Below are 55,439 nucleotides of genomic sequence, written 5' to 3'. Positions count from 1 at the left end.
CGCCGGAGGACCTGGAACTCGTCCGTGGTGACCCGGCCGAACGCCGCCGCTACCTGGACGACCTGCTGGTCACCCGCCAGCCGCGCTACGCCGGTGTCCGCGCCGACTACGAGCGGGTGGTCAAGCAACGCAACGCGCTGCTGCGCTCCGCGTACCTGGCCCGCAAGACCGGCGGCTCGCGCGGCGGCGACCTGTCCACGCTCACCGTCTGGGACACCCACCTCGCGCAGCACGGTGCCGACCTGCTCGCCGCCCGGCTGGAGCTGGTCGCCGCGCTCACCCCGCACGTGTCGAAGGCGTACGACGCGGTGGCGGCCGGCCGGGGCGCGGCCGGCATCACCTACCGGCCGTCGATCGAGCTGCCCGAGCCGGCCGCCGACCGGCCGGCGCTGGCCGAGGCGCTGACCGCCGCGCTCGCCGCGAGCCGCACCGCCGAGATCGAACGCGGCACCACGCTGGTCGGCCCGCACCGGGACGACCTGGCCCTCACCCTCGGTCCGCTGCCCGTCAAGGGGTACGCCAGCCACGGCGAGTCCTGGTCCTACGCGCTGGCGCTGCGGCTGGCCGGGTACGACCTGCTCCGCGCCGACGGGATCGAGCCGGTGCTGGTGCTGGACGACGTCTTCGCCGAGCTGGACACCGGCCGGCGGGAACGGCTGGCCGAACTGGTCGGCGGCGCCAGCCAGCTCCTGGTCACCTGCGCGGTGGACGACGACGTGCCGGTGACGCTGCGCGGGGCCCGTTACACGGTCGACGAGGGGACGGTGCGACGTGCCGGATGACGACGAGGTGCGGCTGCCGCCCGCGCGGCTCGGGCCCGGACGCGACGGTGGGACGGCCGCACGGGCCGGCGCGGACAGGGCCGCCGCGCGTACCCCGGGAAAGCCGGCGGACGGCGAGTCGGCCGCGGGCCGGGCGGACGGCGCGGCCGGGCCGGAGCTGGCCCGGGCGGTGCTGGACGCGGCGAAGGCCCGGCGCCAGGCCGCGGCCGGTCCCCGGCGACGCAGCGCGGTCCGCGGCGACGGCGAGAAGCGGCTGCGCGGCTACTCCGGGCCGGGCCCGGACCCGCGCGACCCGCAGCCGCTCGGCGCGGTGCTCGACAAGCTGGTCAAGGCGCGGGGCTGGCAGCAGCCGGCGGCCGAGGCGACCGTCTTCGGCGCGTGGGAGAAGGTGGTCGGCGCGGAGGTCGCCCAGCACAGCCGCCCGGTGAAGCTGGAGGACGGCGAGCTGACCGTGGAGGCCCGCTCGACGGCCTGGGCCACCCAGTTGCGGCTGCTGGCCGGCTCGCTGCTCAAGCAGATCGCCAGCGAGGTCGGCCACAACGTGGTGCGCAAGCTGCACATCCACGGCCCGGCCGCGCCGTCCTGGTCGCGCGGCCCCCGGCGGGTGCGCGGGCGTGGCCCCCGGGACACCTACGGCTGACCGGAGCGGCTGCTACACGTCCGCGTAGACCGCGAAGCCCCGCTCCGCGCAGCGCCGGTAGAACGCGGCCAGCACGCTCAGCTCGGCGCAGGTGAAGTTCCACTGCGGCGGATCGCCGCTGTCGTCGCGCAGCTTGTCGAGCCGGCTCTCCAGCCAGCGGAGCTGCTGCTCGGCCAGCCGCCCGTCGCCGAGCAGCGCGCGCAGCACCTCGCTGACCGACTCGAACGTGACCGCCTCGCCGTAGGGCCGGTGTCGGGCGACGAACTTCTCCACGCCCTCGGCGATCCAGGCGCAGCCGTCCGGGTCGATCACCGGATCTTCGTCCTCGGCCGCGTTCTCCGTGGCGTAGAGCACATTTTCCAGCCCGAGGATCAGGTCGACCAGCTCGGTGTACGCGGTCGCCCGCACCGTGCCGGTCTTGGCGATCAGCTCGGCGAGCGCGGCGGTCGGGGCGGAGATGCGTGGCATGTCCACGATTTCGCCGAAGTCCACGAACTCAGCCGGCGCGACCGGGTCGTAGAAGCGGCCGGTACGCGGCCAGTGCACCGCGACGTTGTCCAGCCCCATCTGGCGTCACCTCTCACCAAGCGTCTGTCGGACCATCCCAGCCGATGGTCCCCGGTCCGGGCGCAAAAGATCAAGACCGCAACGGCGGCGCCGCAAAAGGTACGGCACGTCGCGTTCCACCGCGACCCCCGGCCCGCGAACCGCCGGTCACCGGCCCGGCGGCCCCGACCGGGCGCGGTGGCCGATGGCACGGCGCGGCGTCGTGGCGTGTAGGGGGAGTCGCGGGCAGCGAGGTTCGTCCGGCTACGGCATTCTCAGCCGCCTCTCCAGGGGTGCCGAGTGGCGGTTTGGTCGGCTGCGCACAGTAAGATTGGAGGCGAGACGAAAGACCCGACACGGAGCGACCGACATGGGCCCCCGGGGCCCTTGATCATTGTGCCGCATCGGGTCCGAGCCGATCGCGATCCGCGGGCAATCGCGGCGCCCGGCGTACACGATCCGTGACCTGGTGATCCCGGGGGCGGCCCGGGCACGCCGACGTCGTGTCCTGTCCGCCGAACCCGCGCCCCGCGCCCGTGCGCGGCCGGTGCGAGAAAGTGGCCGAGCGTGGCAGCGGAGGACAACAAGAAGTACGGCGCCGAGTCCATCACCGTGCTGGAGGGCCTGGAAGCGGTCCGGAAGCGGCCCGGTATGTACATCGGGTCCACCGGCGAGCGCGGTCTGCACCACCTGGTGTGGGAGGTCGTCGACAACGCGGTGGACGAGGCCATGGCCGGCTACTGCGACACCATCGACGTGGTGCTGCTGGCCGACGGTGGCGTCCGGGTCACCGACAACGGCCGGGGCTTCCCGGTCGACCTGCACCCCAAGCTGAAGAAGCCCGGCGTCGAGGTGGCGCTGACCGTGTTGCACGCGGGCGGCAAGTTCGACGGCAAGGCGTACGCCGTCTCCGGCGGCCTGCACGGCGTCGGCGTCTCGGTGGTCAACGCGCTCTCCACCCGGATGGCCGTGGAGATCCACAAGGACGGTTTCGTCTGGCGGCAGCGCTACAACCAGTCGAAGCCGACGCCCCTGGAGAAGGGCGAGCCGACCGACCGGACCGGCTCCGCGGTCTCCTTCTGGCCCGACCCGGACGTCTTCGAGACCGTCGACTTCGACTTCCACACCATCTACCGGCGCCTCCAGGAGATGGCCTTCCTCACCCGCGGCCTCACCATCCACCTGCTCGACGAGCGGGTGCCGGAGGACGAGGACGGCAAGCTCCGCGAGGTCACCTTCCACTACGACGGCGGCATCGCCGACTTCGTCCGGCACCTCAACGCCTCGAAGAGCCCGATCCACAAGACGGTGGTCGAGTTCGGGGCCGAGGAGACCGGCATGTCGGCCGAGATCGCCATGCAGTGGAACGAGTCGTACGGCGAGTCGGTCTACACCTTCGCCAACAACATCAACACCCACGAGGGCGGCACCCACGAGGAGGGCTTCCGGGCCGCGTTGACCAGCGTGGTCAACCGCTACGGCGCGGAGAAGAAGCTGCTCAAGGGCGACGAGCGACTCTCCGGGGAGGACATCCGCGAGGGTCTGGCCGCGATCATCTCGGTCAAGCTGACCGACCCGCAGTTCGAGGGGCAGACGAAGACCAAGCTGGGCAACACCCCGGTGAAGGGCTTCGTCCAGCGGGTCTGCAACGAGTCGCTGGTCGACTGGTTCGACCGCAACCCCGCCGAGGCGAAGATCATCATCACCAAGGCGTCCCAGGCCGCCCGCGCCCGCATCGCCGCCCAGCAGGCGCGCAAGCTGGCCCGGCGCAAGTCGCTGCTGGAGTCCGGCTCGATGCCGGGCAAGCTGGCCGACTGCCAGTCCACCGACCCGCGCGAGTCCGAGGTCTTCATCGTCGAGGGCGACTCGGCCGGCGGTTCGGCGAAGCAGGGCCGCGACCCGCGTACCCAGGCGATCCTGCCGATCCGCGGCAAGATCCTGAACGTGGAGAAGGCCCGGATCGACCGGGTGCTGAAGAACAACGAGGTGCAGGCGCTGATCACGGCGCTCGGCACCGGCATCCACGACGACTTCGACATCGAGAAGCTGCGGTACCACAAGATCGTGCTGATGGCCGACGCGGACGTGGACGGCCAGCACATCCAGACGCTGCTGCTGACCCTGCTGTTCCGCTTCATGCGACCGCTCGTCGAGCTGGGCCACGTCTACCTGGCCGCCCCGCCGCTTTACAAGATCAAGTGGAACAAGAAGGGCGACGACGCCCAGTACGCGTACTCCGACCGGGAACGTGACGGGCTGATCGCGCTGCGTCAGCAGAAGAAGGCCAACGCCAAGCCGGACGACATCCAGCGGTTCAAGGGCCTCGGCGAGATGAACTACCCGGAGCTGTGGGAGACCACGATGAACCCGGCCACCCGCACCCTGCGCCAGGTCACGCTCGACGACGCCGCCACCGCGGACGAGTTGTTCAGCGTCCTGATGGGTGAGGACGTCGAGGCGCGCCGGTCGTTCATCCAGCGCAACGCCAAGGACGTGCGGTTCCTGGACATCTGACGGACGCGGCCGGGCCGGCCGGAGATCCACCGGTCGGCCCGGCAGTCCACAGACTTATCCACAGTCCGGCCGCTTTCCACAGCCGTTATCCACAGCTAGATCACGACTCTAAGTCTGATAAGGGTTAACAGTGACCGATCTTCCCGAGTCCACCCCGAACGAGCCGGAGACCCCGGAGACACTGGCCGCGGTCGTCCAGCACGACCGCATCGAGCCGGTCGGCCTCGAGGTCGAGATGCAGCGCTCGTACCTCGACTACGCGATGAGCGTCATCGTCGGGCGCGCCCTGCCGGACGTGCGGGACGGGCTCAAGCCGGTCCACCGCAAGATCCTCTACGCCATGTTCGACTCCGGCTACCGGCCGGACCGCGGCTACGTGAAGTGCTCCCGCGTCGTCGGCGACGTGATGGGCCAGTTCCACCCGCACGGCGACTCGGCCATCTACGACGCGCTGGTCCGGATGGCGCAGCCGTGGTCGCTGCGCTACCCGCTGGTCGACGGCAACGGCAACTTCGGCTCGCCCGGTAACGACCCGGCCGCCGCCATGCGCTACACCGAATGCAAGCTCGACCCGCTGGCGATGGAGATGCTGCGGGACATCGACGAGGACACCGTCGACCTCCAGGACAACTACGACGGCCGGGCCAAGGAGCCCACCATTCTGCCGTCGCGGATCCCGAACCTGCTGATCAACGGCTCCGAGGGCATCGCGGTCGGCATGGCCACCAAGATCCCGCCGCACAACCTGCGGGAGATCGGCGCGGCGGTGCAGTGGTGCCTGGAGAACCCGGAGGTCGACGAGGCGACCACGCTGGAAGCGCTGCTGGAGATCGTCAAGGGTCCGGACTTCCCGACCTACGGCCTGATCGTCGGGCAGCAGGCCATCCAGGACGCGTACCGGACCGGGCGTGGCTCGATCCGGATGCGCGCGGTGGTCGAGGTGGAGGAGGACAAGCGGGGTCGGCCGGCGCTCGTGGTCAGCGAGTTGCCCTACCAGGTCAACCCGGACAACCTCGCCGAGCGGATCGCCGAGCTGATCAAGGAGGGCAAGCTCGCCGGCATCGCCGACATCCGGGACGAGTCCTCCGGGCGTACCGGCATGCGGATCGTGCTGGTGCTCAAGCGCGACGCGGTCGCCAAGGTGGTGCTGAACAACCTCTACAAGCACACCCAGCTCCAGGAGACGTTCGGCGCCAACATGCTGGCGCTTGTCGACGGGGTGCCGCGCACGCTCAACCTGGCGCAGTTCCTCCGCTACTACGTCGAGCACCAGATCGAGGTGATCCGCCGGCGGACCGCGTTCCGGCTGCGCAAGGCGGAGGAGCGGGCGCACATCCTGCGCGGCCTGAGCAAGGCGCTGGACGCGCTGGACGAGGTGATCGCCCTGATCCGGCGTTCGCCGACGGTGGAGGACGCCCGGCAGGGCCTGATCCGGCTGCTGGAGATCGACGAGGTCCAGGCGACCGCGATCCTGGACATGCAGCTGCGCCGGCTGGCCGCGCTGGAGCGGCAGCGCATCCTGGACGACCTGGCCAAGCTCGAGGTGGAGATCGCCGACCTGAAGGACATCCTGGCGAAGCCGGAGCGGCAGCGGAAGATCGTCTCCGACGAGCTGGGCGAGATCGTCGCGAAGTGGGGCGACGACCGGCGTACCAAGATCGTGCCGTTCGACGGCGAGGTCTCGATGGAGGACCTCATCGCCCGCGAGGACGTGGTCGTGACGATCACCCGCACCGGGTACGCGAAGCGGACCAAGGTCGACCTGTACCGGTCGCAGCGGCGTGGCGGCAAGGGCGTGAGCGGGGCGACGCTCCGGCAGGACGACATCGTGAGCCACTTCTTCGTATGCTCTACCCACGACTGGATCCTGTTCTTCACGAACAAGGGTCGGGTCTACCGGGCGAAGGCGTACGAGCTTCCCGAGGCCAGTAGGGTGGCCAAGGGCCAGCACGTGGCCAACCTGCTCGCGTTCCAACCGGACGAGCAGATCGCGCAGATCATCGAAATCCCGAACTACCAGGTGGCGCCCTACCTGGTACTGGCCACGAAGAACGGCCTGGTGAAGAAGACGCGGCTCGAGGAGTTCGACTCCAACCGTTCCGGCGGCATCATCGCGGTCAACCTGCGCGATGAGGACGAGCTGGTCGGTGCGGTGCTGGTGGCGCCGGAGGACGACCTGTTGCTGGTTTCCAAGAACGCGCAGGCGATCCGCTTCAACGCCACCGACGAGGCGCTGCGTCCGATGGGCCGGGCCACCTCGGGGGTGATCGGCATGCGCTTCAGCGGTGAGGACGAGCTGCTCGCCGTCGAGGTCGTCCGGGAGGGTCTGGACGTGCTGGTCGCGACGAACGGGGGGTTCGCGAAACGTACCCCGATCGAGGAATACCCGGTCCAGGGCCGGGGAGGTAAGGGCGTGCTGACTGCGAAGATCACCGAGCGACGCGGTGGTCTGGTCGGCGCGGTCGTGATCGATCCGGAGGACGAGCTGTTCGCCATCACGAGCAACGGCGGCGTCATCCGGACTCCGGTGAAGCCTGTACGCCGTACGCGTGACCGGAACACAATGGGGGTCAAGCTGATGGACCTCCCGGACGGCGTGACTATCGTGGCGATTGCTCGCAATGCCGACGAGCCTGACGAACAGGACTAGTTGATGACGGAGACACAGGCGAAGTCGGGGAACAAGGGGACCTCGGCCACCCCGGTCGACGAGGAGGCCGCGCAGGGCGGTACACCAGCGACCGGCCGCGCGGCCGTGGGTCGGGCCACGGTCCCCGCCGACGCGCCTGCCCCGAAGTTCACCCGGGCCCCCGGCATGGCCCCGCCTCCCGAGAAGCCGGCCGAGGGTTCGGAGTCCCGCGACTCGACCGAGACGAAGGTCGACGCGCCGACGTCGGCCGACGGCTTCGCGGCTCCGGCCGCGGCGAAGCCCGCCACGAGCACACCGCCGAGCAGGCCGACAGCGACCGCCCGGGCCTCCACCGGCACGACCGGCACGCAGCCCCGCATCGGCGCCGGCCTCGGCACCGCCCCGAAGGGGGCACCCGAGGCCACCGGTCCGGCCGGCGGTCCCCCCGGGCGTCCCGCCAACGGGGGCGGCCTGCCGCCGGGCATCAGCGGTGCGGCGGCGGTCGGTGCCGCGCGCGTGGGTGAGGCGGTACGCGCCGCGCGTACCTCGGTCAGTTCGGCCGCGTCGCGCGGGCCCCGCCGGGCGCGGTTGAACCTGAAGCGGATCGACCCGTGGTCGGTGATGAAGTTCGCCTTCGCGGTCTCGGTGGTGCTCTTCATCGTGGTGGTCGTGGCCACGTCGGTGCTCTACCTCGCGCTCGACGCGATGGGTGTGTTCAAGAGCGTCAACGACAGCCTGACCGATCTGGTGAACGCCGGCGGCGGTTCGGGCGGCGGCGGGTTCCGCATCACCGCGAAGGGCGTGATCCTCACGTCCGCACTGATCGGCCTCGTCAACGTGGTGCTGTTCACCGCGCTGGCCACGCTCAGCGCGTTCGTCTACAACGTCTGCGCCGACCTGGTCGGCGGGATCGAGCTGACGCTCGCCGAGCGGGACTGACATGACGACGCCGGGGCGCCGCGTAAAGCGGTCGCCCCGGCGTCGTGCGTCCGGGTAGGTTCGTGATGGCGCGGGTGCTTCCGCCACGGGCCCCCCGATTTGGGCGCGCTGGCGGCGATGGGTTAACCTTGCTCGTCGCCACGCGGGGCTATAGCTCAGTCGGTTAGAGCGCAGAGCTGATAACTCTGAGGTCGCTGGTTCGATTCCAGCTAGCCCCACCGCACATCGTCCGACGGTAGTCGAGCACGAGGGGTCAATCCCATGTTCAAGAAGCTCCTGATCCTGGCCGGCATCGTCGGGGTGGCCGCTGTGGTGGCCAAGAAGGTCAAGGCCTCGAACGACGAGCGCGCCCTGTGGCACGAGGCGACCACCGCTCCCGACCTGCGCTGAGCGCCGTCTCGGGGCCCTAGCTCAACTGGCAGAGCACTGCCTTTGCAAGGCAGGGGTTAGGGGTTCGAGTCCCCTGGGCTCCACCAGCACTTTCACCGTTCGATCTCGCTCCCGCGCGCATGGCCGCTGTCGGCCGTCGAGCCACGATGGAGCCTCATCTCTCAAGGCAACGCGCCCGGCCCGACGAAGCGTCGAGCCGGGCGCATCGGCGTGAGCTACGCCCCGAAGCAGGCCGTGTTCGGGTGATGCCGGTGGTGGATTCGTTCCGGGTGCCCGAGGCCGGGCGGGGAGCGGTCGCTTCCGGTGCTTGATAGGCAAGTCACCGCTTGCCTATCATGGTGGGGTGGGCGATCTGTACCAGGCGCTGGCCGATCCCACCCGCCGCCTGATTCTCGACGAGCTGACCGAGCGCGACGGTCAGACGCTGTTCGAGATCTGCGGCCGGTTGGCCACCCGGCACCAGGTCGGCTCGTCCCGGCAGGCGATCTCCCAGCATCTCGACGTCCTGGAGGCCGCCGGCCTGATCGTCACGCGCCGGCAGGGCCGGTACAAGTTCCACCACCTCGACACCCGGCCGCTGCGGTCCATCACCGAGCGGTGGCTCAGGCCCGAACCCATCCAGGAGACTCCATGAAAATCAACCTGACCAGCGTGTACGTCGACGACCAGGAGAAGGCGCTGCGCTTCTACACCGAGGTGCTGGGCTTCGTGAAGAAGACGGACGTGCCGACCGGCGAGCACCGCTGGCTGACCGTCGTCTCACCGGACGCTCCCGAGGGGGTCGAGCTGCTGCTGGAACCGGAGGCCCACCCGGCCGCCAAGGCGTTCAAGGAGGCGCTGGCGGCCGACGGCATCCCGTTCACCCAGTTCGCGGTGGACGACGCCGTCGCCGAACACGAGCGGCTGCGGCAGCTCGGTGTGCTGTTCACGCAGGAGCCGGTGGACATGGGCCCGGTGGTGACCGCCGTCTTCGACGACACGTGCGGCAACCTGATCCAGATCGCCGAGCACCGGTAGCGGGCGACCGGTCAGCCAAGCCGGTCGAGGAGGTCGCGGCTGCGGGTCACGACCAGCGCGGTCGCCTCGGCGTCGTACGACGGGAGCGAGCTGTCGGTGAACAGGTGCCGGTCACCGGGGTAGACGAACAGCTCTCCCCGGTCCGGGCCGACGATCGAGACCAGTTCGCGGGCGGCGTCGACGTCACCCTCCAGCCCGAAGAACGGGTCCCGCTCCATGCCGTGCACCTGCACCGCCACGTCGTCGGGCCAGGGGCCGAGCGCCCATTCGCCGGTGACCGGCAGGCAGGCTTCATAGAGCAGGGCGGCCCGCGCGCCGGGCCGGGTCTGGGCGAGTCGTTGGGCGATGGCGGCGCCCCAGGAGACCCCGGCGTGGACCAGGTCGGGGGGCAGGTCAGCGGCGATCCGGTCGGCACGCCGGTCGAGGACGTCCGCGCCGATCCGCTTGACCAGCGCCGAGCCCTCCTCGACGCTGGCCGGACGCTCGCCGTCGAAGAGATCGGGGACGTGCACGGTGTGCCCGCCGGCACCGAGGGCGTCGGCGAGGGCACGTACGCCGTCGGTGAGCCCTTGCAAATGGTGGAAGAGGAGGACCTGGGCCATCTCTAGACTCCCTGATTGTCGGACCGGAATCATCGAACGAACCAGAATATTAGAACGGTCGAGAAATGTCGGTCAATAAGCGGGTCCCGGACTACGACCTCGACGACCTGCTCGTGGTCACCGCGCCCGAGCAGTTGCGTGCGCTCGCCGACCCCCTGCGCGGCACCCTGCTGGAGCTGCTGCTGGAGCGCGCGGCCACGGTCAACGAGCTGGCCCGCGCCGTGGACCGGCCGAAGAGCAGCGTGGCTTACCACGTGAACCAGCTCGTCGACGCCGGGCTGCTGCGGGTGGTGCGTACCCGTCGGGTCCGGGCCATCGAGGAACGCTTCTACGGGCGGGTCGCGCGCACGTTCTACGTCGGCGCGCTCCACCGACCCGAGGACAGGCAGGTCGTCGCCCGGATGAACGGTCTGGCCGAGGCCGCGGCGGAGGCCGCCGCCGCGCACGCCGCCGACGAGCTGCGGTGCACGCTGGTGCACGCGCGCATCCCGATCGAGGACGTGCGGGAGTTCTGGACCGAGGTGCAGGCGCTGGCCCGGCGGTTCGCCCAGATTCCGCGCGCCGGTGACCAGGTCTACGGCTTCGCCGCCGGCCTCTACCCGACCGACGCGCCCACCCTGCCCGACGCGGACCACCCCGCCGACTGACCCGCGCTCCCCACCCGCGCCTGCGCCCGCGCCCGCGTCGGACCGCGCGGTGATCATGAGGTTGGCGGGAGTGAAACGGACAAGAAGCGCGGTCCACTTCATGATCACCGAGGCGAGGGCGGGGAGGGGCGCGGCGGGGCGGCGTGCGGTCGGGTCCGTGCCGGGGTGGTGAGCGGCGCAGGCTAGCGTCGCAGCGTGAGCAACGGATCCCCGCGCGTCCTGCCGGCCGGCAGTGGCATCGACGAGGCCGCCGCCGTCCTGCGCGCCGGCGGGCTGGTCGCTTTTCCCACCGAGACGGTCTACGGGCTGGGCGCGAACGCCCTCGACGCCCGGGCCGCGGCGCGGATCTTCGAGGCGAAGGCACGGCCCAGCTTCGACCCCCTGATCAGCCACCTGGCCGACGCCGCCGACCTGCCCGCGCTGGTCGGCGCCGTGCCGCCGGCCGTGGCCGCGCTGGTGGCGCGGTTCTGGCCCGGCCCGCTCACGCTGATCGTGGACCGGCCGGCGGCTATTCCGCCGATCGTCACCTCCGGCCTGGACACCATGGCCGTCCGGGTGCCCGACGAGCCGGCCGCCCGGGCGCTGATCGCCGCCGCCGGCGTGCCGGTGGCCGCGCCGAGCGCCAACCGGTTCGGCCAGCTCAGCCCGACCCGGGCCGAGCACGTGGTGAACGGCCTGGGCGACGCGGTGGACGTGGTGCTCGACGGTGGACCCACCCGCTGCGGCATCGAGTCGACAATCGTGGACGCCCGGGGTGAACGGCCGGTGGTGCTGCGGCTGGGCGCGTTGCCGGTCGAGGCGCTGATCGAGGCCGTCGGGCCGGTCGAGGTGCGTCAGGGCAGCTCCGGCCAGCCGGTCGCGCCCGGGACGCTGGCCGCGCACTACGCCCCGCGTACCCCGTTGCGGTTGGGCGCGGCGGCCGGGCACGACGGGGGCCGGCGAGGGTTCCTGGCCTTCCGGGACGCACCGGCGGACGGCGACTGGGCGGCGGTGGAGGTGCTGTCGCCGGACGGCGACCTCACCGTGGCGGCGGCGCGCCTCTTCGACGCGCTGCACCGGCTCGACGCGGCCGGGGTGACCGAGATCGTCGCCGAGCCGGTGCCCGACGAAGGCGTCGGGCGGGCGATCAACGACCGGCTGCGCCGGGCCGCTGCCACCTGGCGGTAGGGCCCGTCAGGACGAGCCGGGCTGCGGCAGGCGGTCCACCAGCCGGGTCAGCGCGCCGTTGGCGAGCGTCGCGCCGAGCGCCGAACCGGTGGCGATCGTCCAGCCCACCGGGCCGAGCGGGGTGCAGCCGAAGAACTGGCTGACCCCGGGCGTCTGCACCACCACGACCAGCACACCGACGGACGCGGCGGTGGCGGCCAGCACGGTGGGGCTGGTGCCGCCGGCCAGCACGGTCTGGCCGAGCTGGGTGCCGATCAGCGAGGCGAGCGCGACGGTACCGGCCCGGCGGCGGGTGCCGGTCCACCGGGCCAGCGTCCAGCCGGCGGTCGCGCCCAGCGTGGTCGCCGCCGCGCGTAGCCCGATCTCCCGGGTCATGGTGGCGCCCAGCGACGAGTCGGGGCCCTCGCGCAGCAGGTGGTCGGCGCGGTCGTCAGCCGGCGGCCGGACCGCGATGGCGAGCGCCGGCGCGAGGTCGGTGAGCAGGTTGACCAGCAGCAGTTGCCGCCCGGTCAGCGCGGACCGGCCGGTCGAGGCGGCGGTCAGCACGCTGAACGCGATCTCGCCGAGGTTGCCGCCGACCAGGATGCTCAGCGCGTGCCGCACCGACGACCACATGGCCCGTCCCTCGACCAGCGTGGCGATGATCGTCTCCAGCCGGTCGTCGGTGACCACCAGGTCGGCGGCGGCGCGGGCGGCCGGGGTGCCCCGCTGGCCGAGCGCGATGCCGACGTCGGCCAGCCGGATCGCCGGAGCGTCGTTGGCGCCGTCGCCGGTCATCGCCACGGTCCGGCCCCGGCGCTGCAACGCCTGGATGATCCGTACCTTGTGGGCGGGCGTGCAGCGGGCCACCACATCGGTGGCCATCAGCCGTTCGGCGAGCGCGGTGTCGTCGAGCCGGTCCAGGTCGGTCGCGGTCACCACGCGCTGCTGGCCGTGGTCGGGGCTGATGGTGGCGGCGATCGCCTCGGCGGTGGCCGGATGGTCGCCGGTGATCATGACGGTGTGCACGCCGGCCGCCCGGATCCGCTCCACCGCCGGCCGGGCGCTCTCCCGCACCCCGTCGGCGAGCGTCAGGAAACCCACGAAGACCAGCCCGTCGACCTGCTCGTCGGTGACCCCGTCGGTGGACACCGGGCACTCGGCCACGGCGAGGACGCGGTGCCCGGCGCCGGCCCGGCCGGCCAGCATGGCCTGCACCTCGTCCCGGCCGGCCGCGTCCAACGGCCGGTCACCCGCGGCGGTCCGCCGGGACGCGCAACGCGGCAGCACCGACTCGGGCGCGCCCTTCACGCTGAGCAGCGACCCGTCGGCGGTGCGCCCGACCGTGGCGCTGTAGCCCCGGGACGGCTCGAACGGCAGCCCCCCGGTCGCGGTCCACTCCGCCGCGCCGGTGCGCTCGGTCACCCCGGCCGCGGTCGCGCCCCGGCGTACCGCGCGGTCGGTCTGCTGCGGCAACTCGTCCGGGTCGGCCGCGGCCGGAGTGGCCCGCAGCGCCGCGGCCAGCGTCGACCGGAGCGGGTCGTCGAGGCGGTCCGCCGGGGCGTACCGGTCGTCGCCGGTGCCCACGCCGGCCAGCAGCAGCTTGCCCTCGGTCAGCGTGCCGGTCTTGTCGAAGCAGAGCACGTCGACCCGGCCCAGCGCCTCGATGGTGCGGGGATTGCGGACCAGCGCGCCGTGCTCGGCCAGCCGCCGCGCCGCCGCGAGCTGCGCGGCGCTGACCAGGAACGGCAGCCCCTCCGGCACCGACGCCACGGCCAGGTTCGCGGCGGTCGCCGCCGTCTCGGCCAGGGGTACGCCCCGCAGCAGCCCCGCCCCGGCCACCGCGATCGCCGAGGCGGCAGCCAGCGGTACGGCGCTGCTCGTCAGCTTCCCCAGCCGCGCCTCCACGCCGCTGACCGGCGGGGCCTGGCGGGCCAGCGCCAGGCTCCGCCCCGACTCGGTTTCCGCGCCGGTGGCCACCACCACGGCGGTGCCGTGCCCGGCGGCCACCGTGGTGCCCTCGAACAGCATCGAGTGCCGCTCGGCGATCGCCGCCGCGACCACCGGGTCGGGGCTCTTCGCCACCGGCAGCGACTCGCCGGTCAGGGACGACTCGTCGGCCTCCAGGCCGTCACTCGTCAGCACCCGGCAGTCGGCCGGTACGGCGTCACCGGAGGAGATGCTGATGACGTCGCCCGGCACCAGGTCCTCGGCGGGCACCACCCGTTCCGCGCCGTCGCGCCGTACGCGCGCGGTGGCTGCCGAACGGGACAGCAGTTCGGCCAGCGAACGTTCGGTGTTGCGTTGGTGCACGGCGCCGACCAGCGCGGAACCGCCGACCAGTCCGCCGACCAGCGCCGCGTCGACGAGGGAGCCGAACGCGGCGGAGAGCACCGCGCCGGCGGCCAGCACCGGGGTGAGCGGGTTGGACAGCTCGTCGACGAACGCGCGGAGCAGCCCGGCCGGCCCGTGCCCGTCGCCGGCCCCGGCACCCCGGCGACGGTCCGCCTCCTCGTCGGTCAGCCCGTCGGGGTGGGCGTCGAGCTGGTCGAGGACGGTCTCCACCGGCATGAGGTGCCAGGCGGTGAGCGCGGGCACCGGGGTGCCGGCGCGGTCCGGCAGGCGGTGCGCCCGGAAGACGCCGTGCGCGAACGCGACCGCGGCGGCGCCGTTCACCGCTGCCAGGGTCGGGCGGGGCAGTTGCCGCCGGTCGGCGGTGAACGCGCCGAGCGCGCCGAGCCCGCTGCCGGCCATGGCGATCCGGATGTTCTGCCGGGTCATCCGGCGGGCCACCCCCGCGGCGTCGATGAGCAGCGCCGGGACGCGCAGGTCGTCGCCGACCAGCAGGTGCGCGCCCCACGGGGGCAGGTCGTCGGGCGCGGACACGCCGAGACCGCAGTCGGCAGCCGCGAGCGCCGACCGGTCGCCGGAGACCACCAGCACCACCGCGCCCTCGCGTTGCAGGTCGCGTACCGCGTCGGCGAGTCGGGTCCCACCCGGTACGTGACGGTCCGCGTCGTCGTGGCCGCCGTCCTCGGCGCCGCCGATCACGAGCCGGAATCCGGCCTGGCGGGTGGCGGACACCAGCGCGTCCATCCCAGGGGCGGGTTCCGGCTCGACCCGCAGCACGGCGGCGAGCCGGTCCCCCCGGGCCAGGCCGAGCAGCCGTCCGCCGCCGGCGCGCAGCCGTTCGCTCTCCGGGGTGTCCCCCGGGTCCTCGACGTCCAGGCGGTCCAGCGGCCCGATCCGCCAGCCGCCGTCGGCGCGCACCGCGTCCGGGTCGGCCGGGTCGAACAGGGCGAACGCCCGGGCGGCCACCTGTCCGGTGTCGGCGCCGGGCAGCGGCGCCAGGTCGGCCAGCACGCCCCGGTCCGAGCCGAGCACCGCCGCGTCCAGCAGCACCGTGTCGATCCGGTCCAACTCGCGCAGCACGCTGCGGTCCATCGCGATCACGCCGCGCCGGGCCAGCATCCGGCCGAGCTGCGCCGCGTACCCCTCGCGACCGCTGCCGGGCGCCTTGGACAGCGCGGAGAGCGCCAGCGCGGCGGCCCGCTTGCCGCCGGCCACCGGGAGCGCCGCCGCGCCGGCTGCCGCGCCGGCGGCGAGCATCCGCTGGACGTAGCGTTCGACCTGACCGTCCGGGACCGGGCAGGGGCGCTCGCCGTCCGGCACCCGGGCGACCGCCCGGTCCGGGTCACCGGTCAGCCCCGGTTCGGCGCGGCTCCAGGCGGCGAGCTGGGCGCGCGCCTCACCCCACTGCACCACCCGCTGCGCGCCGTCGAGCACGATGCCGGTCCAGCCTCCGGTGAGGCCCTGCACCACCGCCTCGGCCAGCGGGAAGATCACCTCGGCGCGGGGGTCGGCGCGCAGGCCCCGGTCGGCCAGCGCGTGCAGCTTCGGGTGCAGGTCGACTGCGGCGAGCAGGCCCGCGACCTCACCGGGGACCGGGGTGAACGGCAGGATCCGGGTGGCCGCGGAGATGGTCAGACCGAGCGCGTCGGAGGCCAGCGCGCCGAGCGTACGAGGGGTGCGCGGCCCCTCCTCTGGCGGATGCGGCGGCGGGATCTCCGGGTCCGGCTCGTACGGGCAGGCACGCTCGGCGCGCGCCACGGTGTCGATCAGGTCCCGCAGCTTCGGCGCCGGCTCCCGGGTCGCCACCACCACCCGGCCGGACGGCGCGTTCACCCGGGCCCAGGTCACGCCCGGCACCGCCTCCAGCGCCGTCTCGACCTGCCGGGCCAGCCGGTCCCCGCCGTCCTGACAGACACCGTGCACCTCGATGTGGTGCCGGCCGTCGCGTGACCACACCCGTCGGCGGGTCAGGCCGGCCACCCGGGCCAGCCGGGTGGCGGCCGTGCCGACCGCGCCCGCCGCCTCGGTCACCCCGGTCGGCACGGCGGCGCCGGGCAGGACCGAACCGACGGTACGGGCGACCCGCGCGACCGCGTCCGGTACGGCGGCCGGCGACAGCAGGAGACCGGCGAAGCCGTACGCCATCTCGCCTCCCGGACTCGTCCCGGCGGCCCGACTTCCCGGCGGCGCGTCCGTTATGCCCTTTGGGAGGGGGAAGTTTCCCGACTGCCGGGGCATGGATGCCCGGGGCGGTGGAATGCCGGTCGGGTCGATGCCGTCGTCGCAACCGGGGAGGCTGGGATGAGCACGCTGACACGACATCTGAGCGGATCGCGGGAGATGGTTCGGGCGTACAGCCGTCGGGTGGACGTTCCGTTCCTGGGTGAGGTGGCGGTGCCCCCGCCGGACAAGCTGGCCTACTACGCCGGCATCGGGGTGCTCACCGCGTTGCAGGTCATCGAGTGGCCGTTGGCCCTGGTGATCACCGCCGGGCACGTCCTGGCCGACCAGCATTTCTCGGGACTGGTGAAGGGCGTGGGTGAGGCGCTGGAGACCGCCTGACGAGACGGGGCCCACAGTTGACCTCAACCGCGGTTGAGGTCACAGGCTGGGTGCATGACGATCGCCGCCACCACCGCCGCAGCGGAGGACCGGGACCTCTGGTCGCCACGCCTGCGGGCGATGACTGTGGGCAGCGTCGCCCTGGTGTCGCTGCTGGCGTTCGAGGCGCTCGCGGTCGGCACCGCCATGCCCACGGTGGCGCGTCACCTGCACGGGCTCGGCCTGTACGCGTTGGCCTTCGGCGGCCCGTTCGCCTCCGGCGTGGTGGCGATGGTGGTCTCCGGCATCTGGTGCGACGCGCGTGGGCCCCGGCCGGCGATGTGGCACGGGGTCGCCTGGTTCGTCACCGGGCTGGCGGTGGCGGGCGCGGCCACCAGCATGGGCACGCTGGTCGTCGGGCGGGTGGTGCAGGGTTTCGGCTCCGGCCTGCTCTCCGTGGCGCTCTACGTGATCGTCGGGCATGCGTACCCGGAACGGCTGCGGCGGCGGATGTTCGCCGCCTTCGCGGCGGCCTGGGTGGTGCCCTCGCTCGTCGGTCCGGCGTTGGCCGGCCTGATCGTGGAGCACCTGGGCTGGCGCTGGGTGTTCCTCGCGGTGCCGGCGGTCGCGGTGCCGGCGGTGCTGCTGATCCAGCCGGGCCTGCGCACGCTCGCCGGCACCGTGCCGACCGGGCCGCCGGCCGGCGCGTTGGCCCGGGTGGGCTGGGCCTGCGGCGCCGGGGCGAGCGCCGCGCTGCTGCACTACGGGGGGCAGCAGCGCGGCGCGTACGCCGTCGCCCTGATCGGCGTGGCGCTGGCCGGGTTGCTCACCTGCGTACCCCGGTTGCTGCCGCCCGGGTTCCTGCGGGCGGCGCGCGGGCTGCCGACGGTGATCGGCCTGCGCGGGCTGGCGTCGGCGGCGTTCGTCGGCGCGGAGGTGGTGATCCCGCTGATGCTCTCCCGGGAACGCGGGTTCACGCCCACGGGTGCCGGGTTGGTGCTCACCGTCGGGGCGCTCTCCTGGTCGGTGGGCTCGTGGGTCCAGGGCCGCATCACCGCGCCCCGATCCGCCGCCAGCCTGCCCCGGGCCGGGCTGGCCTGCATCGCGGTCGGTACGGCGGGTGTCGCGTCGGCGCTGCTGCCGGGACTTCCGGTGTCGCTCGCGGTGGCCGCCTGGGCGGTCGCCGGCCTCGGCATGGGACTGCTCTATCCCTCGCTGTCGGTGCTCACGCTGGAGCTGTCCGCCCCGGCCGAACAGGGCCGGAACTCCTCGGCGCTGCAACTGGGCGACTCGCTGGCGGCGGCCACCGTGCTGGCGCTGACCGGGGCGGTGCTGGCCACCGGCTCGTCACCCGGCCCGGCCAGCTACGCGGTTACGCTCGCCGTCGCCGCCGGCTGTGGCCTGCTCGGCCTGCTGCTCGCCGGCCGGGTGACGGCGCGCTGACCGGGTTCGCGGCCGGCGTGTGCACGCTGCGTGATGTTCGCGCCGGAAGGTGTCGCTCGGCAGCGATATACCTCTCCGGCATAATTATGCCTCCTTGGTATATCGCTCGGAGCGGTCGTCTCCCGCGCGGGCGACACGCCCGGGTGGGTGGGCCGTCGGTCGGGGGCATCGGGCCGCGCGACACGTTCGGGGGAACCGGGCGAAGACGAGAAGGGATCGCGTCCGCCGTCGACCTACCGTGATGCCATGCTGGTCTTCGTCGCCACCGTGGTGCTCTACGTCTTCGGCTTCGTCTTCCTCTACGGCGTGATCCGGGTCGGTGTCCGGCACGGCATCCAGGACGCCGAGGCGAACCGCCCCGAACCGCTGCAACGCCGCCAGCTCACCGAGGTGTGAGGCCGGGGCCGCCCCGCCCTGTCGAGCGGATCCCGGTCGCAGGTGCGAGGATCGCACCCGTGATGGGGACGCTGAAGACCGAGCCGGCCCGGCTCCGGCTGGACCTGCTGGCTCCGCCGGTCGCCGCGGCGGTGGAGCAGTGGCCGGACGAGGCGCCGGTGAGCGTGGACGAGGTGCTGGTCGCCCCGATCGACGCCGAGCTGGCCGACACCGCGGCCTTCTGCGCGGCGTACGAGGTGGAGTTGACGGAGTCGGCCAACTGTGTGGTGGTCGCCGGCAAGCGTGGCGGCGAGACCCGGTACGCGGCCTGCGTCGTGCTCGCCACCACCCGGGCCGACGTGAACGGCGTGGTCCGTAAGCTGCTCGACGTGCGCAAGGCGAGCTTCGCGCCGATGGCCGAGGCGGTGGAGCTGACCGGGATGAAGTACGGCGGGATCACGCCGATCGGGCTGCCCGAGGAGTGGCCGATCCTGGTCGACGCACGGGTGATCGCCGCGCCGCACGTGATCATCGGCTCGGGCGTACGGCACAGCAAGATCGCCCTGCCCGGGCCGGCGCTCGGCGCGCTGCCCGGGGCGCAGGTGGTGGACGGACTGGCCCGACCGGCCTAGCCGCTCACTCGCATCGATCTTGTTCCACGTGAAACATCACCCGGCCGCCTCGCGCTGCTCGACCTCACGCAGCGCGGCGAGCAGTGTCTCCGGCTCCTGGGCGCCGGTGACCGCGTACTTCCCGGCCAGCACGAACGTCGGCACGCTGGAGACGCCGAGCTGGTGCGCGGCGCTCAGGTCGGCGGCCACCTCGCGGCGACCGAGGTTCGACGTCAGGTAGCGGCGTGCCTCGTTCTCGTCCAGCCCGGCCTCACCGGCGAGCGTGACCAGCACGTCGATCGAGCCGACGTCGAGGCCGTCGAAGAAGTGCGCCCGGTAGAGCCGCTCGACCGTCTCGGCGGCCCGGCCGTGCTCGGTGGCGAACCGCACCAGCCGGTGCGCGTCGAACGTGTTCGCCGCCACCGCGCGGTCGAACCGCAGGTCGAGCCCCGCGCCCGCGGCGACACCGGAGACGTGGGCGGCCATGCCCTCGGCCTTGTCCCGCCCACCGAACTTGCCGCCCAGCGCGTCCAACAGCGGCTTCGGCTCGGTCACCGGCGTCGGGTCGAGCTGGAACGGTCGGTACCGGACGGTCACCTCGCCGTCGTACGAGTCGAGGGCCTGTTCGAGCCGGCGCTTGCCGATCCAGCACCAGGGGCAGACGACGTCGGCGTAGATCTCGATCTCCATGACCAGCGACAACCCGCCGGTCAGGCGATCTGTTCCCGGACCTGCCGCTTCAGCCGGGCCAGGATGGCCGTGCCGCCGCGCACCCGGAGCGGGCTGATCGCCTGGGCCAGGCCCATCCGTTGGTAGAGGTCGTCCGGCACGGCCAGCACCTGCTCGGCGCTCGCCCCGGCCAGCCCTTCGGCGAGGATGCCGGCGAACGCCCGGGTGGTCGGCGCCTCCGGCGGACAGTCGAAGACCGTGGTCACCGTCCGGTCCGGGTTCACCTCGGCGCGCAGGAAGAACGCGGTCTGACACTCGGGGACCTGCTCCAGTTCCTCCCGGTCGACTCCCTCCGGCAGGGGCGGGATCACGTCGGCGAACTCCAGCATCATCTCCAGCACGACGTCGCGCGGGGCGGCGGCGAACTCGTCGACGATCTCGGCCAGCTTGGTCGGCATCTCGGGCATGGGTCGAGGCTATCCGCCGCCGCCTCTCACGCGTTCGGGGCGGCCTCGCTGATGTCGCCGAGCGCCGACTGGGGGTCGAGCTGCATGGCCAGGTCGCCGAGGGAGACGATGCCGACCAGCTTCCGGTCGCTGTCGCAGACCAGCACCCGCCGGATGTTGCGCTCGCGCATCAGCGAGGCCGCCTCGTTCGCCGTGCAGTGCTGCTCGATCATGACGACCTCGCGCGTGATGATCGACCCGATCGTGGTGGTGCCCGGGTCGGCGCGCTCGGCCACGGCCCGCACCACGATGTCGCGGTCGGTCAACATGCCGGCGAGCGTGGCGCCGTCGGTCACCACCACGTCGCCGATGTCCGACTCCTTCATCACCCGGGCCGCCTCGTCGAGCGGGGTCTCTGCGGGAAGATAGACAACCTGCTTGGTCATCACGTCACTGACGCGGTACATGAGAGCCTCCGAAACGCCTCGGTCGATCCGATTGCGGTACCCGGTGGCACGATCGCTACACCCGGTCGCGGCGCGTCGTGCCCAGTTCGTCGCGCAGGCGCTCGACGACCGCCTCGACCACGGCCGGGCGATCCGTTTCCGGGTCGACGGGGTAGGAGAGTCGGTATGAGTGAGCGACCCCGTTTCTCGTTGACGTCCACCGTGCTCGACGCGCCGTCCGCACAGGAACTCGCCGGCTTCTACGAGCGGCTGCTCGGCTGGCCACGACGCGAGGACGAGCCGGAGTGGGTCGTGCTGGCCCCACCGGACGGCGGCGCCACGCTGGCGTTCCAGGACGAGCCGGCGTACGTGCGTCCGGTGTGGCCGGCCGGCCCGGGCGACCCGCCGATGATGCTCCACCTCGACATCAAGGTCGACGACCTCGACACGGCCTCGGCGTACGCGGTGTCGCTCGGGGCCACGGTGGCCGACCACCAGCCCCAGGACGACGTGCGGGTGCACCTCGACCCGGCCGGTCACCCGTTCTGCCTCTACCTCTGAGGCACGCCTTCCGGGTACGCGAGCACGCGGTGCTGATCGGCCTCGACACCCCGGCCACGTCGTCGCTGCTTCCGCCGGCGACGGTGGCCGAGTGGGCCTACGAACTTGATGGCGTGAACGGGTCGCGGCCGGCACCATCCCGGACGAAGGCACGCCACGCGTCGGCGGTGAAGGTGAGCACGGGACCGGTCGGGTCCTTGCTGTCCCGCACCCCGACCACCCCGACCAGGTCGCCCGCCACCTACGATCCACCGACGTGACCGCCCGCAGGAATGTCGTGTCCGGAGACTTCGACCTGACCATGGACGAGCTGCGTGTCGTGGCGCACTACGTGGTCCGGCACGCCGAGGACGTCCTGCCGGTCTTCGAGCAGGCCGTACCCGACGATCCGCGTCCCCGGGCGGCGATCGACGCGGCCCGCGCGTTCGTCGACGGCGCCGACCGGACGCGACGGCAACGCGTGACGTCCATGGACGCCCACCGGGCCGCCCGGTCCGCGCCCACCGAGGCCGCGCGACTGGCCGCGCGGTCCGCCGGTGATGCCGCCGCCGCGGCGTATCTGCATCCGCTCGCGCAGGCCAGCCAGGTCGGCCACATCCTGCGGGCCGCGGCGAGCGCGGCGCGGGTCGGGGAGTTGGCGGCCGGCGGTGACCCGACGGTCGGCGACGCGCTGCTGGACCGCTCACGGCGGTGGGCCACGCCGGTGCTCGTCGACGTGCTCCGCCGATACCCGCCGGCGACCGGCGGCAGCAGCCGCGTCGCCCGGCTGATGAGCACGCTGGACGACGCCCTGCGCGCGACCGGAGCGGAGCACACGCCGTGATCCTGCCGACGGTCCGGGACCCCCGCTTCGTGACGATCCGCCGGGGCGGCACGCTCACCGACGACGACCACCGGCTGCTCGCGCTCTGGGCCGCCGACTGCGCGGAACACGTCCTCGGTCTGTTCGAGTCGGTCCGACCCGACGATCCGCGACCTCGCCAGGCGATCGAACACATCCGGGCCTGGGTGCGCGGCGAGGTCACCATGATGGTGTCCCGCGCGGCCGGCGGCCACGCCATGGGGGCGGCCCGGGACCTGCGGGGAGCCGCCCGGCACGCCGCGTACGCGGCCGGCCAGGCCGGAGCCGTCGCCCACGTCGCCGCGCACGAACTCGGCGCCGCCGCGTACGCCATCAAGGCGGTGCGCGCCGCCGCGCCGCAGGGGGAGGCCGACGCGGCGGGCCGGCGCGAGTGCCGGTGGCAGCGCGACCAGCTCCCGGCGGCGATCCGTGAGCTGGTCCTCGACGACCAGCGGCTGCGCAACGACATCTGCTGGTCGGTGTTCGCGGACTGAATTGCCGGGACCGACCAGCCGGCGGCGGCAACCATCGAGCGGCGAGGCGACGTCTGGGAAGGCATCAGACCGACGCACCACTGACCCGAAGGATCGGCTCGTGTGGACCCTCTCCTGAGTGAGTTCGACTCGTTCGTGCGCACCCGCACACCGGCGCTCCTGCGCTCGGCCTACCTGCTCACCGGTGACCAGCACCTGGCCGAGGATCTCGTCCAGTCCGCCCTCGCCCGTACCCACCGCTCCTGGAGCCGGCTGCACGACAGCGGCAACGCGGAGGCGTACACCCGAAAGATCATGTACCACCTCCAGGTCTCCTGGTGGCGACGTCGCCGGGTGGCCGAGTCGATGTCGGGCGACCTGCCCGAGCCACGCGGAGGCGACTCGGCCCCCGACCACGCCCAGCAGACCACGCTGCGGCTCACGCTCCGGGCTGCGCTGGCCCGGCTGTCCACGAAACAGCGGGCCGTGCTGGTGCTGCGGTTCTTCGAGGACCGCACCGAGACGGAGGCCGCAGACCTGCTCGGCGTCACCGTCGGCACGGTCAAGAGTCAGACCTCGAAGGCGCTCGCCAAGCTGCGCACCGTCGCCCCGGAACTCGCCGACCTGTACGCCACGGAAGGAACCGTCCGATGAACCAGGATCGCCTGCGCTTCGACCTGGCCGACCTGGCCGACGAGGTCACCCCGGTCGACCTGCGGGACCGGGCCCTGCGTACCTCCCGCCGGCTCGGCATCCGGCGGGCCGTCGCCACCTCCGCCGCCGCGCTGCTGGTGCTGGCCGCCGCGACCGGAACCGCGCTCGCGATCCGGCCGGACGGTTCGGCGCCCGCGCCGGCCGTCCCGTCGGTGACCAGCACCCCGCCGCCGGTCGAGCCCACCCCGACGCCGCCGGTCGAGCCGACCCGCGCGCCGTCGAAGGACCCGAGCCCGAGCGCCGGCCAGCCCCGGTCGGCGTTGACCGGCACCCGTTACTACCTGGAGCAGACGCCCACCCGGTCCCGGATCCACGCGGTCCGAGGCACGCAGGACCAGGTGGTCCACGAGGTCGTCCACTCCGGCAGCGGCTGCGAGGCCAACACCCTCAGCGTCTCGCCGGACGGCAGGCAGGCGGTATGGGTGCAGGACAGCACCGACAACAACATGAGTGGTGTCCTGCTGATCGCCACCGTCGAAAAGCAGGGGGTGAGGACGCTGGCCGAGGGAATCAGCTGCCTCGGCAGCCGGCCGCTGCGCTGGCAGGGCAGCTACCTGCTGATGGCACAGAAGAAGAACGGCCAGTCCGTGCTGCTGGACGTGCCGGCTCGCCAGCCGGTGCCCGGCGATCCTGGCCAGGAGACGGATCGCTGCTGGTCCGCCGACGGCACCTGGCTGGCCGCGGTGGCGGACGGCAAGCCGTACGTCACGGACGGCACCCGGACGCGGCAGTACACCTACACGCCGCCGAAGCAGGAGGCCGACAAGTGGGGCGGCTGGGAGGCGCGCAGCGTCTCCATGGACGGCCGGTACGTGGCGGTGGGCTGGATCGGCACCGATCCGTCCCGCCGGGACGGCAGCTTCGCGGTGGTCGACACCATCACCGGCAAGGTCGTCGACCTGCCCGGCACGGGCGAGGTGCGCAGCGTCCTGTTCAGCGCCGACGGCACCGTGCTGCTGCGGCGGGGAACCGGCATCACGGTCCTCGACAGCACGTTCGCGCCGCTTGGCGTGGTGACCGAGCCGGCACCGACCCGCAACCGGGCGCTGCTGGCGTACCTGCCGGTGAGTTGATCACGACGCCGGGCGGTCCACCCGGTGGACCGCCCGGCGTCGAGACGTCCACCACGTCCGACCCCGGGGGGCGAGCGGGAGCGCACCGGGCGGTGACAGACTGGACGACGCTTCTGCGGGGGACGTCGGAGGGAGGCGCCGTGCGCTGGCGCAGCTTCGTGGCGGTGGGCGACAGCTTCACCGAGGGCATGGACGACGCGTATCCGGACGGCAGCTACCGGGGCTGGGCCGATCTGGTCGCCACCCGGCTCGCCGCCGAGGCCGGCCCCGACTTCCGCTACGCCAACCTGGCCATCCGGGGGCGGCTGTTCCCGAACGTCGTGGCCGAGCAGGTGCCGGCCGCGCTGGCCATGAAGCCCGACCTGATCAGCTTCGCGGCCGGCGGCAACGACGTGCTGCGCCGCAGCTTCGACCCGGACGTCTTCGTCCCGCGCTTCGACGCGGTGATCGGGCGACTGCGGGCCGGCGGCAGCGACGTGGTGCTGTTCCGGTTCGCCGACGTGATGGCCCGGCTGCCCGGCCAGCGGCTGGTGGCGCCTCGGGTGACGCTGCTCAACCGGGCCGTCGGTGAGGTCGCCGAGCGACACGGCGCGATCCTGGTCGACCTCTACGCCGACGAGGCGTACCTCAACCCGATGCTCTGGAGCACCGACCGGCTGCACCTGTCGGCGACCGGGCACCGGCGGGTCGCCGCGCAGGTGCTCACCGCGCTCGGGGTGGGCTGCGAGGAGGAGTGGCTGATGGTGCCGCCGCATCCGGCGCCCACCCCGTGGCTCGCCGCCCGCGGCGCCGACCTGCGCTGGGCCGGCCGGCACCTGGCGCCGTGGATCAAACGTCGGCTGACCGGCCGCTCCTCCGGGGACTTCGTCACCGCCAAGCGGCCCGTGCTCGGCCCGGTCGACGCCGGCTGAGCGGTGCGCACCGTCCACGCCGCGGACCTGCTGCGGCTCACCGTCGACGACGAGCCCCGCGCCGGGCTGGCGGTCCTGGTGGGCGGCGACCGGGTCGAGGCGGTCGCGCCGCTGGGTGAGCTGACCGCCGCGTACCCCGAGGTGCGGGTGCGGCGGTGGGCCGGCATGCTCGGGCCGGCGCGGGTGCACGACGGCCCGCTGCCGCCCGCGCCCACGCCGCGTGAGCGGGTGTACGCGCTGTTCCGGCTCGGTGTCGCCGCGGTGCTCGACGCCCACGTCACCGATCCGGCGCTGCGCGCCGCCGCAGCCCGTAACGGGGTGGCGGTGCTGCCCGCCGCCCGGCCCCCGACGCTGGTGGTCGGTGACCGGGCCGACCTCGCCGTGTTCGACGCGGACGGCTCCTGCCGGGCCACCGTGGTCGCCGGGCGGCTGGTGCACCGCCGCGCCTGACGATTCGTCGGCCACCCGGCCCGGTCTGTTGCCGTGGGTCATCGCGGTCCTCTGCGGTCGGGGCGTTCGCAACTGCCGAATACGACCCGCCGGATCCGCTGCGGTGGGGCCGGTGTCACATCCGGCGCGTCCGATCCGGCGTACCTTGGGGCTCATGCCTGTGCCGAGTGATCCGCATCCCCGCCTCCAGTCGTACGCCGACCCGCAGCGCCTGGTCACCACGGAGTGGTTGGCCGAGCACCTGGGCGACGAGGGCCTCGTGGTGGTCGAGTCGGACGAGGACGTGCTCCTCTACGACACCGGTCACCTTCCCGGCGCCGTCAAGGTCGACTGGCACACCGAACTGAACGACCAGGTCACCCGCGACTACCTGGACGCCGCCAGCTTCGCCGAGCTGTGCGCGGCCAAGGGCATCGGCCGCGACGACACGGTCGTCTTCTACGGCGACAACTTCAACTGGTGGGCCGCGTACGCCCTCTGGGTCTTCTCCCTGTTCGGCCACGCCGACGTGCGGCTGCTCGACGGCGGCCGGCAGAAGTGGATCGCCGAGGGGCGGGAGCTGACCCGGGACAAGGTCAGCCGGCCCCGCGCCTCCTACCCGGTGCCGGAGCGCAACGACGCGCCGATCCGGGCGTACCGGGAGCAGGTCATGGCGCACGTGGCGGCCGGCCGGCCGCTCGTCGACGTGCGGTCGCCGGGTGAGTACACCGGCGAGATGCTGCACATGCCGGACTACCCGCAGGAGGGCGCGCTGCGCGGCGGGCACATCCCGGGCGCGGTGAGCAAGCCGTGGAAGTCCGCCGCGAACGACGACGGCACCTTCAAGTCGGCCGACGAGCTGCGCGCCATCTACGCCGACCAGCTCGGGCTGAGCCCGGCCGACGACGTGGTGGCGTACTGCCGGATCGGCGAGCGGTCCAGCCACACCTGGTTCGTGTTGCACCACCTGCTCGGGTTCCCGCAGGTGCGCAACTACGACGGCTCGTGGACCGAGTGGGGCAACCTGGTCCGGGCGCCCGTCGTCAAGGGCGACCAGCCCGGCGGCCTGACTCGCTGAGGGTTCCCGGCCGGCTCCGGTCGGGGCCGGCCGGTCACCCCTCGATCGCCTCGGGGAACGGCTGGGTCAGGTAGCGCTGGATCGTCGGGCCGACCCACCCGGCCAGCTCGTCCGCGTCGAGGTCGACCACCGGGGGCAGCCGGATCACGTACCGGGTCAGGGCGGGGCCGAGGATCTGGCTGGCCACCAGCCGACCCCGGCGAGTCGTTCCTGCTCGCCGACGTGCGGGTGGACAGCGGGCGCACCATTTTCAGGCACTGCTCGACGAGCGCGGCCCGGCCCGGCGGCCGGACCGGGTCACCGAGATGGCGTGGGCGTCCCGGTTCCGGATCCACCACCGGATCGCCAGCCGGTACCGGTCCGGCCCGGTGCTGCTCGCCGGCGACGCGGCGCACGTGCACAGCCCGGCCGGTGGGCAGGGGATGAATCTCGGGCTGCGCGACGCGGTCGCCCTCGGTGAGGCGCTCGCCGTCGGCCCGGACGCCCTCGACCGGTACGCCGCCGACCGTCGCCCCCGCGCCGAGGAGGTGCTCGGCTTCGCCGCCGGGCTCACCCGGCTCGCCGCTGCCCCGCCGGCCCTCCGGCCGTTGCGCGACCTGCTGCTCCGGACCGTCTCGGCGCTGCCGCCGGCCCGCCGACGGCTGGCCGTCCGCCTGGCCGGCTTCGAGCCCGCTCCCCTCCCACCCGACCCCGCACTGACCGGCGGGTAACCACGGGTCCCCCACCTCGAAGGCGAGGTCTAGGCTGGCCCGGTGGCGGTGGAACAGCAGGCGCGGGGGGCGGCGGGCACGACCCGGCGCCGATCCCGGCGGGACGAGATCCTGGAGATCGCGGTCGGCCTCTTCGCCCAGCGGGGCTATCACGGCGTGTCGATGGACGACATCGGTGCGGCGGCCGGCGTCACCGGTCCGGCGCTCTACCATCACTTCGCCGGCAAGGAGGCGATGCTGGTCGCGGCGCTGGTGCCGGTCAGTGAGGGGCTGCTCGCCGGGGGCAAGGAACGGGCCGCCGGCCGTCCGGGCGACCCGCGCGGCGCGCTGGAGTCGCTGATCGACTTCCACGTCGAGTTCGCGCTGGCGAACCCCGCGGTGATCGCGCTGCACCTGCACGAGCTGGACCGCCTCCCGGACGAGCCGCGCCGCCGGATCCGCCGGCTCCAGCGGATGTACGTCGAAGAGTGGGTCACGGTGCTGACCGCGCTGCACCCGGGCCTGCCGGACGGCGCCGCCCGGGTGCTCGCGCACGCCGCGTTCGGCCTGATGAACTCCACCCCGTTCCTCGGTGGCGAGGTGGATCGCCGACGCCGGGCCGAGCTGCTGCGCGGCGCGACCCTGGCGGCCCTGCTGGCCCCCACCGACCCCACGACCCCACCTGACACGCCGCACGCGCCTTAACGCATGTTAAGAAGGGGCCTACACCTCAGGCGTCGAGAAGGGGCCCTTCCTTGCCGAACATGTTTGATTCGCTGCTGGTGGCCAACCGTGGGGAGATCGCGCGCCGGGTCATCCGCACGGCCCGACGGCTCGGGGTGCGGGCGATCGCGGTGCACTCGGAGGCGGACGCCGACCTGCCGTTCGTGACCGAGGCCGACGAGGCGGTCTGCGTCGGCCCGGCCAACCCGGCGCAGAGCTACCGCAACGTGGAGGCGATCCTCGCCGCGGCCCGGAGCACCGGCGCGCAGGCGATCCACCCCGGCTACGGCTTCCTGTCGGAGAACGCCGACTTCGCCCGTACCGTCGAGGGGGCCGGCCTGATCTGGGTCGGGCCCGGCGCGGACGCGATCACCGCGATGGGCGACAAGATCAACGCTCGGAACCTGATGGCGGCGGCCGGCGTCCCGGTCGCGCCCGGCACCACCGAGCCGGCGGCCGACCTGGACGCGGCGGTCACCGCTGCCGCCGAGATCGGCTACCCGGTGATGGTCAAGGCGGCGGCCGGTGGCGGCGGCATGGGCATGGGCGTGGCGGCCGACGAGGCCGCGCTGCGCACCGAGTACGACAAGGTCCGCGCGTTCGCCGAGCGCATGTTCGGCGACGGCTCGGTGCTGATCGAGCGGTACTTCCCCCGGGTCCGCCACGTCGAGGTGCAGATCCTCGGCCTGGCCGACGGCCGGGTGGTGGCGCTCGGCGAGCGCGAGTGCTCGGTGCAGCGGCGCAACCAGAAGCTGGTCGAGGAGTCCCCCTCCCCGGCGGTCTCGGAGGAGCTGCGGTCGCGGTTCCTGGCCGCGGCGGTCCGCGCCGGCGAGGCGGTCGGCTACCGCAACGCGGGCACCGTCGAATGTCTGCTCGACCCCACCACGCAGGAGTTCTTCTTCCTGGAGATGAACACGCGGCTCCAGGTCGAGCACCCGGTCACCGAGTACGTCTACGGCGTCGACCTGGTCGAGGAGCAGTTGCGGGTGGCCGCCGGCCTGCCGCCGACGTTCGACCCGGACGCGCTCACCCCGCGCGGGCACGCCATCGAGCTGCGGATCAACGCGGAGGACCCGAAGCGGTTCCTGCCCGGACCGGGCGCGATCACCACCTGGAACGAGCCGTCCGGCACCGGGGTGCGGGTGGATTCCGGCTACGTCGCCGGCAACACGGTCACCCCGTTCTACGACAGCCTGCTGGCCAAGCTGATCGTCAGCGGCGCCACCCGGGCGGAGGCCGTCGAGCGGGCGCGGGCGGCGGTCGCCCAGTTCGAGGTCGCCGGCCCGAAGTGCAACCTGCCGTTCTTCGCCGAGCTGCTGGAGAACCCGGAGTTCTGCTCCGGCGACTACGACACCGGCATCGTGGGCCGGATGCGCTGAACGGGACGATGCCCGCCGGGCCACGAGGTTGCCGTCTCCAGGGCGGCAACGGCGTCGATCGGCGTACACGGCCGGGGTGCGGCGTTGAGCCCGAGCGTGGTGTTCGGGTGGGTGGTGTCGGTCTGCTGGACCGCCAGCCGGCACTTGAGGTCGTTGTTCTCCCGCCGCATGGGTTGGACTGCATTAGTCGGAGGTCGCTGGCGTCCCGGCGATCCGGTCTGATTCTCTTGGATACGAGTCGAACCACGTCACAGTGAGGTGACCCCTTATGACGCAACTGCCGGACGCCGTCTCCATCCGCGAGGTCGGCCCGCGGGACGGGCTCCAGAACGAGGAGCCCATCCCCACCGACGCCAAGGTGCGGCTGCTCGACGCGCTGTCCCGGACCGGGGTACGCCGCATCGAGGCCGTCTCCTTCGTGCACCCGAAAGCGATCCCGCAGATGGCCGACGCCGACGAGGTGTGGCAGCGGGCGGCGAAGGTCGACGGCGTGCGCTACTCGGCGCTGGTGCCGAACACCCGGGGCGCGCAGCGGGCCCTAGCCGCCGGCTTCACCGAGATCGAGGTGGTGGTGTCGGCGAGCGACACGCACAACCGGCGCAACGTCAACCGCTCGACAGACGAGTCGCTCGACGACATCGCCGAGCTGATCGCGCTGCTGCACGAGGCGGGCGCGACCGCCGAGGTGATCGTGGCGACCAGCTTCGGGTGCCCCTACGAGGGGGACGTCGACCCGGCGCGGGTGGCCGCCATCGTGGACCGGGTGGTCCGGGACGGCGCGGACCGGGTCGCATTCGGCGACACCACCGGCATGGGTACGCCCCGGCGGGTCCGCGAGCTGGTCACCGCCGTACGCGACCGCAACGCGCAGGTGCCGGTGCTGCTGCACTTCCACAACACCCGGGGCACCGCGCTGGCGAACATGCTGACCGCCATGGAGCTGGGGGTCACCGAGTTCGACGCCAGCGTCGGTGGCCTCGGCGGCTGCCCGTACGCCCCGGGGGCGAGCGGCAACCTGGCCACCGAGGAGGCGGTGCACATGCTGCACGACATGGGCGTCGACACCGGCATCGACCTGGACGCCCTGATCGAGGCGGCGGAGCTGGCCGAGCACCTGCTCGCCAAGAAGCTCCCCTCCGGCGTCCTCCGAGCCGGCCCCCGCACCCGCCTCACCCCCCTCCCGTCCTGACCCACCCCACCCACCCCGCCCACCCACCGTCCGCCCCGGTGATCAAGGAGTTTGTGTCCCGATCCGACGGCTCGGACGACGCAAAGTCCTTGATCACGAGCGGGGGGTCGGGTGGGGTCGGGTGGGAGGGAGGGGGTGGGGCGGCGGGTGGGTGGTGGGTCGCCGGAGGGGGCGGGGGTGGGGTAGCCTAACGATCGTTCAGGTCGGTGGGGTGGCAAAGGGAGTCGGCGTGACGCTCGACGGTGAGGCACTGGAGCAGCTGCGCAAGCGCGCCCGCGCCGGCGGTGCGGACAAATACCATGCGGCCAACGCCGCCAAGGGCAAGCTCTTCGCCCGCGAACGGGTGGCCTACCTGGTCGACGAGGGCTCCTTCGTCGAGGACGGGCTCTACGCCAACGCCATGGCCGACGGCCTGCCCGCCGACGGGGTGGTGACCGGCACCGCGACCATCGACGGCCGGCCGGTCTGCCTGATGGCGAACGACTCCACGGTCAAGGCCGGCAGTTGGGGCGCGCGCACCGTCGAGAAGATCATCCGGATCATCGAGCGGGCCTACTCGACCCGCGTCCCGATGGTCTACCTGGTCGACTCCGCCGGCGCCCGGATCACCGACCAGGTCGACCTGTTCCCGGGCCGGCGCGGCGCCGGGAAGATCTTCTGGAACCAGGTCCGGGCCTCCGGCGCGATCCCGCAGGTCTGCGCGCTGTTCGGGCCGAGCGCGGCGGGCGGGGCGTACATTCCGGCGTTCTGCGACGTGGTGGCCATGGTGGACGGCAACGCCAGCATGTACCTCGGCTCCGACCGGATGGTCGAGATGGTCACCGGCGAGAAGACCACGCTGGAGGCGATGGGCGGCGCCAAGGTGCACTGCGTCGAGTCCGGGGTGGGTCACTTCCTCTGCAAGACCGAGAACGACGCGCTCGACGTGGTGCGGACCTACCTGTCGTACCTGCCGTCGAACTGGCAGCAGGACCCGCCGGCCGTCGAGGCGAAGCCGGCACCGGAGAAGGCCGACCTGGCCGCGCTGGTCCCGGCCAGCGAGCGGCAGGCGTTCGACATGCGCCGGTACGTCAAGGGCCTGCTCGACGAGGGCAGCTTCTTCGAGATCCAGGCGCTCTGGGCCAAGGAGCTGACCATCGGCTTCGGCCGGCTGAACGGCGAGGTCGTCGGCGTGCTCGGCAACAACTCCATGTTCAAGGGCGGCGTGCTCTTCGTCGACTCGGCCGACAAGGCGACCCGGTTCGTGCAGCTCTGCGACGCGTTCAACGTGCCGCTGCTGTTCCTGAGCGACGTGCCCGGGTTCATGGTCGGCAGCGCGGTGGAGAAGCAGGGCATCATCCGGCACGGCGCGAAGATGATCACGGCGATCTCCGAGGCGACCGTACCGAAGATCTGCGTGGTGGTCCGCAAGGCGTACGGCGCGGGCCTCTACGCCATGGCCGGCCCCGGCTTCGAGCCCGACGCCACCATCGCGCTGCCCACCGCGAAGATCGCGGTGATGGGCGCGGAGGCCGCGGTCAACGCGGTCTACGCCAACAAGATCGCCGCCATCGCCGACGCCGACGAGCGGGCCGCCTTCGTCGCCGCGAAGCGCGAGGAGTACGAGCGCGACATCGACGTGGTCCGCCTCGCCAGCGAGCTGGTGGTGGACGCGATCGTCGAGCCGCACGAGCTGCGCGCCGAGCTGGTCCGCCGGTTCGCCGCCGCGCGCGGCAAGGAGCGGCACTTCTCCACCCGCCGGCACGGCGTCACCCCGGTCTGACCACCGGCCCGGCGTCACGAGCGCCGGCCGTCCGCACAGGCGTCCCACCAGGAGGATCAGATGGACTACCGGCTCGACGACGAGCAGGCGGCGCTGCGCGAGAGCGTCCGGGAGTTCGCCCGCGAGGTGGTGGCGCCGACCATCGCCGAGCACTACGAGAACCACACCTTCCCGTACGAGATCGTCCGCCAGATGGGCAAGATGGGGCTGTTCGGGCTCCCGTTCCCGGAGGAGCACGGCGGCATGGGCGGCGACTACTTCGCGCTCTGCCTGGCGCTGGAGGAGCTGGCCCGGGTCGATTCGAGCGTGGCCATCACGCTGGAGGCGGCGGTTTCGCTCGGCGCGATGCCGATCCACCGGTTCGGCACCGCGGAGCAGAAGGAGCGGTGGCTGCCGAAGCTGCTCAGCGGCGAGGCGCTGGCCGGCTTCGGGCTCACCGAGCCGGGCACCGGCTCGGACGCGGGCGGCACCCGGACCCGGGCGGTGCTGGACGGCGACGAGTGGGTGATCAACGGTTCGAAGGCGTTCATCACCAACTCCGGCACCGACATCACCGCGCTGGTCACGGTCACCGCGGTCACCGGCACGAAGCCGGACGGCAGCAAGGAGCTGTCCACCATCATCGTGCCGTCGGGCACGCCCGGCTTCACGGTCGCGCCCGGTTACTCCAAGGTCGGTTGGACCGCCTCGGACACGCACGAGTTGACGTTCGACGACTGCCGGGTGCCGGCGGGCAACCTGCTCGGTGAGCGCGGCCGGGGCTTCGCCCAGTTCCTGCGCATCCTCGACGAGGGCCGGATCGCCATCGCCGCGCTGGCGGTCGGGCTGGCCCAGGGCTGCGTCGACGAGTCGATCAAGTACGCCAAGGAGCGCCAGGCGTTCGGCCAGCCGATCGGCAACTACCAGGCGATCCAGTTCAAGATCGCCGACATGGAGCTGAAGGCGCACACCGCCCGGCTGGCCTACTACGACGCCGCCGCCCGGATGCTGGCCGGTGAGCCGTTCAAGCGGCAGGCGGCGATCGCGAAGTTGCACGCCAGCACCGTCGCGGTGGACAACGCGCGGGAGGCGACCCAGATCCACGGCGGCTACGGCTTCATGAACGAGTACCCGGTCGCCCGCTTCTGGCGCGATTCCAAGATCCTGGAGATCGGCGAGGGCACCAGCGAGGTGCAGCGCATGATCATTGCGCGCGACCTCGGCATGTGACAGACGGCCGACTCGGCCGTCTGTCGGATATCGGCGTCGTACGGTCGGGTGGTTGACGGTGGACTGTAGAGCGTCGCATCCCCTCCGTACTCTTCGTGCCCATGACTCCCGAGCATGATCGTTCGCGGAGCCCGGGTGGTCGGGCGTCGTTGTCCGATCTGTTGCGCGGGCACCGGCTCGCCGTCGGCCTGACTCAGGCCGAGCTGGCGGGCCGGGCCGGCGTGGGCGTGCGGACCGTCCGCGATCTGGAGCGGGGGCGCGCGACCCGACCCCAACGCACCACCGTCGACCTGCTCGCCGACGCGCTCGGCCTGACCGGCCCGGCCCGCCGGGAGTTCGTCGCCACCGCCCGACCCGCGCCGGTAGCGGCCGATCCGGGTACGCCGGTCGCGCTGCCCCAGCCCGTGCCGCTGCTCGGCCGGGAACGCGACGTGGCCGAGGTGACCGCCCTGCTCGACGCGCACCCGGTGGTGAGCCTGGTCGGGCTCGCCGGCGTCGGCAAGACCGCGCTCGCGCTCACCGTCGCCCATGCGGTCGCGGCCCGGCACCCGGGCGGCGCGGTCGGCGTGCTGATCGGCGACGGCTCGGACGCCGCCGACGTGGTCGCCGCCTCGGTGACGGTGTTCGGTGTGAGCCGGCTCGCCGACCTGCCCTGCCGGCTCGCCGGCCGACCGGCGCTGCTGCTCGTCGACGCCGTCGAGCGGGCGCCCGGGCCGGTGGCTGAGGCGCTGCGGTCGCTGACCGCCGTCGCGCCGACCCTGCGGGTCCTGGCGACCGGCCGCCGTCCGGTCGGGCTCCCCGGCGAGCTGGTCCGGCCGGTGGCGCCGCTCGACGTGCCACCCGCCGGCGCCGAACCGGCGGACCGGGCCGAGCTGGACCGCTGGCCCGCCGCGGCGCTCTTCGCCACCCGCTTCACCCAGGCCCGGCACGCGCCGCCCGCCCCGGCCGAACTGCCGGCGCTCGCGGCGCTGGTCCGCCGCCTCGGCGGCCTGCCGCTGGCGATCGAACTGATGGCGGCGCGGGGCCGCATCCTCGACGTCACCGAACTGCTGGACCGCTACGGCGACCGGGTCCTCGACCTGGCCGGCGGGCGTCCCGGCTGGACGCCTGCCGACCCGGTCGCCGCCACGGTGACGCTGCGGGAGGCGGTCGCGACCAGCTATCACCTGCTCGCCCCGGCCGAACGCGCTGCGCTGCGCCGGCTCTCCGCCTTCCGTAACCGCTGGTCGGTCGCGCTGGCCGAGGAACTACTCGCCGACGGTGGGGACCGGTGGGACGCGGTGCCGCTGCTGGACCGGCTCAGCGAGCTGGGCCTGCTGAGTGTCCGGGGCGTCGGCCCGTTCCGGTTCCGGCTGCTCGACGCGGTCCGGGACTTCGCGGCCGAGCAGGCCGACCTGGCGGGCGAGACGGCGGCGATCCGGCTCCGCCACGCGTCGGTGATCGCCGCGCTGGTCCGGCGTACCGCGCCCGGCCTGGTCGGCGCGGAGCTGCCCGGCACCGTGCACCTGCTCGACGAGGCGACCGGCGACATCACCGCCGCGCTGGCGTACGCCGCCGAGGAGGCGCCGGCCACCGCGCTGCTGCTGGCCGCCGCGCTGCCCCGGTGGTGGCGGTTGCGCGGACGGGACGTCTCCGGCCGCCGGTGGCTGCGCCGGCTGCTGGCCGATCCGCGTACCGCCGACGCCCGTCCGGTGCTGCGGGCCTGGGCCCTGCTCGGGTCGGCGCGGCTGGCCGCCGAGCACGGCGCGGGGCCGGAGGAGCTGCCGGCGGCGCGTGCGGCACTGGCCGTCTTCGCCGAGGTCGGCGACGTGACCGGGGAGCTGTCCGCGCGGTCGGTGCTCTGCGCGGTGCTGCGCGGGCTGGGTTCCCACGACGAGGCCCGCGAGCAGGCCGAGGCGGCGCTGACGCTGGCCTCCCGGCACGGCCGGGTACGCGAGATGGCGGTCGCCCAGCACCACCTGACCTGGCACGACGTACGCGTGGGAGAGCTGGCCGGCGCCCGGCGGCGGCTGGCCGCGGTCGACCGGCTGGCGGCGCAGTGCGGCGACCAGCGGCTCCGCCTGCTGGCCCGGGCCGATCTGGCCGAGCTGACCCGGTTGGAGGGCCGTTACGCCGAGGCGGTCGAGCAGGGGCGGCGGGCGGCGTCCGCGCTGGTGGAGCTGGGCGATCCGGGCCGGCGTCGCCGGACGATCGGCACGGTCGGGCTGGCGCTCGCACTCCAGGGGCGGGACGACGAGGCGCTGGCGGTGGTGGCCGAGCTGTGGCCGTGCGGCCCGGCGCCGGGCCCGCGTCGCGCACCGGACGCCGAGCGGTGGGAAGCGCCCGGTGCGGGCCGGGACGCCCGCACCGAGGATGCGCTCCGCGCGTTGATCGAGGGTCAGGTGGCGTTGCACCGCGGCGACCGCGAGCTGGCGGCGGAGTGGTTCGCCACGGCGGCGGAGGCGGCGGCCGGGGGCGCGGACCGGCGGGACCTGGTCGAGGCGCTGGTGGGGCTGGCGGCCAGCACCGGCGATCTGACCGTGCTGGACCGGCTGGACCGGGCGCGGCAGATCACCGGCGTCAACCTGCTGCCCCGTGAGGAGGAGTTGCTCTACGCGTTGGCCGCGCAGCGGGGACGCGCGGGCCGGACCTGACCCGGGCTGTCGCGGTGGGGGCGCGGGGGTGGCGCGAGCGAAGTAGCCCCCTGGTGCTGCCCCTCGCTCGACGCTCGCGCCCGCACCCCCCGGTGCCCCCCGCGCTGAAAGCTTATCCAGCCACCCCGACGTCTTTGGTGGCTATTGATCGCTTTTGTCCCGGCGTAGCGGCGGTTCTGCCGGTCATTCTGCCGGTGACCGGCGAGTAGTGAACGGGCTCAGCAGGTGGCGTTCCCGGCCGGTTCGGTGCTGCCGGCCGTGGCGCCCGGGTGGACCGCGTCCCGCACCCGGCGCAACCCGTCCAGGAGCCCGTCGAGCTGGGTCGGTTCGAGCTGGCCGGTGAACCACTGCTCGATGATCTTCAGGTGGCCGGGCAGGATCTCGTCCAGTCGGCCCAGACCCGCGGTGGTCACCACGGCGAACGAGCTGCGCCGGTCGGAGGGGCAGGCCCGGCGGCGGATCAGGCCGTCGCGCTCCATCCGGTCCACCACCCGGGTCACCCCGCTGGTGGAGAGCGAGGTCTGGGCCGCCAGGTCGGTCATCCGTAGCTGGTTGTTGGGGGAACGGGCGAGTCGGGTGAGCACCTCGAACTCGACCGGGGAGAGCCCGTGCTCCTCGAACTGGGCGGCGAACCGGGCGGAGAGCCCGGCGTGCGCCTCGACGAGCAGGCCGACGGCGGTGATCCGGGGGTCGTCGAACACGTTCTGATCCACGTCACCATCCTAGCAACACTTGACACAGGGAATATTGCTGTGGCTATAGTTGCTCAGTCAGTCGTTGGGCTACTAAACAATCTTCTCCGGAGGAGCGCATCATGACCAGCAGCACCGAGGCGACTACCCGCGACTGGGAGGGTCTCACCATCCCCACCCCCGGCACCTACCTCCTGGACGCCGCGCACAAGCGCGTCGGTTTCGTCGCGCGGCACATGATGGTCAGCAAGGTACGCGGTGAGTTCGCCGACGCCACCGCCACCATCACCGTCACCGACGACCCGCTGCAGTCCTCGGTCACGGCCAGCATCCAGGCGGCCAGCATCAACACCGCGCAGGCCGACCGGGACGGGCACCTGCGCAGCCCGGAGTTCCTCGACGCCGAGCAGTTCCCGACGCTGGAGTTCCGCAGCACCGGCGTGAAGTCCCGTGAGGGCAACGAGTTCGTGCTCGCCGGTGAGCTGACCGTGAAGGGCGTGACCCGTCCGGTGGACCTCCAGGTCGAGTTCGAGGGCGTCGGCCGCAGCCCGTTCGGGCAGGACATCTTCGGCTTCTCCGCGCACACCGAGATCGACCGGGAGGACTTCGGTCTCACCTGGAACGTGGCGCTGGAGACCGGCGGCGTCCTGGTCGGCCGCAAGGTCAAGATCGAGATCGAGGGCGAGGCCATCCGCCAGGGCTGATCCCCTCGCCGGACCCACGGGCCCGCACCGTCCACCGACGGTGCGGGCCCGTCCCGTTCCCCCACCCACTCGGCCCCGACGGGGGTGGGCGCGAGGTGATCGTGCGAATTGTCACGTGTTGTTCGCGGGTTGACGGCGCTGGGCGAGGTGGCGGCGGGGTACAGGTGCAAACCTGCGCCCGGCCGGCGGTCAACCAAGCCGGACGCTCTTACGCACATCACGTGAATGGTTCACAATGCGTTGCGGAACGCCAACGGTTCCGTGGCGCCGGCGCCGGGAGGACACATGGGCAGGGACGTCGAGCAGGGCGCCTTCTCCCGGGAGGATCGGGTCCGCTACCGGCAGAAGGTCCGGCGATGCCTGGACGTCTTCGCGCTGATGCTGGACGACTTCGGCTTCGACGCCGACCGCCCGATGACCGGGCTGGAGATCGAACTCAACCTGGTCGACGCCGCCGCCGAACCGGCCATGCGCAACGACCAGATCCTGGCCGACATCGCCGACCCGCTCTTCCAGACCGAGCTGGGGCAGTTCAACCTCGAACTGAACGCCTCACCCCGGCTGATCGAGGGCACCGGTTTCAGCGACTACGAGCAGGATCTGCGCAGCAGCCTCAGCCGCGCCGACGAGCGGGCCGTCAAGTCCGACGCCACCATCGTGATGGTCGGCATTCTGCCCACCCTCACCGAGCGTCACCTCGTCGCGGACAACCTCTCCACCGACGAGCGCTACCGGGTGCTCAACGACCAGATCGTCGGTGCCCGCGGCGAGGACATCGAGCTGGACATCAACGGCGTCGAACGGCTGCGGACGCACACCGACTCGATCGCGCCGGAGGCCGCCTGCACCAGCCTCCAGTTCCACCTCCAGGTCGCGCCGGACAGCTTCGCCGACTACTGGAACGCCTCCCAGGCGATCGCCGGCGTGCAGGTCGCCGTCGGGGCCAACTCGCCGTTCCTCTACGGCCGACAGCTCTGGGCGGAGACCCGGATCGGGCTCTTCGAACAGGCCACCGACACCCGGCCCGACGAGCTGAAGGCCCAGGGCGTACGCCCACGGGTCTGGTTCGGCGAGCGCTGGATCACCTCGATCTTCGACCTGTTCGAGGAGAACGTCCGCTACTTCCCGCCGCTGCTGCCGATCTGCGAGGACGAGGACCCGGTCGAGGTGCTGCACGCCGGCGGCGTGCCCAAGCTCGGCGAGCTGCGGCTGCACAACGGCACCGTCTACCGCTGGAACCGGCCGGTCTACGACATCATGAACGACCGCCCGCACCTGCGGGTGGAGAACCGGGTGCTGCCCGCCGGCCCGACCGTGGTGGACATGCTCGCCAACGCGGCGCTCTACTTCGGGCTCGCCCGTGGCCTCGCCGAGTCGGACCGTCCCATCTGGAGCCAGCTCACGTTCAGCTCGGCGGAGGAGAACTTCCACGCCGCCGCCCGACGTGGCATCGACGCGGTGCTGCACTGGCCCAAGCTCGGCGACGTGCCGGTCACCACGCTCGTCCTCGACACGCTGCTGCCGGTGGCCTCGCAGGGGCTGGACCGGTTCGGGGTCGCCCCGGCCGAGCGGGACCGCCTCCTCGGTGTGATCGAGGGGCGCTGCCGTACCGGCCGTAACGGCGCGGTCTGGCAGACCGAGGCGGTGTGGGCGGCCGAGCGGCACCGGGGCATGGACCGGAAGGCCGCGCTGCACCACATGGTCCAGCGCTACGCCGAGTTGCAGCGCGCCAACGAGCCGGTCCACACCTGGCCCGTCGACTGATCGGTTGCCCGCCCCGGCTGGTATCCGGCCCACTCGGGTGTGTCGCCCTCTCGGAAGAAGGCCGGCCCGGAGCGATATGCCTCTGAGGCATAATTATGCCTCAGAGGCATATCGCTCCAAGCAGCGTCCTTCGGTGGAGACATCACTGTGCGTATCGCCGGCCCGCCGGAGTGGTGCCGGCTCGGGCGTCGACCGGAGGTCGGAGCCGGACGGCGGGATCAGCGGGCGCGGCGGCGCGTCTTCGGTTCGACGGGCGGGGACGACGGCCCGGGTTGTGGTCCGGCCGCAGCCCTCCCGGTGCCCGACCCGCCCGTGCCCGCCTCGTCGTCTGGCGCGTCGTCTTGATTGCTGGCCGGGTCGTCCGGCGGCGCAACCTCGGGCTGCCGCTGCTGGGGCACCGTCCGGCCTCGACGGTCGGTGGCGGTCCGGGCGGCGCGACCCGGCGACCCGGGCCGCTCGCCGGCGCGACCCGGCGACCCGGCCGGCTTCTCCGTAGTCGTCGGCAGCGAACCGGGGCCGGCCTCCCCGGACGGCCCCGTGTCCGAGGGGCTGTCCGGATCGGGATCGACGGACCTGTGCGGCGTGGGCCCGGCCGACTCCGGATCGGCGGACCGCTGCGGCGTGGGCCCGGCCGGCTCCGCCGTGTCAAGACCGGCCGGCGTCGCGGTCGCGCCGGTCGGGGGTTCCGCCTCCGCACCGCGCCGACGGTCGGCCCGCTGGGCCAGCGCGGCCATCAGCATCGAGCCGCCCACCCCGGCGATCACCGCGTACGGCGCGATCAGGTGGGCCGACAACTGCTCGGCGGCGATTCCGGCCAGTCGCGGCACGGCCAGCAGGTACGCCAGTGCCACCAGCAGCGGACCGGCCGCGCCGGAGGCGGCGGCACCGACCCGCACCCCCGGCGACCGGGTCGCGTGCCGGGCGGCGAGCACCCCGATCACCAGCGCGGAGCCCAGCGAGAGCAGCGCCCCCGGCCAGTAGAAGTAGTCACGGATCCAGAAGCGGGCGCTGTCCGCGCTGATCTGCCAGATGCCGAGTTGGGCGGTGGTCAGGCCCCGGCCGGAGAGCACCCCGTCCACCACCGACACCACGGCGAGCAGCCAGAGCCAGCCGGTGGTGGCGATCAGGTTGGTGGCGGCGGCGCGGGTGTGCAGCGCCCAGGTCGCCAGCAGCACGCCGAGCACCAGGCCCGCGCCCGCGTACGCGGCGGCGACGGTCTGCGGCGCGGTGGTGTCCGGCACCCGGGCGGCGCGGGCCGGCACCGCCACCAGCAGCACGGTGACCAGCGCGCCGACACCGGCGGCGAGGGCTAGCCCGAGCCGGGGCAACACGCCCACCGGCTCGTCCCCGCCGCCGCGCAGGCGCTGCGCGCAGACCGCACCGGCGATGACCGAGGTCGCGGCGATCCAGGTCGCCCAGGCGAGGCTCGCCACCCAGGCCGACTCGATGCGTACGGTGCCGGTGGGCGCCCAGTTGATGATGCCCAGCCCGTAGCCGAAGCCGAGCTGAGCGGCGCCCGCGCCGGCAGCGACGCCGAGCGCGGCGGCGGTCGATCCTCCCCAGCCCCGTCTGGCCATGCCGGGCAGCGTAGCGTCCCGAGGTCGGCCCGGCGAGTCGTGGGAGCGGCCGGTAGGGCTCGGATGACTTGGCGGCACCGGCTACGGTCGCCGATGACTGAGGCGGGAGACGCGATGACGGACGAGCGGCAGCCGGTACGTGACGAGACCGGTCCGGACCGGACCCGGCTGCTCGTCGGCGGCGGCCTGGCGGCGGTCCTGCTGGCTGTGATCGGGGCCAGCGGGGGCTGGGTCCTGGCCGGAGAACCGGACCGGCCGACCACCTCGTCCGAGGCCGCGTCGCCACCTGTGGTCCCGTCGTCCGGCCCGACCGGGGCGAGTCCCACGGCGGACCGTCCCGTCGAGGACCGCCCGACCGGTACGCGTTCGCGCACCCCGGCCGGCCTCACCGTGCCGGAGGTGGTGGGTACCGACTTCGTGCGGGCCCGACAGGAGTTGCGCGACCGTCGGCTCGGTTGGCGGCTGGTGTTCGGCAGCGGCTCGGGACGCGCCGTGGAGCGCACGTCGCCCCGGCCGGGGGAGCCGGTGAAGCGCGGTGTCACCGTCACCGTCTGGGTTGCCGGGCCGGCGCCCGAGGTCACCGTGCCCGACGTGGGCGGCGAGTCCTGCTCCGACGCCGCCGACGACCTGGTGGAGGCGGGGCTGTATCCCCGCTACCTGACCGGTCGCCGGGGGCCGGTCACCGGGCAGGACCCGGTCGCCGGGGGCACCGCCCACTGGAACGATCAGGTGTCGTTGACCTGCGGGAACGAGCCGTCCGGCACGCCGACCGAGGGCCCGTCGCCGACGCCCTGACGCCGCCCGGCGTGCTGATCCCTGCCGGCTTGGCCGTGGCCCGTTACCGTGGACGTTCGAGGGCCGCGTGCCCCGTCCCGGTGCGGGAAGGACGTGTGCCATGAGCGACGACCGTCAGGAACCACCCGCCGACGACGCGGACGCCACCCGGGCCCTGCCGCCGGACCGGTCCCCGGGCGGTGACGTGGACGCCACGCGGGCCATGCCGCGGAACGCGGCCGGGTCGGGCGAGGACGTGGACGCCACCCGGGCCATGCCGCGGAACGCGGCCGGCGCCGGCGGGGACGCGGATGCCACCCGGCCGTTGCCCGGTGGGGCACCTCGGCCTCTCGACGCCACCAGCCGGCAGGAGCCGGTCGGGGGCGCGGCCTGGTCCGGCCGGGCCGGCGTGCCGCCGCCACGGTCGGCGGCCTATCCGGAGCCGGGTGCCGAGTGGTACGGCGACGAGCAGGCCGGGCGCCGCTGGTGGATGCCGATCCTGCTGGGCGTCCTGGCCCTGATCCTGGTCGGGCTGATCGCGGCCGGGGTGTGGCTGGCGTTGCGGGCCGCGGACCGCGACTCCGGTCCGGGGACGCCGTCGGCGGCGCCCAGCGCGTCCGCGCCGGCCAGTGCCACCTCGGCCAGCGCCACCCCGACCAGCGCGTCACCGTCCAGTTCCCCGTCCGGCACGCCGCCGACCACGGCGGTGGAGGTGCCGATGCCGCCGCTGGTGGGGCTCCCGGAGTCGGCCGCCCGGACGGTGCTGGACCGGCTCGGCGTCGACTACCGCGTGCAACGCCGACCGTCGGACCGGCCGGCCGGGACGGTGCTCGCCACGGATCCGGAGGCCGGTTACGCCGTGGGCGAGGGCGAACGGGTCACCCTCGTGGTGGCCGCGCCCGCCGCACCCACCACCGGCGCACCGACGACCGCTGCGAGCACTCCGGGCTCCGCGCCGACCACCTCCGCCACCCCCTGACGTTCACCACTGTCGGCGGCGGGTGCCGACCAGGCCGAGCCCGGCCAGTGAGATGGCGAGACCGAGCACGCCGGAGTAGAACAGCGGCCGGCTGAGATCCTCCGATCCGGTGGGGCGCTCGGCCAGCGTGCCCTCGCCGGCCCCGCTGCCCGCCGCGTCGGACGGGGGCGCTGCTTCCCCGTCCGCCACCGACGGCTGTTCGACCTCGTTCGGGTCGTCCCCGGGCGGTTCGGCGGTCGGCCGGGCGTCCGCGCCGGCCACGGTGATCTCCGGAGCCGGCACGGGCTCGGCCAGTTGCTCGGTGGTGGAGAACGCCGGGTGGCGGACCATGAGCGCGAGCGCGGTCGCGACCCCGAGGAAGACGAAGAGCCCGAGGGCGTAGCCGGTGCGGGACCGGTGGTGCCGCCGCGCGGCGGGCAGATTGACCATGACCATCCCTGGTTCAGGGTCCGTGGCGCGCGGGGTGGAACGTGCCGGGGTGGGCGTACCGATTCTATGGCGGCGGCACGCCCACCGGCCGGGAATCGTGAGGTCAGCTCACCCGGACCGGGGTCCGGACGACCGGACGGCGGGCCGTCCGGACGGTGTGCTGCCGTGGGGCCGGCGCGGCCTGGATCTGCCGCAGCCCCTCCTGCTGTACGAAGATCGACCGCCGGTTGACCGCGTCCCCCGCCGCGTTCAACTCGTAGCCGTCGAGCCAGAGCCAACCGTCGTAGGCCGGCCAGTCGAGCACCCGGATCATCCGGAACATGATCGGTCGGAAGAACTGGACACTCGCCGCGCGCGTCACGTGCAGTACGTCACCGGAGCGGGGAAGCACATGGGCTCCTGGGAGGGTTCGGCCGGCGCGGGGCCGGCGATCTTGAACGGGTCGGTGCGGTCCGGTGACGGGGGGTCTACCTCGTGGACCGGTGGTCGTCGGTGCTGGTCGGGCCGTACCCGCGGTGGCGAGCCGTCACCCGACCATCACCCGGCTGCTCCCGGTTACCGCTCCCGCCGCCGCAGCCAAGCTGGCGTGCAGCGGTGGGGTCTTCACTCCGGGGCAGGTCGCACGGCGCGGGACGGCTCCCCTCCGGCCGTCCCGCGGACCGTGGTGTCACCACGCGCGGAGATCAAGCGAAGACGGTGAGTAACCCGTGCCATACGGACAGAGTGCATCAGCGACGTGCGTCATGCAAGTTGCACGTCGACTTTTGCCGATAGGTGAGCGGGACACGTGAACCGGACGCTTGAAGCCTCAGGTGCCGGGCCGGCACACTGGACGCCGGTTTCGCCCGTCGCGGCCGGTCGACGACCGGCACCACCCCTGCCGCGAACGCTTGCCCGCCGCCCGCCGGTCGCGCCCACGGCGGGTGTGGAACCGGGCGCGACCGACCGGAGGTAGCCGGGTGACTGTGAGTCCTGGGGCCGCGTCGTGAGCGAACGGCGCAGCCCGACCATCCGTCGACGCCGACTCGGCGCCGAGCTCCGCCGGCAACGGGAAGCCGCCGGCATCACCATAGAAGCGGTCGCCGAGCAACTGGAGTGCTCGGCGTCCAAGGTCTCCCGGATCGAGACCGGGCACACCACCGCCACGCCTCGCGACGTGCGGGACATGCTCCGCATCTACGGGGTGGTCGGCGCCGAGAGCGACGAGCTGGTGCAGATCGCCCGCGAGGCCCGGCAGAAGGGGTGGTGGCACCCGTACAGCACGGTGCTGGTGGGCGCGTACGTCGGCCTGGAGGCCGCGGCCGGCCAGATCCGGGCGTACGAGCAGCAGGTCGTGCCCGGCCTGCTGGAGACCGAGGAGTACGCCGGGGCGATGATCCGCGCCGCCCGTCCGGACTTCACCGCCGAACAGATCGACCAACGGGTCCGTGTCCGATTGGGCCGACAGTCGTTGTTGACCCAGGACGATCCGGTCGATCTGTGGGTGGTGCTCGATGAGGCGGTGCTGAGCCGGCCGGTTGGCGGCGACGCGGTGATGCGTGGTCAGCTCAAGCGGTTGGTGGAGGTGGCCCAACTGCCGAACGTGACGGTGCAGGTCCTCCCCTTCGAGGTGGGGGCACACGCCGGTATGGACGGAACCTTCACGATCCTCAGCTTCCCCGAACCGAGTGATCCCGATGTCGTGTACGCGGAGAACGCCACGGGTGGGCTCTTCCTCGAGAAGAGCGACGAGCTTCAGAAGTACAGCTTCATCTTCGATCACATTCGAGCAGCGGCCATTCGACCGGAGGAGTCCGTCGCACACATCGCGAGACTGGCAGAGGAGCCGCTGTGGAAATGGCGACCAAGGAGTTCCCCGTGGACCTGACGCAGGCGACGTGGTTCAAAAGCTCGAAGAGCGGGCCGAACTGCGACAACTGCGTGGAGGTCGCGTACGTGACCGGGGCGGTCGGCGTCCGGGACTCGAAGGACAAGGCGGGACCCGCCCTGGTCTTCGCCCCGGGTGACTGGCACGCATTCGTCGCCCGGGCCCGGGGCGGAGCCTTCGGCCAAAGCTGATCGGTAACCCCGAGGAACGGTCCCGCCCGCCAGCGTCGCCGGGCGGGACCGTTCCACGTCCACCGGCCGTCGACGCCGGGCACCCGTCGCCTGTTCCGTTCCGCCTCGTTGAACCGCACGGATCGGCAACCGAACGAGGCAGGCGAGACTGATGACGACGATCGGTTCAGAGAATCTCACCAACGGCCCGGGCAAGCCCGAGCGGTTCGGTGGCAAGTACCGCGGGGCCCGCCGGGACACCGTCCTGACCGAGGTGGTCTCCACCGACGGCGAGGACCTCACCGACCGGGACACCGGCGTGCCGGAGCCGTCCTCGTCGACGCTCTCGCTGCCGTCGCTCGACCCGAACCCGCTGACCGAGCCGTCGTTCCCGCCCAGCGGATGGCCGCTGGAGCAGCAGGAGTCCCTGGTGGACCATCCGCTGTTGCGCGGGCTGCTGCTGGAGTTGCCGCCCAAGGGGAGCGTGCCCCCGCCCGGCTGGCTGGACCGCTGGTTCGAAGCGACCCGGGCGATCCTCGAACTGCTATACGTGCAGGGCACCGGCCGGGCGCGTTGACACCGCCGCAGCCCGGGGCATCGCCCGTTCGGCGAGACGGTTGTGCCGCAGCGCGTGGCGTACCCCGATCGCGGTCAGCCCGAGCACCGCGACGGTGATCGCCGGGCCGGCCACGCCCGGCGCGGCGAACAGGTCGACCCCGGCGGCCGGCAGCACCGCCACCAGCACCGCGAGCGCGGTCGCCTGGAGCGGGAGCGCGATCAGCGGGTGTGCGGCGGCGGCCCGCAACCCGTGCGGGGCCGGGGTCCCCGGCGCCGCGGCGAAGGCGCCCGCGCCGGCCCGCAGCCGCCGCAGCCGGCGTACGGTGCAGACCGCGACGAGCGCCGCCGGGGCCGCCGCGACCGCGAGCCCGGCGGCGGCCCGGTCGACCGCCGTGGCGCCGGCGCTCTGGAGGCCCGCGACGAGGACCGCCGCGGTGAGCGTGAGGCCGGTCAGCACCAGTGCGGACAACCATCCGGTACGCCGGCGCAGCGCGCGGGCGCGGTCCAGCCCGGGCAGGCCCTCCGCGACCAGGCCGGCGGCCAGCCAGACGGCGGCGACGGGGAGCAGCAGGGCGAGACGGTCATCCATGGGCCCAGCCTTGCCCAGTTCGACGTCCACCGAATCCGGGACGGCACCCCGGTCGACCCGGAACGTCCTCCCGTAGGGGTCCGGCCGGGTCAGACGTCGAAGGTGGACGGACGCCCGGTGGCCGGCGCCGGCGGGGTGGCCTTCCACAGGCCGGTCTTCTGCGCCGCGAGGCGGGCCAGGTAGGCCGGGTTGAGGATGACGTAGCGGCGCCAGAGCCGCTTCGGCTCCAGGCCGAGCCGCCAGAACCACTCCAGCCCGGCGCGCTGCATCCACGGCGGCGGGTTGCGCAGCAGGCCGGCGTGGTAGTCGAACGCCGCGCCGACCGCCATCAGCGGCATGTCCAGCAGCGGTCGCATGGCGTACGCGAAGACCTCCTGCCGGGGGCAGCCCAGCCCGACCAGGACCAGGCGCGCGCCGCTGCTCCGGATCCGGTCGGCGATCTCGGCGTCCTCGCCCGGGAGGACGGCCCGGAACTTGGACGGCTCGACGCCGGCGATCTTCAGTGCGGGGAACTTGCGCTCCAGCGCCGGGATCAGCCGGGACAGCGTCTCCTCGGTGGAGCCGTAGAGGTAGACCGGCAGGCCCTCGTCGGCGAACCGGGCGAGCACCCGCAGCGTCAGCTCCGGCCCGTAGACGCGGTCGGTGAGGCCGGCGCCGTGCAGCAGGTTGAGCGCCCACCGCACCGGCTGCCCGTCCGGGGTGACCACGTCGAACGCGTTGAGCCGGGCGTTGTGCGCCGGGTCGAGCACCCCGGTCATCACGCCGTGCACGGCCAGCGCGGTCAGCGCGAGGGGACGGCGTTGCCGGGCGGCGTCGACCACCGCCTCGGTGGCCCGGGTGTAGTCGGTCGCGTCGACGCCGACGCCGAGCACGTTGCGCTTCGTGCCGCCGGTCATGCCTTCGGCACCCACTTGTCGACGTTCGCCTCGTGGATCTCGCGGAGGATCATCGGCACGTCGTAGGTGATCTTCCAGGCCGGGTAGTGCTCCTCGAACCGGGCCATGCTGCTGACGTACCACTGGTGGTCGCCGGTGCGGGCCTGCTCGACGTAGTTGATCCGAGCCTCCCGGCCGGTGATCTCCTGGGCGATCCGGAACGCCTCGATGTGCGAGGTGTTCGAGTGCCGGCCGCCGCCGAGGTTGTAGACCTGGGCGGAACGCGGCTCCCGGAAGAACGCCTCGAACGCGGTGAGCACGTCGTGGGAGTGGATCGCGTCCCGGACCATCTTCCCCTTGTAGCCGAAGAGGTTGTACGTCCGGCCCTCCATCACGCACCGCATCAGGTAGGCGAGGAAGCCGTGCAGCTCGGCGGCGGAGTGCGCCGGGCCGGTCAGCGTCCCGCCCCGGAAGCAGGCGGTCTTCATGCCGAAGTACCGGCCGTACTCCTGGACCATCACGTCCGAGGCCACCTTCGACGCGCCGAAGATCGAGTGCAGCGACTCGTCGATCGACATGTCCTCGGTGATGCCGCCGTACCAGTGGTGGTCCTCGGGCAGCTCGTAGCGCGTCTCCAGCTCGATCAGCGGGAGCGTGTTCGGCCGGTCGCCGTAGACCTTGTTCGTCGAACAGTGGATGAACGGCGCGTCGATCGCGTGCCGCCGGGTGTTCTCCAGCACGTTGAGCGTGCCGCCGGCGTTCACGTCGAAGTCGGTGTACGGCTCCTTGGCGGCCCAGTCGTGGCTCGGCTGGGCGGCGCTGTGGATCACCACGGCGATGTCCCGGCCGTACCGCGTGAAGACCCGCTCCAGGCCGTCCCGGTCCCGGATGTCCACGGCGTGGTGGGTGTATGCGGAGCCGAGGTCGGCGGCGAGCCGGTCGAGGCTCCACGCGGTCGAGCCGTCCTCGCCGAAGAAGTACCGCCGCATGTCGTTGTCGATGCCGACCACGTCGAGACCGAGGCCGGCGAAGTGCCGGGCCGCCTCGGAGCCGATCAGACCGCCGGAACCGGTCACCAACGCGACACTCACACGCCACTCCTGGTCCATGGGAGGCAGGGAAACCATCGGAGCATAGCGTGACGTCCGGTACGCCCCGATACGGCGCGAGGGCCCCGCAGTCTGCGGAGCCCTCGTTCTGGTGGGGATGGGGGGAGTTGAACCCCCACGTCCTTTCGGACACACGGACCTGAACCGTGCGCGTCTGCCATTCCGCCACATCCCCGTGGCACGACCCGGAACACCATATCGCATCCCTCGCCCGCCATCTGCGGCGGGCGTCGGGACATATTACGCTGTCCACTGGTCACGCCACGAACGATCACCGCTCGTGGCGGGCGAAACTGTAGCACGTCCGCGGGCCTGGTCACGAACGGGTCGACGGTAGCCGGCCGAGCGGCGTGTGAGCTGCGGAGGCGGTGTCCGGATACCATCATTGCCTCGGGACCCGAGGAGGAGCCGGTGAGCGTGCTGCAACGCTTCGAGAAGCGTCTGGAAGGCCTGGTCGAGGGGGCCTTCGCCAAGGTCTTCAAAGGGGTGGTCCACCCCGTGGAGATCCTCAACGCCATGCAGCGGGAGGCCGAGGCGCACAAGGCGATCCTGGCCGGTGGGCGCACGTTGGTGCCCAACCGCTACGTGATCGATCTCTCGCCGTACGACCACAGTCGGTTGGCGCCGTACGCCGCCGCGCTGGCCCAGGAGCTGGCCCAGTCGCAGGCGGAGTTCATCGGCGAGCAGGCCTGGACGGTCTACGGCGACGTGATCGTCGAGGTCGAACGTGGTGAGGGGCTGGACACCGGCATGTTCCGGGTCACCGCCGAGGTCTACACCGGCGGCGACGTCGCCCCCGTCTCCGCGCCGGGCGGCTACGACCAGGGCGGCTACGACGCCGGCCCGGCGTACCCGGCCTACGACCAGGGTGGCGGCTACGGCCCGCCGCCCGGCCACGGCGGCGGTCGTAACGTCCGCCTGGTCTCCGGCGACGGGCGCACCTACCCGCTCCAGATGGGCTCGACCGTGATCGGTCGCGGTGACCAGGCCAACCTGCGTCTGCCCGACGTCGGCATCTCCCGGCGCCACGCCCGGCTGGACTTCGACGGCGGCCAGGTCGTGCTGACCGACCTCGGCTCCACGAACGGCACGATGGTCAACGGTCAGCGGGTCTCGGCGGTCGCCCTCAACCCGGGCGACATGATCCAGCTCGGCACCACGACGCTGACCTTCCGCGTGGACGGCTGATCCCCGTTGCCGGAGCTCGTCATCACCGTCGCCCGGTTCGGGTTCCTCATCCTGCTGTGGATCTTCGTCTTCACGGTGGTCGGCGTGATCCGCCGGGACCTCTTCGCGGGGGCCCGTTCGGGTCGTCTGGTGGCCGCGCCACGCGCGGTCGGCGCGTCGACCAACCAGCCCGCCCCGCCCGGCAAGCCGGCGAAGGCCAAGCGGGGTCGCGCCGCCCATCAGATGGTGGTCACCGCCGGTCAACTCGCCGGTACCCGGATCACGCTCGGGGAGGCTCAGATCACCATCGGTCGGGCGGAGGACTCGACGCTGGTGATCACCGACGACTACGCCTCGGCGCGACACGCCCGGCTCGTGCCGCGTGACGGGCAGTGGTACGTCGAGGACCTCGGATCGACTAACGGCACCTACCTGGATCGCGCTAAGGTCACCGGACCAACCCCCGTCCCCCTCGGCGTGCCGATCCGGATCGGCCGCACTTCCCTCGAATTACGGCCATGACTCTGACCCTGCGCTACGCGGCCCACAGTGACCGCGGTCTGATCCGAGACGGTAATCAGGATTCCGTCTACGCCGGACCGCGGCTGCTCGCCGTTGCCGACGGCATGGGCGGCATGGCCGCCGGTGACGTCGCCAGCAACATCGTCATCGGTGCCATGGCGCCCCTCGACGAGGACGTCCCCGGTGACGCCCTGGTCGACGCGCTCCGATCCGCCGTGGGCACCGCCAACCAGCAACTCCGCGACACCGTGGACGCCAACCCGCAGCTGGAGGGGATGGGCACGACGCTCACCGCGACCCTCTTCTCCGGCAGCAAGCTCGGCATGGTCCACATCGGTGACTCGCGGGCCTACCTCCTGCGCAACGGCGAGTTCGCGCAGATCACCAAGGACGACACCTACGTCCAGATGCTCGTCGACGAGGGCCGGATCAGCGCGGAGGAGGCGAGCAGCCACCCCCAGCGCTCGCTGCTCACCCGCGCGCTCGACGGCCGGGACATCGACCCGGAGTACAGCGTCCGCCAGGTGCTGCCCGGCGACCGCTACCTGATCTGCTCCGACGGCCTCTCCGGCGTGGTCAGCGCGGACACCATCGGCGACACCCTGCGGGAGTACCCCGACCCGCAGCAGTGTGTGGAACGCCTGGTGCAGCTCGCGCTGCGCGGCGGCGGGCCGGACAACATCACGGTGATCATCGCCGACGCGACCGACCAGGACATCGTCGAGGCGTCCCCGATCGTCGGCGGCGCCGCCGCCCGGGACCGGGGCATGGCGACGTCGGCCGACGACTCCACCCCGGCGGCCCGCGCCTCGGCGCTGTCCGCGCCCCGGCCGCCCGTGCCCGAGGAGCCGGCCGACAACCGCGACGACGATCCCGAGCCGCGTCGGCGGCGACCGCTGCGGACCGTGGCCATGGCGCTCGCGCTGGCGGTCATCGTCGCCGGCGGTCTCTTCGGCGGCTGGACGTACACCCAGCGGCAGTACTACGTCGGCGCCACCGACGACGGTCAGCTCGCGGTCTTCCGTGGGGTGCCGGGCCAGGTCGCCGGGCTCGACCTGTCGGACGTGCACGCCCGCAGCGAGTCCCGGCTGGACGACCTGACCCTGGCGGCCCAGGAGCGGGTGAAGCAGGGCATCCAGGCCAAGAACGAGCCGGACGCCGAGCGCCGGCTGGCCGAGCTGACCAGCGACGACCCGGCCAACCCGAACCTCAAGCCGCTCTGTCCGCCCAGTACGGCGCCCGGCCCGACGCCGGCCACGCCGAGTCCGACGCCGGTGACGACGGCCGGAGCGCTGTCCCCGGCGGTCACCGGCAGCGCCGTGCCGCCGACCGTGCCGCCCGGCACACCGACGTTGACCACCACGCCCGACGCCGTACCCTCCGACACCGTTCTGCCGGCCGATCCCGCCGGTTGCCGGTCGCCGGAGTGAGCGCCGGCTCGATCCCGAGGACGCATCCGTGACCGCAGCCGCCGCACCGGCCGCCTCGCCCGCTTCGACGGGCGAGCAGTCCGGCGTACGCCTGGCCCGGTCCCGGCGTAACGCCGAGTTGTCCCTGCTCCTGCTCGCCATGGTGTTGGTGGCGGCGTACTCGGCGATGATCGAGGCGAAGGCGCTGGACACCATCACCCCGGACTTCTGGATCCCGGCCGCCGCGCTGGGGCTGGTCTTCCTGGGTCTGCACCTGGTGATCCGGTGGCTGGCGCCGTACGCCGATCCGGCACTGTTGCCGGCGGTGGCGCTGCTCAACGGCATCGGGGTCGGTTTCCTGCGCCGCTACGACCTGGCCCAGGCCGCCCCGGCGGAGCGGGCCGACCTGGCCATCTTCGCCGGCACCGGGGGTCGGCAACTGGCGTGGACGCTGGCCGCGGTGGTGCTCGCCGCCGGGCTGCTGGCGATCCTGCGCGACCACCGCACGCTCTCGCGGTACGCGTACACGCTGGGGCTGGCCGGCATCGTGCTGGTGATGATCCCGGCGGTGCTGCCCGGCCGGTTCTCCGAGATCAACGGCGCCAAGCTGTGGATCCGGGTCGGCGGGTTCCAGATCCAGCCGGGTGAGTTCGCCAAGCTGGCCCTGCTCACGTTCTTCGCCTACTACCTGGTGCGCAAGCGTGAGGTGCTCTCACTGGCCAGCCGGCGGGTGCTCGGCATCGACTTCCCGCGCGGGCGGGACCTCGGGCCGGTGCTGGTGGTCTGGATGGTCAGCATCCTGGTCCTGGTCTTCGAGAAGGACCTGGGCACCTCGCTGCTCTACTTCGGCATGTTCGTGGTGACGCTCTATGTCGCCACCGAGCGGGTGAGCTGGCTGCTCATCGGTCTGATCCTGTTCTTCGGCGGCGCCTACCTGGCCTACCTGCTGGGCAGCACCGTGGGTGGCCCGTTCGCCAACTTCTACGACCGGGCGCAGATCTGGCTCGACCCGTTCGCCGAGCCGTACGACCGCGGCTACCAGCTCGTCCAGGGGCTGCTCACGCTCGGCACCGGTGGTCTGTTCGGGGCCGGGCCGGGCGGCGGTCAGCCGACGCTGCTGCCCGAGGTGCAGACCGACTTCATCTTCGCCGGCATCGGTGAGGAGATCGGCCTGTTCGGCCTCTCCGCGCTGCTGGTGGTCTACCTGCTGATCGTCGAGCGGGGCCTGCGGGCGGCGCTGGCGGTGCGCGACTCGTTCGGCAAGCTGCTCGCCGGCGGCCTGGCGTTCACGCTGGGCCTCCAGGTCTTCGTCATCGTCGGCGGCATCAGCAAGCTGATTCCGCTGACCGGTCAGACCACGCCGTTCCTGTCCGCCGGTGGTTCCTCGCTGATGGCGAACTGGCTGCTGATCGCCGTGCTGCTGCGGGTCTCCGACGGCGCCCGTCGACCGGTCACCGGCGGTCGCGGCTCGGCCGCCCGGCCCGCCGGCGGCCCGCCCGACCAGCTCCACGGTGCTCCCACGGAGGTGATCCGGCCGTGAACGCACCCCTGCGCCGCGTCGGTGTGGTCGTGATGATCCTGTTCGGGTTGCTCTTCGCGAACCTGAACTGGATCCAGGCCTACAAGGCCGACGAGTACCGCACCAGCGACTACAACGGCCGGGTCCAGGTCGCCGAGTACGACCGCAAGCGCGGCAACATCGAGGTCGGCGGCACCGCGTACGCGCTCAGCAAGGAGACCGGCGGGGAGCTGAAGTACCTGCGCACCTACCCCCAGGGGGAGATGTACGCGCACGTGCTCGGCTGGAAGCCGGTGAACGGCGGCGCGAGCGGCATCGAGCGGGTGGAGAACGACTTCCTCGCCGGCACCAGCGACGCGCTCATCGCCAACCGGATCAAGGACATGTTCACCGGTGACGAGACCGGTGGCGGCAACGTGCTGCTGACCCTCTCCAAGCGGGCCCAGGAGACGGCGTTCAAGCAGCTCAACGACAACCAGGTCGGGGCGAAGAAGGGCGCGGCGATCGCGATCGACCCGCGTACCGGCGCGGTGCAGGCGCTGGTCTCCATGCCGAGCTTCGACCCGAACCCGCTGGCCAGCCACTCCAGCACCGAGGCCGACCGGGCCTACAACGCGCTGGAGAAGGACAAGGACCGCCCGCTCGCCAACCGCGCGTTGGCCGAGACGCTGCCACCCGGCTCCACCTTCAAGGTCGTCATGGCCGCCGCGGCGCTGGAGAACGGCATCGGCCAGCAGACGCAGATCCCGGCCGGGTCGAGCTACACCGCGCCGGGCGCCGGCGTGCCGATCCGGAACGCGGCCCCGTCGATCTGCCCCGAATCCCAGGTGACGCTGCGGGAGGCGGTGACCGAGTCGTGCAACACCGGTTTCGCCCAGCTCGGCGTGCGGCTCGGCGCGGACAAGGTCAAGGAGAAGGCGAAGCAGTTCGGCTTCGAGCAGGAGGACCTCACGGTCGGGCAGAACGGTGACGGCGGTCTCCCGGTCGCGGCCAGCCGTACCGGCGAGATGCAGAACCCGGACGGCAGCACCGACCAGGCCGCGCTGGCCCAGTCGTCGATCGGCCAGAACAACGTGCGGATGACGCCGTTGCAGGGCGCGCTGATCGCCGCCGCGGTGGCCAACGACGGTAGCCAGATGCGTCCGTACCTGGTGAAGCAGCTACTCGGGCCGGACCGCACCACGGTCTACGACGCGGCCAAGCCGCGTGAGCTGCGCCGCCCGGTCAGCAGCCAGGTCTCGGCCGACCTGCGTTCCATGATGCAGAACGTGGTGAAGGAGGGCACCGGTCGCCGGGCCGCCATCGACGGGTACGTGGTCGGCGGCAAGACCGGCACCGCGCAGTCCGGTCCGAACACCCCGGACCACGGCTGGTTCATCGGCTTCGCGCTGGACAAGGACGGCACGCCGCTCTCCGCGGTCTGCGTCGAGTTGGAGCAGGCCGGCAGCGGCGGCAGCGCGGAGGCGGCCCGGATCGCCGGCCGGATCATGGCGGCGGCCATCGCGGACTCCGGGAGGCGCTGACGTGCTGAGCCCGGGGGTGCAGCTCGGCAACCGCTACCGTCTCGACGAGCGGATCGCCAGCGGTGGCATGGGCGACGTCTGGCGTGGCACCGACCAGGTGCTGGGCCGGACGGTCGCGGTCAAGAGCCTGCTGCCCGCGCTGCTCGACGAGCCGGGCTTCGCCGAGCGCTTCCGGGGCGAGGCGCGGACCATGGCCACCATCAACCACCCCGGCGTGGTGGACGTCTACGACTTCGGCAGTGACCAGCAGATCGCGTTCCTGGTCATGGAATACGTGGAGGGCGACGCGCTCTCCGCCACGCTCGGCCGGGTCGGCCGGCTCACCCCGGCCCGCACCATGGCGCTGCTGGCCCAGGCCGCCGACGCGTTGCACGCCGCGCACGAGAAGGGCATCGTGCACCGCGACGTGAAGCCGGGCAACCTGCTGGTCCGGCCGAACGGCACGCTGGTGCTCACCGACTTCGGCATCGCCCGGTCGGAGCTGGTCGGTCAGCTCACCGCCGCCGGCTCGGTGCTCGGCACCGCCTCGTACATCTCGCCCGAGCAGGCCACCGGCGCGGTCGCCACCCCCGCCTCGGACGTCTACGCGCTCGGCGTGGTCGCCTACCAGTGCCTGGCCGGCCGGCGGCCGTTCGAGGGGGACAACCCGCTCGAGATCGCCATGAAGCACGTGCGGGAGGCGCCCCGCGCGCTCCCCGCCGACATCCCGCCGCAGGTGCGGGCGATCGTCGAGCGGGCCATGGCCAAGGACCCGGCGGCCCGCTGGTCCAGCGCCGCCGCGTTGGCCGGTGTCGCCCGGCAGGCCAAGCTCGC

General features: G+C 72.9%; 57 protein-coding genes, 3 tRNA genes and 1 pseudogene (2 of these 61 only partly in view). 45 read left to right on the top strand and 16 right to left on the bottom strand.

Annotation, left to right across the window (positions count from 1 at the left end):
* Both recF and VKK44_RS28715 read left to right on the top strand, forming a co-directional pair.
* Positions 1-782, top strand: the 3' portion of a protein-coding gene (gene recF, locus VKK44_RS28720) for a DNA replication/repair protein RecF (protein WP_343444279.1). 352 nt of this gene lie to the left of the window's left edge; 782 of the gene's 1,134 nt are visible here — the last part of the coding sequence; the start codon falls outside the window, past its left edge; it ends in the stop codon at positions 780-782.
* The gene (locus VKK44_RS28715; RefSeq protein WP_343444278.1) at positions 772-1,422 is read left to right on the top strand and encodes a DUF721 domain-containing protein; all 651 of its coding nucleotides are present in this window, start codon (positions 772-774) and stop codon (positions 1,420-1,422) included. Before recF ends, VKK44_RS28715 begins: the two co-directional genes overlap by 11 nt.
* A gap of 12 nt (positions 1,423-1,434) precedes the next feature.
* Here VKK44_RS28715 and VKK44_RS28710 read toward each other — a convergent pair whose 3' ends face one another.
* Positions 1,435-1,989 carry a hypothetical protein gene (locus VKK44_RS28710; RefSeq protein ID WP_107161949.1) on the bottom strand — a complete coding sequence of 185 codons (555 nt, stop codon included), beginning with the start codon at positions 1,987-1,989 and terminating at the stop codon, positions 1,435-1,437.
* Positions 1,990-2,535: 546 nt separating this feature from the next.
* Here VKK44_RS28710 and gyrB point away from each other — a divergent pair.
* The 8 genes from gyrB to VKK44_RS28670 all read left to right on the top strand — a co-directional run bounded on the left by gyrB (position 2,536) and on the right by VKK44_RS28670 (position 9,457).
* A complete protein-coding gene (gene gyrB / locus VKK44_RS28705) occupies positions 2,536-4,482 on the top strand; it encodes a DNA topoisomerase (ATP-hydrolyzing) subunit B (RefSeq protein WP_343444277.1) in 1,947 nt (648 codons plus the stop codon).
* 130 nt (positions 4,483-4,612) lie between these two features.
* Complete coding sequence (gyrA, locus tag VKK44_RS28700) at positions 4,613-7,132, top strand: DNA gyrase subunit A (protein ID WP_343444276.1); 2,520 nt, start codon at positions 4,613-4,615, stop codon at positions 7,130-7,132.
* Between the two features lie 3 nt (positions 7,133-7,135).
* The gene (locus VKK44_RS28695; RefSeq protein WP_343444275.1) at positions 7,136-8,050 is read left to right on the top strand and encodes a DUF3566 domain-containing protein; all 915 of its coding nucleotides are present in this window, start codon (positions 7,136-7,138) and stop codon (positions 8,048-8,050) included.
* Between the two features lie 144 nt (positions 8,051-8,194).
* Positions 8,195-8,268 (top strand) — tRNA-Ile (locus VKK44_RS28690).
* A 43-nt stretch (positions 8,269-8,311) separates the two neighbouring features.
* Positions 8,312-8,440, top strand: a complete 129-nt coding sequence (locus tag VKK44_RS28685) for a DLW-39 family protein (protein WP_013283222.1) — start codon at positions 8,312-8,314, stop codon at positions 8,438-8,440.
* Between the two features lie 10 nt (positions 8,441-8,450).
* Positions 8,451-8,526: transfer RNA gene (locus VKK44_RS28680), tRNA-Ala, on the top strand.
* 257 nt (positions 8,527-8,783) lie between these two features.
* Complete coding sequence (locus VKK44_RS28675) at positions 8,784-9,074, top strand: ArsR/SmtB family transcription factor (RefSeq protein WP_343444274.1); 291 nt, start codon at positions 8,784-8,786, stop codon at positions 9,072-9,074.
* Positions 9,071-9,457 carry a VOC family protein gene (locus VKK44_RS28670; protein ID WP_343444273.1) on the top strand — a complete coding sequence of 129 codons (387 nt, stop codon included), beginning with the start codon at positions 9,071-9,073 and terminating at the stop codon, positions 9,455-9,457. The genes VKK44_RS28675 and VKK44_RS28670 overlap by 4 nt, the downstream gene beginning before the upstream one ends.
* Positions 9,458-9,468: 11 nt before the next feature.
* On the opposite strand, the gene VKK44_RS28665 is transcribed toward VKK44_RS28670, so the two are convergent.
* Positions 9,469-10,059 carry a dienelactone hydrolase family protein gene (locus VKK44_RS28665; protein ID WP_343444272.1) on the bottom strand — a complete coding sequence of 197 codons (591 nt, stop codon included), beginning with the start codon at positions 10,057-10,059 and terminating at the stop codon, positions 9,469-9,471.
* A 65-nt stretch (positions 10,060-10,124) separates the two neighbouring features.
* Here VKK44_RS28665 and VKK44_RS28660 point away from each other — a divergent pair, with 65 nt between their 5' ends.
* On the top strand, positions 10,125-10,706 hold the full coding sequence (locus VKK44_RS28660) for a helix-turn-helix domain-containing protein (RefSeq protein WP_343444271.1): 582 nt from the start codon (positions 10,125-10,127) through the stop codon (positions 10,704-10,706).
* 219 nt (positions 10,707-10,925) lie between these two features.
* A complete protein-coding gene (locus VKK44_RS28655) occupies positions 10,926-11,873 on the top strand; it encodes an L-threonylcarbamoyladenylate synthase (protein ID WP_343447936.1) in 948 nt (315 codons plus the stop codon).
* Positions 11,874-11,879: 6 nt separating this feature from the next.
* Here VKK44_RS28655 and VKK44_RS28650 read toward each other — a convergent pair whose 3' ends face one another.
* Positions 11,880-16,349: a cation-translocating P-type ATPase gene (locus VKK44_RS28650; protein WP_343444270.1), complete on the bottom strand. Its 4,470-nt coding sequence runs from the start codon at positions 16,347-16,349 to the stop codon at positions 11,880-11,882.
* Positions 16,350-16,505: 156 nt separating this feature from the next.
* Here VKK44_RS28650 and VKK44_RS28645 point away from each other — a divergent pair, with 156 nt between their 5' ends.
* The 4 genes from VKK44_RS28645 to VKK44_RS28630 all read left to right on the top strand — a co-directional run bounded on the left by VKK44_RS28645 (position 16,506) and on the right by VKK44_RS28630 (position 19,195).
* Complete coding sequence (locus tag VKK44_RS28645) at positions 16,506-16,766, top strand: hypothetical protein (protein WP_343444269.1); 261 nt, start codon at positions 16,506-16,508, stop codon at positions 16,764-16,766.
* Positions 16,767-16,820: 54 nt separating this feature from the next.
* On the top strand, positions 16,821-18,188 hold the full coding sequence (locus tag VKK44_RS28640) for an MFS transporter (protein WP_343444268.1): 1,368 nt from the start codon (positions 16,821-16,823) through the stop codon (positions 18,186-18,188).
* A 246-nt stretch (positions 18,189-18,434) separates the two neighbouring features.
* Complete coding sequence (locus VKK44_RS28635; RefSeq protein WP_199199841.1) at positions 18,435-18,584, top strand: hypothetical protein; 150 nt, start codon at positions 18,435-18,437, stop codon at positions 18,582-18,584.
* A 62-nt stretch (positions 18,585-18,646) separates the two neighbouring features.
* A complete protein-coding gene (locus VKK44_RS28630) occupies positions 18,647-19,195 on the top strand; it encodes a YbaK/EbsC family protein (protein WP_343444267.1) in 549 nt (182 codons plus the stop codon).
* A 36-nt stretch (positions 19,196-19,231) separates the two neighbouring features.
* Here the strand turns inward: VKK44_RS28630 and VKK44_RS28625 are convergent, their stop codons facing one another.
* From VKK44_RS28625 to VKK44_RS28615, 3 genes are read right to left on the bottom strand one after another with little or no spacing between them, the layout of a single operon-like run.
* Complete coding sequence (locus VKK44_RS28625) at positions 19,232-19,864, bottom strand: DsbA family oxidoreductase (RefSeq protein ID WP_343444266.1); 633 nt, start codon at positions 19,862-19,864, stop codon at positions 19,232-19,234.
* Between the two features lie 20 nt (positions 19,865-19,884).
* Positions 19,885-20,310 (bottom strand): SufE family protein, encoded by a 426-nt coding sequence (locus VKK44_RS28620; RefSeq protein ID WP_343444265.1) that lies wholly within the window; start codon positions 20,308-20,310, stop codon positions 19,885-19,887.
* A 26-nt stretch (positions 20,311-20,336) separates the two neighbouring features.
* Positions 20,337-20,756, bottom strand: coding sequence for a CBS domain-containing protein (locus VKK44_RS28615; RefSeq protein WP_343444264.1), 420 nt, complete (start codon positions 20,754-20,756; stop codon positions 20,337-20,339).
* A 43-nt stretch (positions 20,757-20,799) separates the two neighbouring features.
* Here VKK44_RS28615 and VKK44_RS28610 point away from each other — a divergent pair, with 43 nt between their 5' ends.
* Together VKK44_RS28610 and VKK44_RS28605 are read left to right on the top strand one after the other, a co-directional pair.
* Positions 20,800-20,925 carry a hypothetical protein gene (locus tag VKK44_RS28610; RefSeq protein WP_343444263.1) on the top strand — a complete coding sequence of 42 codons (126 nt, stop codon included), beginning with the start codon at positions 20,800-20,802 and terminating at the stop codon, positions 20,923-20,925.
* On the top strand, positions 20,922-21,296 hold the full coding sequence (locus VKK44_RS28605) for a VOC family protein (RefSeq protein ID WP_343444262.1): 375 nt from the start codon (positions 20,922-20,924) through the stop codon (positions 21,294-21,296). Before VKK44_RS28610 ends, VKK44_RS28605 begins: the two co-directional genes overlap by 4 nt.
* A gap of 97 nt (positions 21,297-21,393) precedes the next feature.
* Here the strand turns inward: VKK44_RS28605 and VKK44_RS28600 are convergent.
* Positions 21,394-21,537 (bottom strand): annotated as a pseudogene (locus VKK44_RS28600) (DUF397 domain-containing protein); the annotation flags it as partial.
* A 15-nt stretch (positions 21,538-21,552) separates the two neighbouring features.
* Here VKK44_RS28600 and VKK44_RS28595 point away from each other — a divergent pair.
* The 7 genes from VKK44_RS28595 (at position 21,553) to VKK44_RS28565 (ending at position 26,815) form a co-directional block, all read left to right on the top strand.
* The gene (locus VKK44_RS28595; protein WP_343444261.1) at positions 21,553-22,119 is read left to right on the top strand and encodes a putative immunity protein; all 567 of its coding nucleotides are present in this window, start codon (positions 21,553-21,555) and stop codon (positions 22,117-22,119) included.
* Entirely contained in the window at positions 22,116-22,631 is a 516-nt protein-coding gene (locus VKK44_RS28590; RefSeq protein WP_343444260.1) for a putative immunity protein, read from the top strand. The genes VKK44_RS28595 and VKK44_RS28590 overlap by 4 nt, the downstream gene beginning before the upstream one ends.
* A 102-nt stretch (positions 22,632-22,733) precedes the next feature.
* Positions 22,734-23,264, top strand: coding sequence for a SigE family RNA polymerase sigma factor (locus VKK44_RS28585; RefSeq protein ID WP_343444259.1), 531 nt, complete (start codon positions 22,734-22,736; stop codon positions 23,262-23,264).
* Entirely contained in the window at positions 23,261-24,397 is a 1,137-nt protein-coding gene (locus VKK44_RS28580; protein ID WP_343444258.1) for a hypothetical protein, read from the top strand. The genes VKK44_RS28585 and VKK44_RS28580 overlap by 4 nt, the downstream gene beginning before the upstream one ends.
* A gap of 188 nt (positions 24,398-24,585) precedes the next feature.
* A complete protein-coding gene (locus tag VKK44_RS28575; RefSeq protein WP_458351698.1) occupies positions 24,586-25,308 on the top strand; it encodes an SGNH/GDSL hydrolase family protein in 723 nt (240 codons plus the stop codon).
* Positions 25,309-25,311: 3 nt separating this feature from the next.
* Positions 25,312-25,758: a hypothetical protein gene (locus VKK44_RS28570; protein WP_343444256.1), complete on the top strand. Its 447-nt coding sequence runs from the start codon at positions 25,312-25,314 to the stop codon at positions 25,756-25,758.
* A gap of 154 nt (positions 25,759-25,912) precedes the next feature.
* Positions 25,913-26,815 carry a sulfurtransferase gene (locus VKK44_RS28565; RefSeq protein WP_343444255.1) on the top strand — a complete coding sequence of 301 codons (903 nt, stop codon included), beginning with the start codon at positions 25,913-25,915 and terminating at the stop codon, positions 26,813-26,815.
* Between the two features lie 34 nt (positions 26,816-26,849).
* Here VKK44_RS28565 and VKK44_RS28560 read toward each other — a convergent pair whose 3' ends face one another.
* Positions 26,850-27,002, bottom strand: coding sequence for a TetR/AcrR family transcriptional regulator (locus tag VKK44_RS28560; RefSeq protein ID WP_343444254.1), 153 nt, complete (start codon positions 27,000-27,002; stop codon positions 26,850-26,852).
* 118 nt (positions 27,003-27,120) lie between these two features.
* On the opposite strand from VKK44_RS28560, the gene VKK44_RS28555 reads away from it, so the two are divergent.
* The 7 genes from VKK44_RS28555 to VKK44_RS28525 all read left to right on the top strand — a co-directional run bounded on the left by VKK44_RS28555 (position 27,121) and on the right by VKK44_RS28525 (position 36,399).
* On the top strand, positions 27,121-27,525 hold the full coding sequence (locus tag VKK44_RS28555) for a Rossmann-fold NAD(P)-binding domain-containing protein (RefSeq protein WP_458351578.1): 405 nt from the start codon (positions 27,121-27,123) through the stop codon (positions 27,523-27,525).
* 42 nt (positions 27,526-27,567) lie between these two features.
* Positions 27,568-28,209, top strand: coding sequence for a TetR/AcrR family transcriptional regulator (locus tag VKK44_RS28550; protein ID WP_343444253.1), 642 nt, complete (start codon positions 27,568-27,570; stop codon positions 28,207-28,209).
* A 59-nt stretch (positions 28,210-28,268) separates the two neighbouring features.
* The gene (locus VKK44_RS28545) at positions 28,269-29,606 is read left to right on the top strand and encodes an acetyl-CoA carboxylase biotin carboxylase subunit (RefSeq protein WP_343444252.1); all 1,338 of its coding nucleotides are present in this window, start codon (positions 28,269-28,271) and stop codon (positions 29,604-29,606) included.
* Between the two features lie 277 nt (positions 29,607-29,883).
* Positions 29,884-30,795 (top strand): hydroxymethylglutaryl-CoA lyase, encoded by a 912-nt coding sequence (locus VKK44_RS28540; RefSeq protein WP_343447935.1) that lies wholly within the window; start codon positions 29,884-29,886, stop codon positions 30,793-30,795.
* A gap of 229 nt (positions 30,796-31,024) precedes the next feature.
* Positions 31,025-32,557, top strand: coding sequence for an acyl-CoA carboxylase subunit beta (locus tag VKK44_RS28535; protein WP_343444251.1), 1,533 nt, complete (start codon positions 31,025-31,027; stop codon positions 32,555-32,557).
* Between the two features lie 60 nt (positions 32,558-32,617).
* On the top strand, positions 32,618-33,766 hold the full coding sequence (locus tag VKK44_RS28530) for an acyl-CoA dehydrogenase family protein (RefSeq protein WP_343444250.1): 1,149 nt from the start codon (positions 32,618-32,620) through the stop codon (positions 33,764-33,766).
* A 101-nt stretch (positions 33,767-33,867) separates the two neighbouring features.
* Positions 33,868-36,399: an ATP-binding protein gene (locus VKK44_RS28525; RefSeq protein ID WP_343444249.1), complete on the top strand. Its 2,532-nt coding sequence runs from the start codon at positions 33,868-33,870 to the stop codon at positions 36,397-36,399.
* Positions 36,400-36,617: 218 nt separating this feature from the next.
* Here VKK44_RS28525 and VKK44_RS28520 read toward each other — a convergent pair whose 3' ends face one another.
* Complete coding sequence (locus VKK44_RS28520; RefSeq protein ID WP_343444248.1) at positions 36,618-37,112, bottom strand: MarR family winged helix-turn-helix transcriptional regulator; 495 nt, start codon at positions 37,110-37,112, stop codon at positions 36,618-36,620.
* Positions 37,113-37,213: 101 nt separating this feature from the next.
* Between VKK44_RS28520 and VKK44_RS28515 the strand changes: the two genes are divergently transcribed.
* The gene (locus VKK44_RS28515) at positions 37,214-37,795 is read left to right on the top strand and encodes a YceI family protein (protein ID WP_343444247.1); all 582 of its coding nucleotides are present in this window, start codon (positions 37,214-37,216) and stop codon (positions 37,793-37,795) included.
* A 285-nt stretch (positions 37,796-38,080) separates the two neighbouring features.
* Complete coding sequence (locus tag VKK44_RS28510; protein ID WP_343444246.1) at positions 38,081-39,559, top strand: glutamate--cysteine ligase; 1,479 nt, start codon at positions 38,081-38,083, stop codon at positions 39,557-39,559.
* Positions 39,560-39,777: 218 nt separating this feature from the next.
* Here VKK44_RS28510 and VKK44_RS28505 read toward each other — a convergent pair whose 3' ends face one another.
* Entirely contained in the window at positions 39,778-41,136 is a 1,359-nt protein-coding gene (locus tag VKK44_RS28505) for a hypothetical protein (RefSeq protein WP_343444245.1), read from the bottom strand.
* 93 nt (positions 41,137-41,229) lie between these two features.
* Between VKK44_RS28505 and VKK44_RS28500 the strand changes: the two genes are divergently transcribed.
* Together VKK44_RS28500 and VKK44_RS28495 are read left to right on the top strand one after the other, a co-directional pair.
* Complete coding sequence (locus VKK44_RS28500; RefSeq protein WP_343444244.1) at positions 41,230-41,931, top strand: PASTA domain-containing protein; 702 nt, start codon at positions 41,230-41,232, stop codon at positions 41,929-41,931.
* Between the two features lie 100 nt (positions 41,932-42,031).
* Positions 42,032-42,889 carry a PASTA domain-containing protein gene (locus tag VKK44_RS28495; protein WP_343444243.1) on the top strand — a complete coding sequence of 286 codons (858 nt, stop codon included), beginning with the start codon at positions 42,032-42,034 and terminating at the stop codon, positions 42,887-42,889.
* Between the two features lie 3 nt (positions 42,890-42,892).
* Here VKK44_RS28495 and VKK44_RS28490 read toward each other — a convergent pair whose 3' ends face one another.
* Both VKK44_RS28490 and VKK44_RS28485 read right to left on the bottom strand, forming a co-directional pair.
* Positions 42,893-43,318: a hypothetical protein gene (locus VKK44_RS28490; protein WP_458351577.1), complete on the bottom strand. Its 426-nt coding sequence runs from the start codon at positions 43,316-43,318 to the stop codon at positions 42,893-42,895.
* 103 nt (positions 43,319-43,421) lie between these two features.
* Positions 43,422-43,709, bottom strand: a complete 288-nt coding sequence (locus VKK44_RS28485) for a hypothetical protein (RefSeq protein WP_343444241.1) — start codon at positions 43,707-43,709, stop codon at positions 43,422-43,424.
* A 594-nt stretch (positions 43,710-44,303) separates the two neighbouring features.
* Here VKK44_RS28485 and VKK44_RS28480 point away from each other — a divergent pair.
* The 3 genes from VKK44_RS28480 to VKK44_RS28470 all read left to right on the top strand — a co-directional run bounded on the left by VKK44_RS28480 (position 44,304) and on the right by VKK44_RS28470 (position 45,932).
* Positions 44,304-45,185: a helix-turn-helix domain-containing protein gene (locus VKK44_RS28480; protein WP_343444240.1), complete on the top strand. Its 882-nt coding sequence runs from the start codon at positions 44,304-44,306 to the stop codon at positions 45,183-45,185.
* Entirely contained in the window at positions 45,155-45,376 is a 222-nt protein-coding gene (locus VKK44_RS28475) for a DUF397 domain-containing protein (protein ID WP_107158178.1), read from the top strand. The genes VKK44_RS28480 and VKK44_RS28475 overlap by 31 nt, the downstream gene beginning before the upstream one ends.
* Positions 45,377-45,527: 151 nt before the next feature.
* Complete coding sequence (locus tag VKK44_RS28470) at positions 45,528-45,932, top strand: hypothetical protein (RefSeq protein WP_343444239.1); 405 nt, start codon at positions 45,528-45,530, stop codon at positions 45,930-45,932.
* On the opposite strand, the gene VKK44_RS28465 is transcribed toward VKK44_RS28470, so the two are convergent.
* The 4 genes from VKK44_RS28465 to VKK44_RS28450 all read right to left on the bottom strand — a co-directional run bounded on the left by VKK44_RS28465 (position 45,900) and on the right by VKK44_RS28450 (position 48,661).
* A complete protein-coding gene (locus VKK44_RS28465; RefSeq protein ID WP_343444238.1) occupies positions 45,900-46,502 on the bottom strand; it encodes a hypothetical protein in 603 nt (200 codons plus the stop codon). The genes VKK44_RS28470 and VKK44_RS28465 overlap by 33 nt on opposite strands.
* Positions 46,503-46,591: 89 nt before the next feature.
* Positions 46,592-47,398, bottom strand: coding sequence for a WecB/TagA/CpsF family glycosyltransferase (locus VKK44_RS28460; protein ID WP_343444237.1), 807 nt, complete (start codon positions 47,396-47,398; stop codon positions 46,592-46,594).
* A complete protein-coding gene (locus tag VKK44_RS28455; protein ID WP_343444236.1) occupies positions 47,395-48,504 on the bottom strand; it encodes an NAD-dependent epimerase/dehydratase family protein in 1,110 nt (369 codons plus the stop codon). Before VKK44_RS28455 ends, VKK44_RS28460 begins: the two co-directional genes overlap by 4 nt.
* Positions 48,505-48,575: 71 nt before the next feature.
* Positions 48,576-48,661: transfer RNA gene (locus tag VKK44_RS28450), tRNA-Leu, on the bottom strand.
* A 209-nt stretch (positions 48,662-48,870) separates the two neighbouring features.
* On the opposite strand from VKK44_RS28450, the gene VKK44_RS28445 reads away from it, so the two are divergent.
* The 6 genes in view from VKK44_RS28445 to VKK44_RS28420 are tightly spaced (at most 28 nt apart) and all read left to right on the top strand, a layout consistent with a single transcriptional unit that may run on beyond the window.
* Complete coding sequence (locus VKK44_RS28445; protein ID WP_107158181.1) at positions 48,871-49,674, top strand: FhaA domain-containing protein; 804 nt, start codon at positions 48,871-48,873, stop codon at positions 49,672-49,674.
* 6 nt (positions 49,675-49,680) lie between these two features.
* The gene (locus VKK44_RS28440) at positions 49,681-50,175 is read left to right on the top strand and encodes an FHA domain-containing protein FhaB/FipA (RefSeq protein ID WP_343444235.1); all 495 of its coding nucleotides are present in this window, start codon (positions 49,681-49,683) and stop codon (positions 50,173-50,175) included.
* A complete protein-coding gene (locus tag VKK44_RS28435; RefSeq protein ID WP_343444234.1) occupies positions 50,172-51,605 on the top strand; it encodes a PP2C family protein-serine/threonine phosphatase in 1,434 nt (477 codons plus the stop codon). Before VKK44_RS28440 ends, VKK44_RS28435 begins: the two co-directional genes overlap by 4 nt.
* A 28-nt stretch (positions 51,606-51,633) precedes the next feature.
* Positions 51,634-53,124 carry an FtsW/RodA/SpoVE family cell cycle protein gene (locus VKK44_RS28430; RefSeq protein ID WP_458351576.1) on the top strand — a complete coding sequence of 497 codons (1,491 nt, stop codon included), beginning with the start codon at positions 51,634-51,636 and terminating at the stop codon, positions 53,122-53,124.
* Positions 53,121-54,626 (top strand): peptidoglycan D,D-transpeptidase FtsI family protein, encoded by a 1,506-nt coding sequence (locus VKK44_RS28425; RefSeq protein ID WP_343444233.1) that lies wholly within the window; start codon positions 53,121-53,123, stop codon positions 54,624-54,626. The genes VKK44_RS28430 and VKK44_RS28425 overlap by 4 nt, the downstream gene beginning before the upstream one ends.
* A gap of 1 nt (position 54,627) precedes the next feature.
* Positions 54,628-55,439, top strand: partial view of a protein kinase domain-containing protein gene (locus VKK44_RS28420; RefSeq protein ID WP_343444232.1) — the 5' portion only. Its footprint extends 547 nt past the window's final position; only the first 812 of its 1,359 coding nucleotides appear in the window; it begins with the start codon at positions 54,628-54,630; its stop codon lies beyond the right edge, outside the window.

It is taken from the genome of Micromonospora sp. DSM 45708 (assembly GCF_039566955.1).
GTDB lineage: Bacteria > Actinomycetota > Actinomycetes > Mycobacteriales > Micromonosporaceae > Micromonospora.
Note: the sequence above shows the minus strand (reverse complement) of the source record. Positions and strands in the feature narration are given on the sequence as shown.

Coding starts and splice junctions, on each gene's coding strand:
- VKK44_RS28650 (WP_343444270.1), bottom strand. CDS start 16,349: ATGGCGTACGGCTTCGCCGGTCTCCTGCTGTCGCCGGCCGCCGTACCG.
- VKK44_RS28575 (WP_458351698.1), top strand. CDS start 24,586: ATGGACGACGCGTATCCGGACGGCAGCTACCGGGGCTGGGCCGATCTG.
- VKK44_RS28460 (WP_343444237.1), bottom strand. CDS start 47,398: ATGACCGGCGGCACGAAGCGCAACGTGCTCGGCGTCGGCGTCGACGCG.
- VKK44_RS28605 (WP_343444262.1), top strand. CDS start 20,922: ATGAGTGAGCGACCCCGTTTCTCGTTGACGTCCACCGTGCTCGACGCG.
- VKK44_RS28670 (WP_343444273.1), top strand. CDS start 9,071: ATGAAAATCAACCTGACCAGCGTGTACGTCGACGACCAGGAGAAGGCG.
- VKK44_RS28435 (WP_343444234.1), top strand. CDS start 50,172: ATGACTCTGACCCTGCGCTACGCGGCCCACAGTGACCGCGGTCTGATC.
- VKK44_RS28525 (WP_343444249.1), top strand. CDS start 33,868: ATGACTCCCGAGCATGATCGTTCGCGGAGCCCGGGTGGTCGGGCGTCG.
- VKK44_RS28530 (WP_343444250.1), top strand. CDS start 32,618: ATGGACTACCGGCTCGACGACGAGCAGGCGGCGCTGCGCGAGAGCGTC.
- VKK44_RS28615 (WP_343444264.1), bottom strand. CDS start 20,756: ATGTACCGCGTCAGTGACGTGATGACCAAGCAGGTTGTCTATCTTCCC.
- VKK44_RS28620 (WP_343444265.1), bottom strand. CDS start 20,310: ATGCCCGAGATGCCGACCAAGCTGGCCGAGATCGTCGACGAGTTCGCC.
- VKK44_RS28565 (WP_343444255.1), top strand. CDS start 25,913: ATGCCTGTGCCGAGTGATCCGCATCCCCGCCTCCAGTCGTACGCCGAC.
- VKK44_RS28695 (WP_343444275.1), top strand. CDS start 7,136: ATGACGGAGACACAGGCGAAGTCGGGGAACAAGGGGACCTCGGCCACC.
- VKK44_RS28635 (WP_199199841.1), top strand. CDS start 18,435: ATGCTGGTCTTCGTCGCCACCGTGGTGCTCTACGTCTTCGGCTTCGTC.
- VKK44_RS28665 (WP_343444272.1), bottom strand. CDS start 10,059: ATGGCCCAGGTCCTCCTCTTCCACCATTTGCAAGGGCTCACCGACGGC.
- VKK44_RS28515 (WP_343444247.1), top strand. CDS start 37,214: ATGACCAGCAGCACCGAGGCGACTACCCGCGACTGGGAGGGTCTCACC.
- VKK44_RS28645 (WP_343444269.1), top strand. CDS start 16,506: ATGAGCACGCTGACACGACATCTGAGCGGATCGCGGGAGATGGTTCGG.
- VKK44_RS28475 (WP_107158178.1), top strand. CDS start 45,155: ATGGCGACCAAGGAGTTCCCCGTGGACCTGACGCAGGCGACGTGGTTC.
- VKK44_RS28470 (WP_343444239.1), top strand. CDS start 45,528: ATGACGACGATCGGTTCAGAGAATCTCACCAACGGCCCGGGCAAGCCC.
- VKK44_RS28495 (WP_343444243.1), top strand. CDS start 42,032: ATGAGCGACGACCGTCAGGAACCACCCGCCGACGACGCGGACGCCACC.
- VKK44_RS28505 (WP_343444245.1), bottom strand. CDS start 41,136: ATGGCCAGACGGGGCTGGGGAGGATCGACCGCCGCCGCGCTCGGCGTC.
- VKK44_RS28545 (WP_343444252.1), top strand. CDS start 28,269: ATGTTTGATTCGCTGCTGGTGGCCAACCGTGGGGAGATCGCGCGCCGG.
- VKK44_RS28580 (WP_343444258.1), top strand. CDS start 23,261: ATGAACCAGGATCGCCTGCGCTTCGACCTGGCCGACCTGGCCGACGAG.
- VKK44_RS28455 (WP_343444236.1), bottom strand. CDS start 48,504: ATGGTTTCCCTGCCTCCCATGGACCAGGAGTGGCGTGTGAGTGTCGCG.
- VKK44_RS28640 (WP_343444268.1), top strand. CDS start 16,821: ATGACGATCGCCGCCACCACCGCCGCAGCGGAGGACCGGGACCTCTGG.
- VKK44_RS28625 (WP_343444266.1), bottom strand. CDS start 19,864: ATGGAGATCGAGATCTACGCCGACGTCGTCTGCCCCTGGTGCTGGATC.
- VKK44_RS28490 (WP_458351577.1), bottom strand. CDS start 43,318: ATGGTCAATCTGCCCGCCGCGCGGCGGCACCACCGGTCCCGCACCGGC.
- VKK44_RS28660 (WP_343444271.1), top strand. CDS start 10,125: ATGTCGGTCAATAAGCGGGTCCCGGACTACGACCTCGACGACCTGCTC.
- VKK44_RS28465 (WP_343444238.1), bottom strand. CDS start 46,502: ATGGATGACCGTCTCGCCCTGCTGCTCCCCGTCGCCGCCGTCTGGCTG.
- VKK44_RS28710 (WP_107161949.1), bottom strand. CDS start 1,989: ATGGGGCTGGACAACGTCGCGGTGCACTGGCCGCGTACCGGCCGCTTC.
- VKK44_RS28500 (WP_343444244.1), top strand. CDS start 41,230: ATGACTGAGGCGGGAGACGCGATGACGGACGAGCGGCAGCCGGTACGT.
- VKK44_RS28630 (WP_343444267.1), top strand. CDS start 18,647: ATGGGGACGCTGAAGACCGAGCCGGCCCGGCTCCGGCTGGACCTGCTG.
- VKK44_RS28555 (WP_458351578.1), top strand. CDS start 27,121: ATGGCGTGGGCGTCCCGGTTCCGGATCCACCACCGGATCGCCAGCCGG.
- VKK44_RS28510 (WP_343444246.1), top strand. CDS start 38,081: ATGGGCAGGGACGTCGAGCAGGGCGCCTTCTCCCGGGAGGATCGGGTC.
- VKK44_RS28685 (WP_013283222.1), top strand. CDS start 8,312: ATGTTCAAGAAGCTCCTGATCCTGGCCGGCATCGTCGGGGTGGCCGCT.